This window comes from Streptomyces sp. NA04227 (assembly GCF_013364195.1).
GTDB lineage: Bacteria > Actinomycetota > Actinomycetes > Streptomycetales > Streptomycetaceae > Streptomyces.
Map to the genome: position 1 here is coordinate 1,105,001 of NZ_CP054918.1, position 55,865 is coordinate 1,160,865.

Genomic DNA, 55,865 nt, shown 5'->3' on the forward strand with positions numbered 1-55,865 from the left:
GAGAGCGGGTCAAGTTGAGCGTTTACGAGGGACGTGAGCGCGGTAGGGGCTGACGGTTGGGTCGCCGTCGATCCAGAACCGCCAGGGATGAACGCCCCCTTCACCGGCAACTCCAGTACGCGGCCCGGTCCGTACCAGGTCGGAAGGGGTGGGCGTACCGGCGAGGACGGACAGCGGGTCGCCGGGGGCGCCGCAGACGTCCGTACCGTTGAGCAGTCTGTCCACATCGAGGGCGGTCGCGAGACGGGCCGGGCCTTTGGCCAGTTCCATGTCGTTTCGGGCCGAGAGTCGACGTTTGCGCGCGGCTTCCGCGCCGAGCACGACCTCACCGGCGCGCAGCAGCACCCCGCTCGCGTGGCCCTCCGGACCGCACACCAGATTCAGGCAATGCCACATCCCGTAGGTGAAGTAGACGTACGCGTGTCCGGGCGGGCCGAACATCGATGCGTTGCGGTCGGTCCGGCCGCGGTAGGCGTGCGAGCCCGGGTCGATCTCACCGGCGTACGCCTCCACCTCGGTGAGCCGGACCTCCAGTGGACCGTCCTGCGTATGACGGACAAGAGTCCGGCCCAGGAGGTCGGGCGCGACCTCCAGTACGGGGCGGTCGAAGAAGTCTCGGCTCAGGGGCGTACGGTCAGGGGCCACAATCATGGCGCCCAAGGGTACGTCGGGCCGTTCCGGTACCGGCTGTCGGAGGCCCGGGGGAACCGCGCGGGCTCCGTGTGCGTATGGAGATATCGAGCATCCGAATCGTCACCACAGGCCGCGCCTGGGGAGGAGAAACATGGGGTTCAAGAGGCTGCTGGCGAGTCTGGGCGCCGGCGGGGCTTCGGTCGAGACCGTGCTGACCGAGGCCAATGTGGTCCCGGGTGGTGTGGTCCAGGGCGAGGTGCGCATCCAGGGTGGCTCGGTCGCCCAGGAGATCGAGGGACTGTCCGTCGGTCTCCAGGCCCGGGTCGAGGTCGAGGGCGGTGACCAGGAGGTCAAGCAGGACATCGAGTTCACGAAGGTGCGCCTCGGCGGCGCCTTCCAGCTCGCCGAGAACGCGGTGCACGCGGTGCCCTTCAGCCTGGAGATCCCGTGGGAGACCCCGGTCACCACGATCGACGGCCAGCCGCTGCGCGGCATGCACATCGGTGTCACCACCGAGCTGGAGATCGCCCGCGCCGTGGACTCCACCGACCTCGACCCGGTCAACGTGCACCCGCTGCCCGCGCAGCAGGCCATCCTTGAGGCCTTCATCCAGCTCGGCTTCCGCTTCAAGAGCGCCGACATGGAGCGCGGGCACATCCGCGGTACGCGTCAGAAGCTGCCGTTCTACCAGGAGATCGAGTTCTTCCCGCCGCAGCAGTACCGGGGTCTGAACCAGGTCGAGTTGAGCTTCGTCGCGGACCAGAACGAGATGGACGTCGTCCTGGAGATGGACAAGAAGCCGGGCCTGTTCAGCGAGGGCAGCGACACCTTCCGCTCCTTCAAGGTGTCCCTGAACGACTACCAGGCCACCGACTGGGCCGCGTACCTGAACCAGTGGCTCTCGGAGGTCGGCTCCCGCCGCAACTGGGCCTGACGGCCCGCCGGTAGACACCTCGGAGGACCCACGGCCGCGACCTGCCGTGGGTCCTCCGGCACGTCGCGGCCATTGGCCGGACAGGCCCTAAGCTCGGCGCAGCAAAGAGTGTTGCCGATCAGTGAGGTGCCGACGTGACCGAGCTCAGCAGGCCGCCCCTTCCGCACGACTTCCACCCCGAGGTCCCCTCGTTCACGGTCGTGAGCGACGACCTGAAGCCGGGTGCCACGCTCAAGGACGATCAGGTGTACGCGGCCGGGAACACCTCGCCGCACCTGCGCTGGGAGGGCTTCCCGGCCGGGACCGAGAGCTTCGCGGTGACGTGCTTCGACCCGGATGCCCCGACGGGCAGCGGCTTCTGGCACTGGACGGTCTTCGACATCCCCGCCTCCGTGACCGAGCTGCCGGTCGGCGCGGGCTCCGGTTCCTTCCCCGGTCTGCCCGAGGGCGCCGTACACGTCCGCAACGACTACGGCACCCGCGACTTCGGCGGCGCCGCCCCGCCCGCCGGTGATCCCGCGCACCGCTATGTCTTCACGGTGTACGCGGTCGACTCCCGCAAGCTCGGCCCCGACGCGGACGCCTCTCCCGCGGTGGTCGGGTTCAACCTCCGTTTCCACACGCTGGCGCGGGCACAGCTGCTCGGCGCGTACGCGGCACCCGCAGGAGGCTGAGGGTTCACCCAAGGTTTGCCCGTCCCCGGTCATGTGTGTGAGCGGGGGCGGGCAGTCTGTTTGCGCCGGGGTGACCGGAGCGCCTGGTCGTACGCCCCCGGCGCACGGATATTGCGTTGTCCATCTCGGCGTGCCCGGCCAGAGTTGACCCCAGCCCAGTCGCCGCCAAGGGGGACGGGACGGTGCACACGGGAGGTGGGCGGGATGCGTGACACGCTGGTGCTGAATGCGAGCTTCGAGCCGCTGTCGACGGTGACCCTGAACCGAGCCGTCGTTCTGGTGCTCCAGGACAAGGCCGTCGTCGAGCAGGCGCACCCCGAACTCCGTATGCGTGGCGCCGCGGTCGATCTTCCGGTGCCCCGGGTGATCCGGCTGTGCAGATACGTACGGGTGCCCTTCCGAAGACAAGCGCCGTGGTCACGGCGGGGTGTCCTGGTGCGGGACCGGAACCGGTGCGCGTACTGCGGCAGGCGGGCGACGACCGTGGACCACGTGCTGCCGCGTTCCAAGGGCGGCGGCGACACCTGGCTGAACACGGTGGCCTCCTGCGCGGAGGACAACCACCGCAAGGCGAACCGCACTCCGCAGGAGGCGGGCATGCCGCTCCTGAAGCAGCCGTTCGAGCCCACACCCGCGGACGCGATGCTGCTGACGCTGGCGCAGGACGACCTGGAGTCGCTGCCGGAGTGGCTCTCGCAGCCCGCGGCGTAGCCGTCCGCGCGCCGGTCGGCGCCGCACGTTCGGCATGAGGAAGGCGCCCGTCCCCCGGAGTTCGCAGGGGGCGGGCGCCTTTCTCGTGCCGTCAGTCGATGGTGGGCTTCTCCAGGCGCTGCGAGCCGGGTCCCGCCGGGGCCGGGACGGTGGGTGAACCGCCGCCCTGGGGGCCGAAGTTGCCGATGGCGCCGGACAGGCCCTTGAGGGCGTCGCCGATCTCGCTGGGGACGATCCAGAGCTTGTTGGCGTCGCCCTCGGCGATCTTCGGGAGCATCTGGAGGTACTGGTACGAGAGCAGCTTCTGGTCCGGGTCGCCCGCGTGGATGGACTCGAAGACGGTACGGATGGCCTGTGCCTCGCCCTCGGCGCGCAGGGCCGCGGCCTTGGCCTCGCCCTCGGCGCGCAGGATCGCCGACTGCTTCTCGCCCTCGGCGCGCAGGATCTCGGACTGCCGTACACCCTCGGCCTGGAGGATGGCCGCGCGCTTGTCACGGTCGGCGCGCATCTGCTTCTCCATCGAGTCCTGGATGGAGGTGGGCGGCTCGATCGCCTTGAGCTCGACGCGGTTGACGCGGATGCCCCACTTGCCGGTGGCCTCGTCGAGCACACCGCGCAGGGCCGCGTTGATCTCCTCGCGGGAGGTGAGCGTGCGCTCCAGGTCCATGCCGCCGATGATGTTGCGCAGCGTGGTTACGGTGAGCTGCTCGATGGCCTGGATGTAGCTGGCGACCTCGTACGTCGCGGCCCGGGCGTCGGTGACCTGGTAGTAGATGACCGTGTCGATGTTCACCACCAGGTTGTCCTGGGTGATGACCGGCTGCGGCGGGAAGGGGACGACCTGTTCGCGCAGGTCGATCCGGTTGCGGATGGAGTCGATGAACGGGACGACGATGTTGAGGCCCGCGTTGAGGGTGCGGGTGTAGCGTCCGAAGCGTTCCACGATGGCGGCGCTCGCCTGCGGGATGACCTGGATCGTCTTGATCAGGGCGATGAAGACCAGCACCACCAGAATGATCAGGACGATGATGATGGGTTCCATCGTGGTTGCCCCTACTCCTTCGTACCGAGTGTGACCGAGACTGTCCGCGGACCGGTCGTCCGCGCGGAGCCGTCCTTGGGAAGATCTTGCTGGTCGAGTGTGTCAGAGAGCAACTCGCCTTGTGCGGTGTTCCGTTCACATCCCGTCACCCGGAACACCGCGGCACCGCCCGGCTCACATGACGACGGCGGTGGCCCCCTCGATCTCCACGACGTCGACCTCCTCGCCCGCTTCGAACGTCTGGCCTGCGTCGAGGGTGCGCGCTGACCAGACCTCTCCGGCGAGCTTGATGCGTCCGCCGTGCCGGTCGACCCGTTCCAGGACGATGGCCTGTTTGCCCTTGAGGGCGTCGACACCGCTGGTGTGTTCGGGCTGACGTCTGCGGCTGCGGTTGGCCAGCGGCCGTACGACGGCGATGAGCGCCACGGAGACGATCACGAAGACCAGTACCTGGGCCACCGTGCCGCCGCCGATGCCCGCCGTGACCGCGGCGGCGACGGCGCCGACCGAGAACATGCCGAACTCCGGCATCGCGGTCATCACGAGCGGAATTCCGAGCGCTGCCGCGCCTATCAGCCACCACACCCACGCGTCTATGTCCACCCGGCCATGGTAGGACCGCAGGCCGCGCGGGGACAGGGCGCCCGGTCAACCCCCGGCCGCCCGGGGGCGGTTGATCAGCCGAGCGGGAGTCCCCTGGCGGTCCAGCGGTCGCCCGCGCGCTCGACGACGAGCGGAAGTCCGAAACACAACGACAGGTTGCGGGAGGTGAGTTCGAGTTCTAGGGGGCCGGCGGCGAGCACCTTGCCCTGACGGATCATCAGGACGTGGGTGAAGCCGGGAGCAATCTCCTCGACATGGTGGGTGACCATGACCATGGAAGGGGCCAGCGGGTCGCGGGCGAGGCGACCGAGGCGGCGTACCAGGTCCTCGCGGCCGCCGAGGTCGAGTCCGGCCGCGGGCTCGTCGAGCAGCAGGAGTTCGGGGTCGGTCATCAGGGCGCGGGCGATGAGGGTGCGCTTGCGCTCGCCCTCGGAGAGGGTGCCGAAGCGGCGGTCGAGGTACTCGCTCATGCCGAGCCGGTCGAGGAAGGCGCGGGCGCGCTCCTCGTCGACGGCCTCGTAGTTCTCGTGCCAGCCGGCGGTCATGCCGTAGGCGGCGGTGAGCACGGTCTGCAGTACGGTCTGCCGCTTGGGGAGCTTCTCGGCCAGGGCGATGCCCGCGATGCCGATCCGGGGGCGCAGTTCGAAGACGTCGACCTTGCCGAGGCGCTCGCCCAGGATGCTCACGCTGCCGCTGCTCGGGAAGAGGTAGCTGGAGGCGATGTTGAGGAGGGTGGTCTTGCCCGCGCCGTTGGGGCCGAGGATGATCCAGCGCTCGCCCTCCTTGACCGACCAGGAGACCTGGTCCACCAGAGCATGGCCCTCGCGGACCACGGAAACGTCCTCCAGCTCCAGTACATCGCTCATGAGCGCGTTGTCTCCCATTGCAGTCTCGTCTTCGCGTGCGCCTGTGTGTACGCGGTCCCCTGGGAAAACCTACGCCACTCGGCGCGGGGCGCTCCCCCCGAGGTCGGCTCGGGCGGCCGGTGCGCGGTCCTGGGCGGCCGGTCCGTGGGGAGGCATACCCGTGGCGCGGTCCCCGTAGGCTGAGGGCATGTTCTTCGAACCTCGTTCGGGCCGGCTCGCGGCCTGGGGCAACGCCCTGCTCTGTGGTGAGGTCTCTCCCGACGACGCGGTGCACGCCGTGGTCGCCGACGACGCGGTGCACCGGGTGGAGGGGTTGCCCGGTGAGAGCGGCCAGGTCGGTCTGACGCTGGCACTCGGCCGGTTGCGGCGGCTCGGGGTGCGCGGGCTGCGGATCGCGCTGCCCGCGCCGGGCCATCCGCTCGGTCTGAGCGGTCCGCCGGAGTTCAACGCGCGTGCGCTGGAGGCCGAGGAGGCCGTGGTCTGTCACGGCGCGGCCTACGGCCTGGTGCCTGACGTCTACGAGGCCGGCCCGGAGGGCGTACGTACCGAGGTGGTCTGGCACTGCCTGCCGGTACGGGAGGCGCCGCCCGCCGATGTGCCCTCGCTGGGCGAGGCCGAGCGCGAACTGGCCGAGGCGCTGCGCGAGGCGACCGCCGTCCTGTCGCGGCTGGACGTGGCGAGTTCCGGCCCGGTGGCCGAGGCCGCGCTCGACGCCTACCGGGCGCGTGCGGAGAAGGGGCGGGAGCTGCTCGCGCCCGGCTATCCGCCGCGTGCGGTACGGGTGTTGGAGCTGGCGCAGCGCATCGCCCTGCTGATCTCGATGGCCGAGGACCACGCGCCGGGCGCGGCGGTGAGCGCCTCCGCGATGGCGGCGCGCTCGGAGGCACTGCGTCCGGTGGAGCGGACGGCGCGCAGGGCGCAGGTGGCGGCGTACAACGCGTATGTGGAGGAGATGGAGCGGGGCGTGCGCTAGGCCGTGCCTCCCTGGTAGTGGGGGCGGCGAACGGCCGCAGGCCACCGGCCCGGTACGGGCGACGGTGGCGGGCTCGGGATCGGAGGCTGCGCAGGGAGCGTCCCCTCCCCCGTGACGGCGAACCGCCGAGGGTTTGCTCCCTGCGCCAACCTCTGACTCCATACTCCGCGATCCGCGCGGCGGTGTCGTTGGCGTACAGCGCACAACCGCCTTGACGCTGCGCGCACTTGGTCGCCGCGCGCCCAAGTCGCTGCGTGCCGAGGGATCTCGCGCGACTGCGCGGATCGCGCAGAACTACGCGGTCAGCCCGTCCCGTCGAGGCGCTTCTCCACCTCGCCGAGGAAGTTCTCGATCAGCGGGTCGCCGACGCGGACCGAGCCGACCTGGTGGTGCTCCTGGGGGTCGACCGTGATCTTCGACGCCTCGGCGGCCCGTGCCCGCATCGCGGTGCGCTCGGTCTCCGCCTGCTCGGTGTCACCGGATTCGAGGGCGGCGAGCGCGTCCACGCCGTGGCGCATGGCCCGGCCCCACAGTGCGGTGGCATCGAGCCAGCGCGCGGCGTCGGACAGGAAGAGCTTGTCGGGCAGGGACTCCCGCAGGGTGGCGGGCACCCTGGCGATGTCCCGGACCGCGCCGCCCCGCAGGGCACGGAGCGCGGCGGCCGGATCCTGCGCGTACTGCTTCCAGAAGGCGTCGAGTTCGGCCGTCAGGCGCGGGGACTGGGGCTGCCAGGGCTGGTCGCCGAAGGTGGGCGCGAGGTGGTTGAGGTCGACGAAACGCTCCACGGCGTCGGCCACCCCCGCGTTGCCGCCCGCCAGGTACAGGGCGGCCTGACGTCCGGAGACGGTGCGGTCGTAGGCCCGGTCGTTCCAGGAGAAGTCCGCCATGGTGAACATGGCGAGCTTGCTCGCCGATTCCTGGTTCATCGGGTTGGAGACCAGTCCGGTGATGTGCTGCGAGAGGCCGCGTTCGCGCTTGTCGTACGGGGCGAGCAGCAGCCGTCCGCGGGTCCGGTCGAAGTCGTTGACGGGGTAGTTGTCCCAGACGAAGACCTTGCGGCCGAAGAGCTCACTCGCCTTGGCCGCCTGGTCGTTGGTGATCTCGGGCGGCACCACGTCGGTGCCCGTCCACATCACCTCGACGGCGGGATCGAGCCCGGAGCGCAGGCCCGACTTGTAGTCCGTGTCGGTGAGGTCGCCGTACTCGGTCGGCACGGTCTGGAGCGGCCGCGCCCCCTCGTGGGTGGCGACGAACTCGCGCTGCACGGTGTTGAGCAGGCTCACCTGTGCGGCGGCCGCGGGGCCCCGCCCGGGAGCACCGAACTCCTTCTCGTCGGCGGCGCAGTTCCACTTGGTGTAGCTGATGTCGTCCAGCGGTACGGAGAAGGCGCGTACCCCCGCGTCGTACATCGCCTGGAGTTTGGCGACCAGTGCCGTGGTGTCGGCCGGGTCCGAGTAGCAGATGGAGGCGCCGGGCGAGAGGGCGAAGGTGAAGCGCACGTGATGGGCCCGTGCGCGGTCGACCAGGCGCGTCAACTCGGCGAGTTTCTCCGCCGGATAGGGCTCGCGCCACTTCTCGCGGTGGTACGGGTCGTCCTTGGGCGCGTAGACGTAGGTGTTGGCGCGCACATCGCCGAGGAACTCCATCTGGTCGAGGCGTTCGGCCTCGGTCCACGGCGGTCCGTAGAAGCCCTCGATGCTGCCGCGCAGCGGCATCGAAGGGTGGTCCGACACCGCGACTCCCGCCAGTCGGACGCTCTGCGCGCGCCCGGTGGAAGAGGCGGCGGCGGAGGCCGAGGCCGAAACGAAGAGCTGGCGGAGCGTCTGCACCGCGTAGAACTGCCCGGCCGCGTCGGTGCCGCCGAGCGCGACCACACCGGAGCCGCGCTCGCCCTCGCCCACCCGCAGCGCGTAGCCCTCGGCCTGCTCGGGGACCTCCGTACCGTCGAGGGCCTCGGCGATGTCGGGGCGGGTTGCCGGGCCGAGCAGGAAGGCGGGCTCACCGGCTTCGGCGGTGCGGCGTACTCGTACGTCCGAGACGCCGTGTTCGCGCAGGACCCTGACGAGCAGCTCGCGGGCGGCTTCGTCGGTGCCTTCGCCGACCACCACGTCGACGCGGTCCGGCACCGGGATGTCCGCGCCGGTGCGGACGAGGGACTGTGGCGTGGGGGACACGGTGGGGAGGGCGGATCTTCCGGGCGCCGGGGCGGCGGGGCCGTCGGCGGACGCGGGGTCCCGCCCGGGTTCCGCGCTCGCCGCGGAGGCCGTGGCGAGCGAGGCCGTGGCCGCGCAGGCGACGACGGCCGCGGTGAGTGTCTTCAGGGTCTTGAGGTTTCTCGGGGTCTTCTGGGTCCTCGGGGTCCTGGCGAGGTGGGGCAAGACGTCCTCCGAGCGGCGATCCATAGATCTGATGTCTGGGCACTGGTCTAGACGTGTGCAGCAGACTGGCCCAGGGCACGGCGGCTCGGCAAGGGGACGGCAGGGGAAACTTCTCGACAGAGGTCCGATGTGTCCGGCTCCGGTCGACCGGTCGACCGGGAAGCCGGTCAGCCGGTCAGCCGGTCAGCCGGTCAGCCGGTCAGCCGGTCAGCCGGTCACACCATGGCGTACGGCCCAGAGGGCGGCCTGGGTGCGATCCGCCAGGTCGAGCTTCATCAGGATGTTGGAGACGTGCGTCTTGACGGTCTTCTCGGACAGGACCAGGGCGCGGGCGATCTCACGGTTGGAGCGGCCGTCGGCGATCAGCGAGAGCACCTCGCGCTCGCGGTCGGTGAGGGAACCGCCCCTGCTCTGGGGGCTGTTGGCCTCTTCCTGGGAGAGCAGGGCGCCCGCCACCTCCGGCTGGAGCAGGACGTGTCCGGCGTGCACGGAGCGGATGGCGCCGGCCAGAGCCTCCGGGTCGACGTCCTTGTAGACGTATCCGGCGGCCCCGGCGCGCAGGGCGGGGACCACCGTGCGCTGCTCGGTGAAGCTGGTGACGATCAGGACGCGGGCCGGGTTGGCGAGCTCGCGCAGCCTGCGCAGGGCGGCGACGCCGTCCATGCCGGGCATCTTGACGTCCATGAGGACGACGTCGGGCCGCAGTTCCTCGGCCTGTGCCACGCCCGCCTCCCCGTCGGCGGCCTCGCCGACCACCTCGATGTCGTCCTGGATCTCCAGGAAGGTACGCAGTCCCCGGCGCACCACCTGGTGGTCGTCGACCAGGAGGACCCGGATGCCGCTACGGGCCTCGGCCCCGGCGCCGTCCGTGGCGCCCCGCTCCCCCGCGCCGGAGCGCGCGCCCGGGGCGTGCGAGTGCTCGTCCGCCCCCTTGTACTCAGCCACCGGGAACCTCCATGTCGATTGTGGTGCCCTCGCCGGGCGCCGAGTCCACCTTGAGCCTGCCGCCGACGCCGCGTGCCCGGTCCCGCATGGAGACCAGACCGAGGTGCCGCCCGGCCCGGCGGACCGCGCGGGTGTCAAAGCCCTTCCCGTCGTCCTCGACCCGCAGCAGGGCGCCGTTTCCGTGGCGGCGCAGCGTGACGGTGACCCGCTCGGCGCCGGAGTGCCGCAGGGCGTTGTGCAGTGCTTCCTGTGCCACCCGGAGCATCGCCTCCTCCTGCGCGGCGGGCAGGGCGCGTACGCCGTGGCCCGCGAAGCTCACCTCGGCGGAGTGGGCGCGGTCGAGTACCTGGACCTGGGTGCGCAGGGTCGCGACCAGGCCGTCCTCGTCCAAGGCGGCGGGGCGCAGCTCGACCACAGCGTCGCGCAGTTCGTCGGCGGCCTCGGCGGCGAGCGCGGCGACCTGCTGGAGCTCGCCCTTGGCCCGGGACGGGTCGCGGTCGACGAGGGCGGCAGCCGCCTGTGCGGTCAGGCGCAGGGAGAAGAGTTTCTGGCTCACCGCGTCGTGCAGGTCGTGGGCGAGCCGGGAGCGCTCCTCGACGATGGTCAGCTCGCGGCTGCGTTCGTAGAGGCGGGCGTTGGTGAGGGCGATGGCGGCGTGCTGGGCCAGGATCGTCAGAAGCTCCTCGTCGTCCTCGTCGAAGCCGCAGCCGCTCCCCTGCACGGGATGCTTCTTGTTCGCGAGGAAGAGGGCGCCGATGGTCTCCTCGCCGTCCTTGATCGGCAGGCCGAGGAAGTCGGACAGCTCGGGGTGGGCGTCGGGCCAGCCCTCGAAGCGGGGGTCGGTGCGCAGGTCGGCCAGCCGCTCGGGCTTGGCGTCGTGCAGCATCGCCGCGAGCACACCGTGCTGGCGCGGCAGCGGGCCGATGGCCTTCCACTGCTCGTCGCTGACGCCGTCGACCACGAACTGGGCGAAGCCCCCGTGGTCGTCGGGGACGCCCAGCGCGGCGTACTCGGCGTCGAGCAGCTCCCGGGCCGAGGCGACGATCGTCTTCAGGACGTCGCGCACGTCGAGGTGTCGGCTCATGGCGAGCAGCGCGGAACTCACCGCGTACAGGCCCGAGCGGGGGGCGTTGCTCATGGGGTCACCGTACCGGCGGGGGCTCACGGGCCGTATCGGCCCTCGGCGGGGGGCCTCTCGGCCCTGAGGCCTACGTCCAAAGGCTCGGCACGGGCCGCGCGGTGGGCGGCCCGTGCCGCTTCCTGCCACCGCCGTGAAAGCTCTCCTCGCGGGACCCGGCACCGAGCACGTTCACCCACTCCCTTTACGGCTGCCCGCCCGTTCCGCTCCCCTCTATTACGGCTCCTCCCTCCCTCCCTTTCACCTCACCTCGCTTCTCCTGCTCTTCTCCCGCGAAAAGCGCACACGGATTGAATTGCTTCAGCAACACGGTGTGAGAATCACACCGGCTTCCCGTGACGCGCGGCATAGGATCCAGGTCACATACGAAGTGACCTAGTGGGGGCGAAAGGGACCGGAAAGCGGCGGATATGCACGAGCAAATGAGATGCCTTGTACCCCTGATCCACTATCAGGGGTCGTATGTCACTCCTTTGCCACAAATTTTCCCGCCCGCTAAGAATTACCCCGTCGCTCGGCGCCGCACCTGTTTACCCGCGGCGTTAGTGCCGGAAACTCCTGTCCCCCGCCGGACCGAGAGCGACCTCCGCCGTACGAAGAGGTCACTACAGCCATGCGCAAGATCATGACGATTCCCGGTCGCGGTAAACCGCTCACCAAGGCCCACAAGTACTCCGTCGCGGGCGTCGCCACCCTCAGCGCCGCCGCCCTGGCGCTGACGCTGACTCCGGGCGACTCGGACGCCCAGACCAAGGACGTCGCCTCCGCTCCGGCCGCGTCCGTCTCCCGCGCCGCCGGTGAGGCCCAGGTCAAGGAGGTCAAGGCCGGTATCACCGACCAGGTGGCCAACGCCGAGCAGAAGGCCAAGGACGCCGCGGCCAAGCTGAAGGCCCAGCAGGCCGCCAAGGCCAAGGCCGCCGCCGCGAAGAAGAAGGCCGAGGCACAGGCCGCCGCGAAGAAGAAGGCCGAGGCCCGCGCCAAGGCCGAGCGTGCGGCCAAGGCCGCCGCCAACCGTTCCGTGGCCCGCAAGCCGGTCTACGCGAACAACCTGGACGGCTGGATCCGCGAGTCCCTCGCGATCATGAAGGAGAAGGGCATCCGGGGCTCGTACGACGGGATCCACCGCAACATCATCCGGGAGTCCGGCGGCGACCCGCGGGCCATCAACAACTGGGACATCAACGCCATCAACGGCGTCCCGTCCAAGGGCCTGCTCCAGGTGATCCCGCCGACCTTCCAGGCGTACCACGTCGAGGGCACCTCCTGGGACATCTACGACCCGGTGGCCAACATCACCGCCGCCTGCAACTACGCGGCCGACCGGTACGGCTCGATGGACAACGTCAACAGCGCGTACTGACCCGGCCCGGCGCCCCAACGCCGCGGCCCGCACGCCGAAGGGCGGCACCCCACGCAGGGGTGCCGCCCTTCGGTGTCGTACGAGATGCGGACTTGCTAGCCGCGCATGACCTCGGGCTCGTGACGGCGCAGCAGGCGCTGGACGACGACGCCGCAGATCGTGGCGATGACCAGCATGGCCACGATGTTGACCGTCCACTGTCCGGCCGTGGCCTCCCACAGCGGGTCGGTGTCGCCGGGGTTCTTCGGGTCCCACGGCGCCATGACCCGGGAGAGGTCCAGGCTGCTGCCGGACGCGGCGAGCGCCCAGCGGGCGGGCATCAGCCAGGCGACCTGCTCCAGGCCGATCTTGCCGTAGATCTGGAACAGCGCGCCGGTGAAGACGAGCTGGACGATCGCGAACATGACCAGGAGCGGCATGGTCTTCTCGGCCGTCTTCACCAGAGCGGAGATGACCAGACCGAACATCATCGAGGACAGACCGATCGCGATGATGCCGAGGCAGAGTTCCGCGGCGGGCGGCATGATCAGGCCCTCCTCGGGGAGCTCGCGCACCGAGAAGCCGATCGCGCAGATGATCACGGCCTGGAACGCGGTGATCACGCCGAGGACGAGCACCTTGGACATCAGGTACGCGGAGCGGGACAGGCCCACCGCGCGTTCCCGCTCGTAGATCACCCGTTCCTTGATCAGCTCACGGACCGAGTTGGCCGCGCCGGAGAAGCACATGCCGACGACCAGGATCATCATGATCATGCCCGCGCTGCTGTTGAACTTGTCCGGGTCACCCGGTTTCGGCGCGACCAGGCCGTAGTCCGACGGGATCACCACACTCACCCCGCCGAGGATCACCGGCAGCAGGACCATCAGCCCGATGAAGCCGCGGTCCGAGGCGATCACCGAGCAGTAGCGGCTGACCAGGGTGCCCAGCTGCGAGCCCCAACTCTGCTGCTTCTGCGTCTTGATCGCCTGCGGCTGGACGTAGGCGGACTGCTGCGGAGGCGCCGCCGCGTCGATGTCCGCCGCGTAGAGCTGGTAGTGCTGCGAACCGCGCCAGCGGCCCGACCAGTCGAAGTCGCGGTAGTTCTCGAAGGCGGAGAAGACGTCGGCCCAGGTGTCGTAGCCGAAGAAGTTGAGCGCCTCCTCCGGCGGGCCGAAGTAGGCGACCGAGCCGCCAGGCGCCATCACCAGGAGCTTGTCGCAGATGGCGAGTTCAGCGACCGAGTGGGTGACCACGAGGACGGTACGGCCGTCGTCGGCGAGGCCCCGCAGCAGCTGCATGACATCGCGGTCCATGCCCGGGTCCAGGCCCGAGGTCGGCTCGTCGAGGAAGATCAGCGAGGGCTTGGTCAGCAGCTCCAGGGCGACCGAGACACGCTTGCGCTGGCCACCGGAGAGGGAGGTGACCTTCTTCTCCTTGTGGATGTCGAGCTTGAGCTCGCGCAGCACCTCGCCGATACGGGCCTCGCGCTCGGCGGTCGCGGTGTCGCCGGGGAAGCGGAGCTTGGCCGCGTAGCGCAGCGCCTTCTGGACGGTCAGCTCCTTGTGCAGGATGTCGTCCTGCGGGACCAGACCGATGCGCTGGCGCAGCTCGGCGAACTGCTTGTAGAGGTTCCGGTTGTCGTAGAGAACCTCGCCCTGGTTGGCGGGCCGGTAGCCGGTGAGCGCCTTGAGCAGGGTCGACTTACCGGAGCCGGACGGGCCGATGACCGCGATGAGCGACTTCTCCGGGACGCCGAACGAGACGTCCTTGAGGATCTGCTTGCCGCCGTCGACGGTGACCGTCAGGTGGCGTGCCGAGAAGGAGACCTCACCGGTGTCGACGAACTCCTCGAGCCGGTCGCCCACCAGACGGAAGGTGGAGTGACCGACACCGACGATGTCGTTGGGGCCGATGTAGACGGTGCTCGACTTCGCCATCGGCTGACCGTTGACGTACGTGCCGTTGTGGGAGCCGAGGTCACGGATCTCGAAGCGGCCGTCGGGCGTCGCGGTGAACTCGGCGTGCAGACGGGAGACCTGGAGGTCGGAGACGACGAGTTCGTTCTCCAGCGCACGACCGATACGCATCTTGCGGCCGAGGGCGAGCTGGTGGAACGTCGTCGGGCTGCGGTCGCCGCCGTGCTGCGCGGGCGGCGCGCCGGACTCCTTGCGAACACCCTGCGCGGGGCCCGGGTTCTGCGGCGGGACGTGCGCCTGGGCGGCGGGCTGCTGGTGCTGCGGGTGCGCGGCCTGGGGCTGCTGCCAGCCCTGCTGCGGCTGCTGCGCCTGCTGCTGCCACGCCTGTTGGGGCGCCTGCTGCTGATGCTGGGGCGCCTGTTGCTGCGGCTGGGCCTGCTGCGCCCAGCCGCCCGCCTGCTGCTGCGCCGGCTGCGCGGCCTGCTGCTGGTAGGCCTGTTGGGGCTGGGCCGCGACGGCGCCGCCCTGCGCGGTCAGGCGCGGGCCGTCGTTCGCGTTTCCGAGGTTCACCACGGTGCCGGGACCGAGCTCCCACTGCTGGACCCGCTGGCCCTGCACGAAGGTGCCGTTGGTACTGCCGTGGTCCTCAAGGACCCAACTGCGCCCGTTGAAGCTGATCGTGGCGTGCCGCCACGAGACCCGCGCGTCGTCCAGCGCGATGTCACCCTGCGGATCACGACCGAGGGTGTATGGCCTGGACGGGTCGAGAGTCCAGGTCCTTCCGTTCAATTCCAGTACGAGTTCCGGCACTCCATGCCCCACTGATTTGTCCCCCGCGATGTCCCCAGTCCGGGGAGCCAGGGATGGCGAACATCGTGACGAACTATTTCAGGCTCCGGGCCCTGACCGAAAGCCGGGCCTTGTGAAGACTGCGCACGAGAGTGTCGCGGTTTGCCACGGGGAGGTGCGAAACCGGCTGCGTCGGTGGTAAGCGGTCACGACTGCTCACGTATGACCGCCAGTTCGGGCAATGCAGGCGAATTGACGGGTCACTACGCGGGGCAAAACGCCACCTCGCGCGCCTGGCCGGGCAGTTCGGGGCCACGAAGGGCCATGTCAATCGTGACGAGGTCGTGACGTGTACCCCTCGGTAGGCGTCCGGAGTGCGAGGTGGCCGGTGCGTGGAAGGCGGGTGCCGTGAGGGAGCGCGGGCCTCGGAGATTCCGCTCGGCGGAGATGACGCGGAGAATGTTCGGGGCCGAGCACAAGTCGACCTCCGGCCATGATCGGGTATCCCGTATTCCGGGTTTTGGCGCGGCCCGGGTCGGCGGGACACGGCATTGTCCGCTCCTCGGACCGGCACGGCATTCGCACACGCGGGCCCGATACGGTGGGGATCACCATGAGCGCTACAGAGCACATCGAGAGCAACGACGTCCCCACGCTTCTCGTCAAGATCTTCGGCAAGGACAAGCCGGGAATCACGGCGGGACTCTTCGAGACTCTCGCCGCGTATTCCGTGGACGTGGTCGACCTGGAACAGGTCGTCACACGCGGCCGGCTGGTCCTGTGCGCGCTCGTCACCGAGCCGCCCGCCGGGGCCGAGGGCGATCTGCGGGCGGCGGTGCACAGCTGGGCCGAGTCCCGCGCGGTGCAGGCCGAGATCATCTCCGGCAGCGGCGACAACCGCCCACGCGGTGTGGGCCGCTCCCACATCACCGTGCTCGGCCACCCTCTGACCGCCAAGTCCACCGCCGCCGTCACCGCCACCATCACCGAGCGCGGCGCCAACATCGACCGCATCTTCCGGCTGGCCAAGTACCCGGTCACCGCAGTCGAGTTCGACGTCTCGGGCACCGACACCGAGTCGCTGCGCACCGCGCTGGCGATCGAGGCCGCGGCCCTCGGCGTCGATGTCGCCGTGGTCTCCGCCGGACTCCAGCGCAGGGCGCAGCGGCTGGTGGTGATGGACGTCGACTCCACGCTCATCCAGGACGAGGTGATCGAGCTCTTCGCCGCGCACGCGGGCTGCGAGGAGAAGGTCGCCGAGGTGACCTCGGCGGCGATGCGCGGCGAACTCGACTTCGCGCAGTCCCTGCACGCCAGGGTCGCCCTCCTGGAAGGCCTGGACGCCTCCGTGGTGGACAAGGTGCGCAGCGAGGTGCGACTGACGCCGGGCGCGCGCACCTTGATCCGTACGCTGAAGCTGCTCGGCTACCAAGTCGGCGTGGTCTCCGGCGGGTTCACCCAGGTCACGGACGATCTGAAGGAACGTCTCGGGCTCGACTTCGCGCAGGCCAACACGCTGGAGATCGTGGACGGGAAGCTCACCGGCAAGGTCACCGGCGAGATCGTGGACCGGGCGGGCAAGGCGCGTCTGCTGCGCCGCTTCGCCGAGCAGGCGGGGGTGCCGCTCTCCCAGACCGTCGCCATCGGTGACGGCGCCAACGACCTCGACATGCTGAACGCCGCCGGACTCGGCGTCGCCTTCAACGCCAAGCCGGTGGTACGCGAGGCCGCGCACACCGCGGTCAACGTGCCCTTCCTGGACACGGTTCTCTATCTGCTCGGGATCACCCGCGAAGAGGTCGAGGCGGCGAACGCGCACGCCGACTGAGCCACGCGCCGCGGGCGCCCGGCGCCGGTCCCCGCGGTTCAGTCCTGGCCGGGTGCCCAGTAGTCGACGAGGGTGCCCACGCCCGGTTCCACGGACTTCCAGGGGCCGCCGAAGCTCAGTACCGCGTACGCCGAGGTGGGAAAGCCGCGCTCGGCCATGCGCCGCCCGGCCTGCGGGTCGAACTCGCCCGCGAGGATCTCGGCGAGGGCCTGCACGCCGGGGTTGTGGCCGACCAGGGCCAGGGTGTGCACCTCGTCGGGGCTTTCGTTGATCAGTGCGATCAGCTCGCCCGGGGAGGCCTCGTAGACGCGCTCCTCGTAGACCGTCCTGGGGCGTACGGGAAGTTCCGGGACCATCAGCTTGAGGGTCTCCCGGGTCCGGGTCGCGGTGGAGCAGAGGACCAGGTCGGGCACGAAGCCCGAGTCGGTCAGCTTCCGGCCGGTGACGGGGGCGTCCTTGCGGCCTCGCTCGGCGAGCGGGCGCTCGTGGTCGGACACGTCCGGCCAGTCGGCCTTGGCGTGCCGGACAAGAACAATCCTGCGGGGCTCTGCGGCGCTCATGTCTTCCAGCTTCGCATGAAACGCGCCACCGGGCGCAGGGAGTTGGACGGCTTCACCGGCACGTGGGCGCGGTGCGCGCAGGGGTTCACAGCCCCCTGCTGCGGACCGCCTGCTCCAGGTGACCGAAGACCTCGGTGACCCCTGAGCCGCCGCTCGCGGCATGCGCGTCGGCAGGGTTGAGCAGCAGGAGCAGCAGCGCCGCGAAGGCGATCGCGGGCAGGGCGACGGACCACCACGGAAGCTGGATCTCGATACGGTCGCCGGGCCGGTGCTGCGGTCGGGTCTGCGCGGGCATGACGCCTCCGTGGTCTACGTACGCCGTGTGCCGCGTCCTCGCGGTCACGGTGACGACGCTACGGAAGGCGGCGGACACACCCCATCCGGTGCGCCACCCACTTCTCCCTGACACCAGCCCCCTAAGGGAGGGTGGGGACAACCCCACCCTCCGAGCAGGAGTGTCGGATGCGGCCGGTCAGGGGGAGGCGAACGAGGCGATGACGCCGATGATCACGGTGATGGCGATCATCGCGCCGAAGACCATGAGGAGCTTCCGCTGGCCGTTTTGGGGGTTCGGATCGAGCGCAGGCATGAGCACAGTGTCCCATCCCCGTGGGGCGGGGGCGTAACGGGGTCAGGCCCGCGTCGCGGCCTCGTCCTCCACCGTCCGCGGCCGCCCCGCCAGGACGCCGACGACGGTCTGCGGCACCATCAGGGCGGCCATCAGCGCCAGTGGTACGGACCAGCCGCCGCTGTGCTGGTAGAGCACGCCGACGAGGATCGGCCCGGGGATGGAGAGCAGATACCCGGTGCTCTGGACGAAGCCGGACAGGCTCGCCACGGTCGCGCTGGTCCGCGAGCGCATGCCGATCATGGTGAGCGCCAGCGGGAAGGCGCAGTTGGAGATGCCGAGCAGCACGGCCCAGGCCCAGGCGCCACCGGCGGGCGCGGCCCACAGGCCCGCGTAGCCGGTCAGTCCGCACAGGCCGAGGGCGACCACGATCGGGCCCTGGTGGGGCAGCCGGCCGGCGAGCCGGGGGATGACGAAGGCCAGCGGAACGCCCATCACCATCGTCACCGCGACGAGCAGCCCGGCCATTCCCGCGGCCACCCCGGCGTCGCGGAAGATCTGCGCCATCCAGCCCATGGTCACGTAGGCGCCGGTGGCCTGGAGGCCGAAGAAGAGCGCGAGGGACCAGGCGGTGCGGCTGCGGTACATGCGCGGGCCGGGCCCGGACCGCTCGGCGGACTCGGCCGGTGCGGCGGATTCGGCCGCGGTGGCCGGTGCGGCCAAGGTCCCCGTGGGGCGGGCGGGCGAGCGCCACTTGGCGATGAGCACCAGCCACGGCACCAGCGCGAGGACGGCGAGCGCGGACCAGGCGGCCAGACCCAGGTGCCAGTCGCCGTCCAGGCCCTCGGTCAGCGGCACGGTGGTCGCGGAGGCGGAGGCGGTGCCGAGCGCGAGGGCCATCGAGTAGAGGCCGGTCATCGAGCCGACCCGGTCCGGGAACCAGTGCTTGACGATCACCGGCATCAGCACATTGGTGACGGCGATGCCCATCAGGGCGAGCGCGGTGGCGGCCAGGAAGCCGTACGTGCCGCCCGCCCAGGGACGTATCAGCAGGCCGGTGGCGATCGCGGCCATGCCGGTGCCGACCACGGCGGCCGGGCCGAACCGGCGGGCGAGGCGGGGCGCGGTGACGCCGAAGACGGCGAAGCAGAGTGAGGGCAGCGAGGTGAGCAGCCCGGCCACGCCGCCGCTCATGCCGAGGCCGTCGCGGATCTCTTCGAGGAGGGCGCCCGCGCTGGTGATGGTGGGGCGCAGGTTCACGGCGGCGAGGACGACGGCGACCGCGACGAGCCGGGGCAACCAGGTGCGCGCCGCGGAAGGACCGTTCTGCGCGGGCGCGGAGGTGTCTTCGGTGGTGACGGCTTCGGTGGTGACGGCTTCGGCCGAGGGGGCGGTGGGCCGGGCGCTGCGGGTTCCGGTCATCGTCTCTTCGTACGCCATGAGACCCATCATAGAATGATGGGATGAATCTCTGTCGACCGAGGTGGCCTGCCCGTGGCGGGACGGGCCCGTGCGACGTATGCCGTGCGGCACACTGTCCGGCAGTCCGACCGCCCGAAGGGACGCCATGCCTCTGAGTCACCCCCGCAGATCGGCGCTCGCCGACCAGGTGATCGCCGAGCTGCGCCAGCAGATCTCCTCCGGCGAGTGGCCGGTGGGCTCGCGCATCCCCACCGAGAGCGAACTGGTCGAGCAGCTCGGGGTCGCGCGCAACACCGTGCGCGAGGCCGTCCGGGCACTCGCCCACAACGGGCTGCTGTCGATCCGGCAGGGCTCGGGCACCTACGTCGTGGCGACCAGCGAGCTGGCCGGAGTGATGCACCGCCGCTTCACCAACACCGACCCACGGCACATCGCCGAGCTGCGCGCCACCCTGGAGTCGGGCGCCGCGGGACTGGCCGCCGAGCGGCGCACCGCACGCGATCTGCGCCAGATCGAGGCCCAGTTGGTACGCCGCGACGAGGCCTGGCAGGCCCGCGACCGCGAGGCCTTCGTGACCGCCGACGCCGGTTTCCACCTCGCCGTGGTGGCCGCCTCCCACAACGAGGCCCTGCTCGCGATGTACGCGGACCTCGGCGAGGTGCTGCGCTCCTGGCTGCGCGAGGACGTCGGCGAGGACCTGGCGCCGGAGAACCTGATGACGCACCAGCCCCTGGTCGACGCGATCCGCGCGGGCGACTCCGCCGCCGCGGCCGCCGAGGCGGCCCACTACCCCCTGCAGTGCCGCAGCGCGGTGGCGGCGCTCGGTCACTAGGCCCTGTCCCCCCTGCCGGCACAGCCACGGGCACACCGCTCAGCGCCGGTGGCTGACCCACACCGAGCCGATCTCCTTCCAGCACCGGCCGTCCAGCCGGACCGACTCGGCCGGACCCGCGGCGACCACTCGCGAGTCGCTGTCGACGTCCCACCAACGGGCGCACTCGATGTGCAGCCGCATCCGGTCGGTGCCCGGGTACGGGTTGTGGCAGACGGCGAAGGCCCGTGAACCCTCGGTCCGGGTACGGCACTCGGCGCCGAAGAGGTCCTGCGCGGGAGCCGGGGCGCCGTGCGTCGGGCCGGGTCCGAAGGCCGGGGGCAGGGTGAAGAGCAGCACGCTCGACGCGAGGGCGGCGGTCACGGCGTCGGCGAGCCTGCCGTGCCGCATCGGCGGGGAGCCGGACGGAAGCACAACGGAACCTCCTCGGCCGTATGCAGGCGAGCGATCGGGCTCCGCCGCGACTGCGCCACCAGGGAACACCGCTAGGGAAATCCGTGCCTCAAGGCTGCGCCCGGCGCTGCCGGGCCGCCCGCCCTGCTGACCCGATCGAGCGACGCCTCAGCGGCAGCAAGCGGGCGCGGTCCGGCCCCAACAGGCACGGTTCCGACGCGAACGGGCACGGGCCCGGCCGTACGCCCTCGCGTACGACCGGGCCCGTGCCGGTGCTGCTGTGTTGCCGTGCTGCCTGTCGGTCAGGCACCCATGATGTGCACGCCGCCGTCGACGTGGACGATCTCGCCGGTGGTCTTCGGGAAGAAGTCCGAGAGCAGGGCGACGACGCCGCGGCCCGCGGGCTCCGGGTCCTTCATGTCCCACTCCAGCGGGGAGCGGGTGTCCCAGACCGCGGCCAGCTCCGAGAAGCCGGGGATGGACTTGGCGGCCATCGAACCGAGCGGGCCCGCCGAGATCAGGTTGCAGCGGACGTTCTGCTTGCCGAGGTCACGGGCCAGGTAGCGGCTGGTCGCCTCCAGGGCGGCCTTGGCCGGGCCCATCCAGTCGTACTGCGGCCACGCGAACTGCGCGTCGAAGGTCAGACCGACCACCGAGCCGCCCTCCTGCATCAGCGGCAGGCAGGCCATGGTCAGCGACTTCAGCGAGAACGCCGAGACGTGCATGGCCGTGGAGACCGACTCGAAGGGCGTGTTGAGGAAGTTGCCGCCGAGCGCGTCCTGCGGGGCGAAGCCGATGGAGTGCACGACACCGTCGAGCCCGCCGAGCTCGTCGCGTACCACCTGCTCCAGGCTCGCCAGGTGCTCGTCGTTGGTGACGTCGAGCTCGATGACCTTGGCCGGCTTCGGGAGCTTCTTGGCGATCCGCTCGGTGAGCGTCGGCCGCGGGAAGGCGGTGAGGATGATCTCGGCGCCCTGCTCCTGAGCGACCTTGGCCGTGTGGAAGGCGATGGAGGACTCCATCAGCACACCGGTGATGAGAACGCGCTTGCCGGCGAGGATTCCGCTCATGTGCTCAGTGACCCATGCCCAATCCGCCGTCAACGGGGATGACGGCTCCAGTGATGTACGAGGCGTCCTCGGAGGCGAGGAAGCTCACCACGGCGGCGATCTCGCCGACCGAGGCGTAACGGCCGAGCGGCACCTGGGACACGATGGACTCGCGCTGCTCGTCGGTGAGCGCGGCCGTCATGTCGGTGTCCACGAAGCCGGGGGCGACGACATTGAAAGTGATGTTGCGGGAACCGAGTTCACGGGCGAGGGAGCGCGCGAAACCGACCAGACCTGCCTTGGACGCGGCGTAGTTGGCCTGTCCGGCGGAACCGAGCAGCCCCACCACCGAGGAGATCAGGACGACCCGGCCCTTCTTCGCGCGCAGCATGCCGCGGTTGGCACGCTTGACCACGCGGAAGGTGCCCGTGAGGTTGGTGTCCACGACCGAGGTGAAGTCCTCCTCGGACATCCGCATCAGCAACTGGTCCTTGGTGATACCGGCGTTGGCGACCAGCACCTCCACGGGGCCGTGTGCGGTCTCGATCTCCTTGTAGGCCTGCTCCACCTGTTCGGCGTCGGTGATGTCGCATTTGACGGCGAGGAAGCCGGACGGCGGCTCGCCGGAGCGGTACGTGATGGCGACCTTGTCACCGGCGTCCGCGAAGGCACGGGCGATGGCGAGGCCGATGCCCCGGTTTCCTCCGGTGACGAGAACCGAGCGGCTCAACGGATCACCCTTTCATTAGCGGTCTGATACCCGAAACCTATCTGTAGCACCGCCATCTGCGGCAATCGGCCATCCCACAGTGGCTGCTCGGGCTCACTGTCGGGTCCCTACAGAACCGGCGGCCGCACCAGCCGCTGAACAGCACGCGCACAGGACCTGTCGAAAGCGGTGGCCCGGGCCGCCCCGGCGCGACATGATCTGTCCGGACACCTCGCGCCCCCGCCCGCCCGGGCACCGGCCGCGGGAGACCGCCGCCCCGTCGAGTAGGAGAAACCGTGCCCCCTTCCGTGGACGAATCCTTCACGGCGCTGCCGCTCAGGGCGCTCGCCGACGCGGCGCTCGCCCGCGCACGCGCCCTGGGCGCCGAGCACGCGGACTTCCGGTTCGAGCGGGTGCGCTCGGCGAGCCTCAGACTCCGCGACGCGCGCCTGTCCGGTTCCTCCGACAGCACCGACCTCGGCTACGCGGTACGCGTGGTGCACGGCGGCAGCTGGGGCTTCGCCGCCGGGGTCGACCTGAGCATGGACGCGGCGGCGCGGGTGGCCGGACAGGCCGTGGAGATGGCGAAGTTGTCCGCCTCGGTGATCCGCGCGGCCGGTTCGAAGGAGTACGTCGAGCTGGCGCCGGAGCCGGTGCACGCCGACCGCACCTGGGTCTCCGCGTACGAGACCGATCCGTTCTCGGTGCCGGAGGAGGAGCGCACCGCGCGGCTCGCCGAGTGGAGCGCGCGGCTGCTCGCGGCGCAGGGCGTGGACCATGTCGACGCCACCCTGCGCAGCGTCCTGGAGAACAAGTTCTACGCGGACACCGCGGGCACCGTCACCACCCAGCAGCGCGTACGCCTGCACCCGGAGCTGACCGCGGTCGCGGTGGACAGCGACAGCGGCGAGTTCGAGTCGATGCGGACCCTGGCACCGCCCGCCGGGCGCGGCTGGGAGTACGCGCTCGGCACCGGCTGGGACTGGGACGGTGAACTGGCCCGGATCCCCGAGCAGTTGGCGGAGAAGCTGCGGGCGCCGAGCGTGCGGCCCGGGCGGTACGACCTGGTCGTCGACCCGTCGAACCTCTGGCTGACCATCCACGAGTCGGTCGGCCACGCCACCGAACTCGACCGCGCCCTCGGCTACGAGGCCGCCTACGCGGGTACCTCCTTCGCCACCTTCGACCAGCTCGGCACGCTCAAGTACGGCTCCGAGCTGATGAACGTCACCGGCGACCGCACCGCCGAACACGGCCTGGCCACCATCGGTTACGACGACGAGGGCGTGGCCGCCCAGTCCTGGGACCTGGTCCGCGAGGGCGTCCTGACCGGCTACCAGCTCGACCGCCGGATCGCGAAGCTGACCGGCTTCGAGCGGTCCAACGGTTGTGCCTTCGCCGACTCCCCCGCCCGCGTCCCGGTACAGCGGATGGCCAACGTCTCACTGCTGCCCGACCCGGCGGGCCTTTCCACCGAGGACCTGATCGGTTCGGTGGACAACGGCATCTACGTGGTCGGCGACCGCTCCTGGTCCATCGACATGCAGCGCTACAACTTCCAGTTCACCGGCCAGCGTTTCTACCGGATCGAGAACGGGCGGCTCGCGGGCCAGCTCCGCGATGTGGCCTACCAGGCCACCACCACCGACTTCTGGGGCTCCATGACGGCCGTCGGCGGTCCGGGGACCTACGTACTGGGCGGCACCTTCAACTGCGGCAAGGCCCAGCCCGGTCAGGGCGCGGCCGTCTCGCACGGCTGCCCCTCCGCCCTCTTCACGGGCGTCAACATCCTGAACACCGCGCAGGAGGCCGGGCGATGAGCCGATCGATCCGTACGCAGAGTCCGCACGAGACCGTCGAGCGCGCCCTCGAACTCTCCCGTACCGACGGCCTGGTGGTGATCGCCGACGAGGAGTCGAGCGCCAACCTGCGCTGGGCGGGCAACGCGCTGACGACCAACGGCGTCACCCGCGGCCGTACCCTCACCGTGATCGCGACCGTCGACGGCCAGGAGGGCACCGCCTCCGGAGTGGTCTCGCGTTCCGCCGTCACCGGGGACGAGCTGGAGTCCCTGGTCCGCGCGGCGGAGGCCGCGGCCCGGGCGGCCGGCCCGGCCGAGGACGCCCGCCCCCTGGTGACCAAGATCGCCGAGTCGACCGACTTCACCGAGCCCCCGGCCGAGACCTCCTCGGCGGTCTTCGGGGACTTCGCCCCGGCGCTCGGCGAGTCCTTCGCGCGGGCGCGCGCGGGCGGACGCGAGCTGTACGGCTTCGCCAACCACGAGGTGGTCAGCAGCTATCTGGGCACCACCTCGGGGGTCCGGCTCCGGCACGTCCAGCCGAGCGGCACCCTGGAGCTGAACGCCAAGTCGCCGGACCGCACCCGCTCGGCCTGGGCGGGCCGGGCCACCCGCGACTTCAAGGACGTCGACCCGGCGGAGCTGGACGCCGAGCTGGCCACCCGGCTGGGCTGGGCCGAACGCCGGATCGACCTCCCCGCCGGGCGCTACGAGACCCTGCTCCCGCCGAGCGCGGTGGCGGACCTGTTCATCTACCAGCTGTGGTCCTCGGCGGCCCGCGACGCCGCCGAGGGCAGGACGGTGTTCTCCCGCCCGGGCGGCGGCACCCGGACCGGCGACCGCCTCGGTGAGCTGCCGCTGACCCTGCGCAGCGACCCCTTCGAGCCCGGTCTGGAGTCGACGCCGTTCGTGCTCGCGCACTCCTCCGGCGACGACGCCTCCGTCTTCGACAACGGGCTGCCGCTCGGGCCCACCGACTGGGTGCGCGACGGCGTCCTCTCCCAGCTGATCACCACCCGGCACAGCGCCACGCTCACCGGGCTGCCGCTGGCCCCGCCGGTCGGGAACCTGATCCTGGACGGCGGCGGCGAGCGCTCCCTGGACGAGATGGTCGCCGCGACCGAGCGCGGACTGCTGCTGACCTGCCTCTGGTACATCCGCGAGGTCGACCCCGCCACCCTGCTGCTCACCGGCCTGACCAGGGACGGCGTCTATCTCGTCGAGAACGGCGAGGTCACCGGCGCGGTCAACAACTTCCGGTTCAACGAGTCCCCGGTTGACCTGCTCGGCCGGGCCACCGAGGCGGGCCGCACCGAGCACACCCTGCCCCGGGAGTGGACCGACTACTTCACCAGGGCGGCCATGGCGCCCCTGCGCGTACCGGATTTCCATATGAGCTCTGTCAGCCAGGGCGTATAACCTCGTACGCAGCCGCTCGCGGGCGGCTGCGCAGCACTTCGCAGAGCAACCTAGGAGACACGACAACGTGACGGACATCGTCGACGAGCTGAGGTGGCGCGGGCTGATCGCGCTCGCCACCGACGAGAACGCGTTGCGCAAGGCGTTCGCGGACGGCCCCGTCACGTTCTATTGCGGCTTCGACCCGACCGCGCCCAGCCTGCACCTGGGCAACCTGGTGCAGATCCTGACCATGCGCCGGATCCAGCAGGCCGGGAACCGGCCGCTGGGCCTGGTCGGCGGGGCCACCGGTCTGATCGGTGACCCCAAGCCCAGCGCGGAGCGCACGCTCAACGACCCCGAGACCGTCGCGAACTGGGTCGGACGGCTGCGCGCGCAGATCGAGCCCTTCCTCGACTTCGAGGGCCCGAACGCCGCGCTCATGGTCAACAACCTGGACTGGACCTCGGGCCTGTCGGCCATCGACTTCCTGCGCGACATGGGCAAGCACTTCCGGGTCAACAAGATGATCACCAAGGAGGCGGTCGCCCGCCGCCTCAACTCGGACGCGGGCATCAGCTACACCGAGTTCAGCTACCAGATCCTGCAGGGCATGGACTTCCTGGAGCTGCATCGGCGCTACGGCTGCACCCTGCAGACCGGCGGCAGCGACCAGTGGGGCAACCTGACCGCGGGCACCGACCTGATCCACCGGGTCGAGGGCACCTCGGTGCACGCCCTGGGCACCCCGCTGATCACCAAGGCGGACGGCACCAAGTTCGGCAAGACGGAGTCGGGCACGATCTGGCTGGACCCGGAGCTCACCACTCCGTACGCCTTCTACCAGTTCTGGCTCAACGCCGACGACCGTGACGTCCCCACCTTCCTGCGGATCTTCAGCTTCAAGTCCCACGAGGAGATCGAGGACCTAGAGCGCCAGACCCAGGAGCGCCCGCAGGCCCGTGCCGCGCAGCGGGCACTCGCCGAGGAGCTGACCACGCTGGTGCACGGCGCCGACCAGACCGCCGCGGTGATCGCCGCGTCCCGGGCTCTGTTCGGCCAGGGCGAGCTGACGGACCTGGACGAGTCCACCCTCGCCTCGGCGCTCTCCGAGCTGCCGCACATCAAGGTGGGCACGCTCGGCCCGGTGGTCGACCTGTTCGCCGAAGTCGGCCTGGTCCAGAGCAAGTCGGCGGCCCGCCGCACCGTGAAGGAGGGCGGCGCCTACGTGAACAACACCAAGATCACCGCCGAGGACGCGGTCCCCGCCACCACCGATCTCCTGCACGGCCGCTGGCTCGTCCTGCGCCGCGGCAAGAAGAACCTGGCGGCGGTGGAGGTCACGGGCGCCTGAGGGTCCGGAATCCCGGCCTCGGGATCCCGGCTTCGGGGTTGTGACCTCGGGATTGCGGCCCGGGGATTGCGACCTGGGGTTTTCGACGGACGATGACGAAGGGGCGGGGCCGCGGGTGTGTGCGCGGTCCCGCCCCTTCGTCGTACCTCTGTGAGCCGTCCGGTTCGTGTACCTCTGCGACCGTCCGGCATCGGCCATCGCGCGGTCGCTGGACCTGGATTAGGCCCGTCCTAGGCCCAATGCCGGTGACTTAAGACTAGGCCCGCTGCCGCCCGCCCCTCTTGCCCCGGCGCATGGCGCCCCAGGCCATTTCGCCCAGCCAGACCAGGGCCACGGCGCCGGCCAGCTGGAACAGGTGGCGCCACCAGTCGATTCCGTCGGTGGTGTCGACTCCGGCCGAACGGGCGACCGCGTTGCCGAGCACGGCACCGCCGATGCCCAGGATCGTGGTCAGCCACAGCGGGATCTGCTGCTTGCCGGGGATGATGATCCTCGCGATGACACCCAGTACAAAGCCCAGGACGATGGCCCAGAACCAACCCATGTTGTCGCCTCCTCGGGGCGGCGAGCTTGCGCGTGCACCGTCAGTTTCGGCCGATACTCCCGACGGCGCACGTCGGACGGCCGCCCGGGAGCCGGGTAAGAGGGGGGAGTGATCCGGCCAAGCGGCAACCCGCTCTCGTACGCACTCTGCGGGCGGCGTACCGTTGGTCTCGGTCGGGCCACCGTCGGCTCGGACCGGGGAGAGTCCGAGCGAGCGACGACAGGTGAGGCCCGCATGCGCAAGCAGAACAGCCCCCAAGTCTTCCGCATCACAGGCGCCAGGCAGGGGCTGGCGGAGGATGTCCGCGGACGGCAGCGGCGCTACGTCATCTCCATGGGGATCCGTACGCTGTCGATCATCCTCGCGGTGCCCATGTGGGATGTGCAGCGCGAGTTCGCGATCGTGTGTCTCGCGCTCGGCATCCTGCTGCCGTACGGAGCCGTGGTCATCGCCAACGCGGGCCGCGAGAACGTGCCGTCGCTACCCAACACCGCCTATGCGGCTCCGGCGCCGGCCCCGCCGAGCAGGCCCGAGCTCGTGGGCGTGATCATCCCGCCCGACGCGCCCACCACGCCTTCCACGGACGGCAGTTCCGGAACCGCGGCGTCCGGTACGAGTACCGCCGGCACCGCAAGTGAACAGAGCTGACCGGGGAGCTTTCCGCCACCTCAAGAAAAGCTCAGAACAATCGTGTTGTTCCGGTCCCGGGCGACGGGTACCCCGTGACATACTTCATGGGCGCTCCGCATCCCCCGTCGGAGCGACGGACCGACGCCGGGCAGCTCCCCCCGTGGCTGCCCGGCGTCGCCTTGTCTGCGGGAGCCCAACTCGGCGCCGCCGCAGCGTACTTGGGGTACAACACACCGCACGCCCGGAGCATTCCACCCTCGGCACTACAGTTGACGTGTGAATCTCCCGCTCCCCCATGGTTCCTCGCCCGGCAACGGACCCGAGGAGCCCGCCGTCCCGCAGTGCTCGGCCAAGGGCTGCCGGGCGGACGCCGTGTGGGTGCTCGCCTGGAACAACCCGAAGCTGCACACCCCGGACCGGCGCAAGACCTGGCTGGCGTGTGCCGAGCACCGCGAGCACCTGTCGTCGTTCCTGGGAGTACGCGGCTTCCTGAAGGAAGTCGTCCCGCTGGACGAGTGGGAGGCGTCCCACTCCTGAGGCGGAAGGGCGCACACTCCTGAGGCAGGGGGCGTCGCACTCCTGAAGTCCGAAGTCCCCGGGGTGCGGAGCGTCGGTCTCCTCAGCCGCCGATGGCGGACATGGGGCGTTCCGGCTGGAGGAAGGTCGGGTCGTCCAGGCCCGAGCCCGCCTTCTTGCCCCACATGGCCCCGCGCCAGATCTCCGCGAGGTGTGCGTCGTCCGCGTCCGCGCGCAGGGCCGCGCGCAGATCGGTCTCCTCGGTGGCGAACAGGCAGGTGCGTACCTGGCCGTCGGCGGTGAGCCGGGTGCGGTCGCAGGCGGCGCAGAACGGGCGGGTCACCGAGGCGATCACTCCGACGCGGTGCGGTCCGCCGTCCACGATCCAGCGCTCGGCGGGCGCCGAGCCGCGCTGTTCCTCGCCCTCGGGTTCCAGCCGGAACCGGGTCCGCAGCGAGGCCAGGATGTCCCCGGCGGTGATCATGCCCTCGCGGCGCCAGCCGTGCTGGGCGTCGAGGGGCATCTGCTCGATGAAGCGGAGCTCGTAGTCGTGCTCGATCGCCCAGGCCAGGAGGTCGGGTGCCTCGTCCTCGTTGAGGCCGGGCATCAGCACGCTGTTCACCTTCACCGGAGTGAGACCCGCCTCACGCGCCGCGTGCAGACCCGCGAGGACGTCGTGGTGGCGGTTACGGCGGGTGAGCGTGTGGAACACCTCGGGCCGCAGGGTGTCCAGGGAGACGTTGACGCGGTCCAGGCCCGCGGTCCGCAGCGCGGCTGCGGTGCGGCCGAGTCCGATGCCGTTGGTGGTCAGCGAGATCCTGGGCCGGGGTTCGAGGGCGGCGACCGCTTCGACGATGCCGGGCAGACCGGGCCGGAGCAGGGGCTCACCGCCGGTGAAGCGGACCTCGGTGATGCCGAGGAGGCGTACGGCGATGTCCACCAGGCGGACGATCTCGTCGTCCGTGAGCAGGTCGGGCTTGGCCAGCCACTGCAAGCCCTCTTCCGGCATGCAGTAGGTGCACCGCAGATTGCAGCGGTCGGTCAGGGAGACGCGCAGGTCGGTGGCCACCCGTCCGTAGGTGTCGGCTAGCACTACGCCCCCTTCGCGCACGCCCGTGGAGTGCCCCGGGGCCGGGAGCGTCGTCGCTCGGGCCCGAGGTGCTCGTCGTCAGAGCCGTCGTCGGATCATCGGCGGGTGCGCCGGATCGTCAGAGCTCTTCCTGAGCCTACGTGACGACACCGACAGGACCGAAGGGCCCATCTCGCCAGGCAATACGCGGGCGCCGCCGCCGGTGGTCCGGCGACGGCGCCCGCGTACGGCGTGGGTCCGGTCAGTGCGCCCCGGTCCCGGTGAGCGAACGCACCTCCAGCTCGGCGTACTTGGCGGCGTCCGGCTCCTCCTTGGACAGGATGGTGCCGAGCCAGCCGAGTACGAAGCCAACCGGGATGGAGATCAGGCCGGGGTTCTCCAGCGGGAACCAGTGGAAGTCGACGTCCGGGAACATCGAGGACTCCTTGCCGGAGACCACCGGCGAGAACAGCACCAGGCCGACCGCGGTGACCAGGCCGCCGTAGATCGACCACAGCGCGCCCTGGGTGGTGAACCGCTTCCAGAACAGGCTGTACAGGATCGTCGGCAGGTTGGCGGAGGCGGCGACCGCGAAGGCGAGGGCGACCAGACCGGCGACGTTGAGGTCGCGGGCGAGGGCGCCGAGGCCGATGGAGACGATGCCGATGAGGACGGTGGCCCAGCGGGCGGCCCGTACCTCCTCCCGATCGGTGGCCTGGCCCTTCTTGATCACATTGGCGTAGATGTCGTGCGCGAAGGACGAGGACGAGGCCAGGGTCAGGCCCGCGACGACGGCCAGGATGGTGGCGAAGGCGACCGCGGAGATCGAGGCGAGCAGGATGGCGCCCCAGGTCGAGTCCACGCCGCCGAGATGCAGGGCGAGCAGGGGGGCCGCGGTGTTGCCCGCCTTGTTCGAGGTGGTGATCTCCCCTGGGTCGATCAGGGCGGCGGCGCCGAAGCCGAGTGCGATCGTCATCAGGTAGAAGGCGCCGATGATGCCGATCGCCCAGTTCACCGACTTACGGGCGGCCTTGGCGGTGGGCACCGTGTAGAAGCGGATGAGGATGTGCGGCAGTCCCGCGGTGCCGAGGACCAGGGCGATGCCGAGCGAGATGAAGTCGAGCTTGGTCGTCGAGTCGACGCCGTACTTCAGTCCCGGTTCCAGGAAGGCCGAGCCCTTGCCGCTGTTGTCGGCCGCCGAGCCGAGCAGGTCGGAGAGGTTGAAGTCGAACTTCAGCAGCACCAGGAAGGTGATGAGGAGGGCGCCCGCGATCAGCAGCACCGCCTTGACCATCTGCACCCAGGTGGTGCCCTTCATGCCGCCGATGGTGACGTAGACGATCATCAGGACGCCGACCAGCGCGACGATGGCGATCTTGCCCGCGTCGCTGGTGATGCCGAGCAGCAGGGAGACCAGGACTCCGGCTCCGGCCATCTGCGCGAGCAGGTAGAAGATCGAGACGACGATCGTCGAGGTGCCCGCGGCGGTGCGTACGGGGCGCTGGCGCATCCGGTAGGCGAGGACGTCGCCCATCGTGTAGCGGCCGGAGTTGCGCAGCGGCTCGGCGACCAGGAGCAGGGCCACCAGCCAGGCGACCAGGAAGCCGATCGAGTAGAGGAATCCGTCGTAGCCGAAGAGGGCGATGGCCCCGGCGATGCCGAGGAAGGAGGCGGCGGACATGTAGTCGCCGGAGACCGCGAGGCCGTTCTGGAATCCGGTGAACTGCCGTCCGCCGGCGTAGAAGTCGGCCGCGTCCTTGGTCTGCCTGCCCGCCCAGACGGTGATGACCAGGGTGGCCAGGACGAAGACGGCGAACAGCGAGATGATCAGCGGCCGGTGTTCGCTGGCCTCGTTCGCGGCCAGGGTGAAGTCCGGGCTCATGCGCCGCCCTCCAAACGGGACTTGATGGCCTCCGCCTTCGGGTCGAGCTTGGCCGAGGCGTGCCGGGAGTACCACCAGGCGATCAGGAAGGTGGTCAGGAACTGGGCGAGGCCGAGGACCAGGGCGACGTTGATGTTGCCGAAGAGTTTCTCGCCCATGAAGTCGTTCGCGTAGATGGACAGCAGGACGTACGCGAGATACCAGGTGACGAAGCCGACGGTCAGGGGAAAGGCGAAGGAGCGGTGGGCGCGGCGCAGTTCACCGAATTCGGCGCTGTGCTGCACCTCGGTGTACTCCTCGGCCGAGAGCGGCGAGGGCGGTCCGCTCGGGCCGCCCTTCGACGGGGCTGTTGGTTCGGTGGCCACGATCTCTCCTCGCGGGTCGGCACGTGGACGGTGGGGCGGGGGCGACGGGGACGGCTGGGACGGCGTCCGGTCCGTGGAGGGGACCAACGGCGCGGGCGGGCAGGGCAGTTCACGGCGGCGTGAGCCAGGTCACGTGACCGTCTGGCGATGTTAGGGCCCCCGGGCGTGATCCAAAAGGGGCGTGAATCAGCTCGTTGAGCGCTCTCCACGCCGGAAGGAATTCACCGGACACCGGCCACCCGTTCGGTTTTCTTCCGGGAAAACATTGCTGGCCAGGGAGGACGGGATATAGCTTCACCCTGACCTTTCGGTCGTGTACCCGCCCGAGCACCACCTGTGTTCGGGCTGTTCCGTATCCGGATGATGTGGAGACCCCACCCCATGAGTCCTCGTTTGAGTCCTCGTTCCAGACGCGGCCTGGCACTCGCCGTGCCGCTTTCGCTGGCTCTCACCGCGGCGGTCGGCGGGGTTCTGCCCGCCACCGCGGCCGCCGAGCAGCCGGCCCGCGCGACCGCCGAGGCGGACGCGCCCGAGCTTGCCTACGTCGTCAATACCCGCCCCGGCAACGGCACTGTCGAGGCGGTCAAGAAGGCGATCGCCAAGGCGGACGGCAAGGTCGTCGTCGCGTACCCGAAGATCGGCGTCATCGTGGTGCACTCCGCGAACGCCGACTTCGCCGCGACCATACGCAAGGCGCGCGGCGTGCAGTCGGCCGGCGCCACCCGCACCACCCCGCTCAGTCAGGCCCGCACCACCGACGAGGGCGCACCGCAGTACCTCCCGGCGTCCGCCGGGACCTCGCGCGTCGCCGCCGCCGGCCAGGAGCCGCTCGAGGCGAACCAGTGGGACCTGCGCGCGATCGGCGCCGACAAGGCCGCCGAGATCAACCCGGGCAGCCGCAAGGTGACGGTCGGCGTCATCGACACCGGCGTGGACGACACGCACCCCGACCTCGCGCCCAACTTCTCGGCCTCGCAGTCCGCGAACTGCGTCGGCGGCAAGGCGGACACCACGCCCGGCGCCTGGCGCCCGTACAAGCCGGAGGAGGACTACCACGGCACGCACGTGGCCGGTGAGATCGCGGCCGCGCGCAACGGCGTCGGTGTCGCGGGTGTCGCCCCGGGCGTGAAGGTCTCCGGTATCAAGGTGAGCGACCCGGTCAACGGTCTGTTCTACCCGGAGAGCGTGGTCTGCGCCTTCGTGTTCGCGGCCGACCGCGGCATCGAGATCACCAACAACAGCTACTACGTGGACCCGTGGCTGTACAACTGCGTCGACGACCCGGACCAGAAGGCCATCGTCGACGCCGTGAACCGCGCCCAGCTCTACGCCAAGCGCAAGGGCACGCTGAACCTGGCCTCGGCCGGTAACTCCAACCACGACCTGGACGCGGACGAGATCCTCGACGACTCCAGCCCGGACGACTCCACCCCGGTGCCGCGGACGATCGACCCGCACAAGTGCTTCGACATCCCGACCCAGCTCCCGGGTGTGGTCACGGTCAGCGCGACGGGTGTGCAGAACCTCAAGTCGTACTACTCCAGCTACGGCAACGGCGTCGTCGACGTCGCCGCGCCGGGTGGCGACAAGTACCAGATTCCGGACACCCCGGAGAAGAACGGCCGGATCCTGTCCACCATGCCGAACGGCAAGTTCGGTTACCTCCAGGGCACCTCGATGGCCTCGCCGCACGCCGCCGGCGTCGCCGCGCTCCTGAAGAGCACCCACCCGGACGCCTCCCCCGCGCAGCTCCAGCGGCTGCTCAAGGCCCAGGCCGACAACCCGGGCTGCCCGACCGAGCCGTACGACCCCGACGGCAACGGCACCGTCGACTCCACCTGTGTGGGCGACGACGAGGTCAACGGCTTCTACGGCCACGGCATCGTCAACGCGCTCAAGGCGGTGAAGTGACCGCCACGGTCGCTCGCTTTGGCCGACGCGGTCGCTGATGCCGACCGCCGACTGCCGCTGAACCGGCGCACGGCGTAACACCACGCGGGTTCACCTCCGGCCGGGATCAGGGGACTTGACTCCCCCGGTCCCGGCCGGAGTCCGTACGCACCCGCCCGGCACCCGCCCGGTGGATGCGCGCACCGCGCCCGTCCTGCATAGTGCGCGCATGGATCAACACCCCTGGCTGCACGGCACCCACGACGTATGGACCACGCTCGGCGGCGACCCCTCGGCGCTTGCGCGGCTCTCGCTGGTGGCCCGTGCGGGGGCGCTACCCGCGCGGCTTCCGGTACGGGAGCTGGCCCGTGCCTGTGTGGCCACCTGCTCGCTGGCGGCCACCGAACTCGCCGCGCGCCGGTACGGCGGAGCGCCCGGCCGGGTCCGCCTGGACGACGGGTCGCTCGCGACGGCCTTCACCAGTGAGCGCCAATTGCGGATCGGCGCGGCCACTCCGGAGAACTTCGCGCCCCTGTCGCGCATCTGGCGCACCGCCGACGGCTGGCTGCGCACCCACGCCAACTACCCGCACCACAGGGCCCGTCTGCTGTCCGCGCTGGGACTGAGCGAGGCGGAGGCCACACCCGAGTTCGTGGCTCCGATGATCGCGGAGCGGTCCGGCACCGAGATCGAGGACCTGGTGTACGCGGCCGGGGGCATCGCCGTGGCCCTGCGCACCCCCGAGGAGTGGGAGCGGCACGAGCACGGCGCCGCGGTCGCCGCGCGGCCGCTCCTTGTGCGCGAGCCGCTGCCGGGCACCCGGTCACGGCCGCTGCCCGCGCACCCGGCGACCTCGCCGCTGCTTCCGGCCGCCGGGCTGCGCGTACTCGATCTGACCCGGGTCATCGCAGGTCCGGTCGCCACCCGCACCCTCGGCCTGCTCGGCGCGGACGTCCTGCGAATCGACTCGCCCCGGCTGCCCGAACTCGCGGACCAGCACGCCGACACCGGCTTCGGCAAGCGTTCCGTCCATCTGGATCTGGCCGAGGACACCGACCGCCGCACCTTCGAGGAACTGCTGTCCTCGGCGGACGTGGTGGTCACCGGTTACCGGCCCGGCAGCCTGGACCGGTTCGGCCTGTCACCGGCCGCGCTGGCCGAGCGGCGCCCCGGTCTGGTGGTCGCGCAGCTCTCGGCCTGGGGCGAGCAGGGGCCCTGGCACGAGCGGCGCGGATTCGACAGTGTGGTGCAGTTCGCCACCGGGATCGCCGCCGCCGAGTCCGTGGACGGACGCCCCGGGGTACTGCCCGCACAGGCCCTGGACCACGGCACGGGCTACCTCCTGGCCGCCGCCGTCCTGCGCGCCGTCTCGGACCAGACCGACGGGGCGGGCACCGTGAGCCTGCGCTTCGCCCTGGCGCACACGGCCCGCTGGCTCACCCACGGGCTCACCCGGCCCACCGGCACGGTCGGCCACACGGTCACCCCCGGACCCGACGGCGCGGGTCTGCCGGTACCGCACACAGACGGAGACTCCGTACCCGCGCGGCTGGGCGAGGCGTACGACTCCGCGGCGCCCGAACCCTGGCTTACCGAGACCAAGACTCCGCTGGGGCGTCTGCGGCACGCCCGTACGCCCGTCGCCTTCACGGACGGGCCGGAGGACTGGACGCGTGGCCCCGGGGTGAACGGCTCGGACGCGGCGCTGTGGGTCTGAGGTACAGGTCCGCTCGGGTCCCGGTGTGCAGCGCGCGTGCACGGCCGGCCCCGAGAGGGAACGACGGCCTCAAGTACGCGGCCGCCGGGGCCTGTTGGCGTTCAGTCCCGGGTCCGGTCAGCCGCTGCTCGCAGCACACCCGTCGTCAGGAGGTACTGGGCGGCGAGGTAGGTGAGCATGACCCACAGGTCGGGGCGGGGCGCTTGCGGCCACTCGGCGACCGAGGTGGCGATGAGGCTGTCGGACAACAGGAACAGCGCCCCGCCCGCGCCCGCGACCAGGCCGAGCCGGGTGGAGCCGAGGGCCATGGCGGTGAGCAGCAGGCTGTACCCGGCGACGGGGGCACGCATGTCCGCGGGCAGGTCGGGCCAGAGCAGGACGACCATCGCGACCAGCCCGGCCGCGTACAGGAGGCCGAGCAGCAGCCCCTTGCGGCGCGGGGTGTGGCCCTGCCCGAGCCGTCGGAAGAGCAGCAGGTAGCAGACGTGGCCGCAGGCGAAGGAGCCCATCCCGGCGAGGAACGCGAGGTCGTGGCCGAACAGAAGCAGGACGTCGCCGCCCCAGCCGAAAAGCAGCGCGGCGAGCAGGGTACGCGGGGCGCCGAGGAGCGCGGCGTGTGCCACGAGCAGCGGCATGAGCAGGGGTTTCAGCGCCGCGTGCCCGGGCCCGAGGTCCGCGAGCAGCACCACGAGGTCGCCCAGGCAGACGAGCACGAACGCCGGGAGCAGCAGCGCCCCGAACCGGTTGCCCATGGGACCGGTCGCGGCCGATGCCTCCGCGGAACTGTCCGCGGGCGTGGGGAACCCGGTCATGAGCGCATCGCCTCCGTAAGGCGGGGGGACGGTTCGTCACGCGGCTGATTCGGGGCGGCGCCGCACTGCCGCCCGGCGGGCGAGCGGCTGGCACAGGCTGCCACTTTTGTTCGTGAAAGGACAGGGGCGGGACGGCCGGTCCCGGTGTGCGGACGGGCGGTGCCGGGCGGAGGATCGGGGCAGTACCCCTCAACAGGCAAGTACGCGGCCGCTGCCGACCACTCCCCGAGGGGCCCCACCGCACCCGGGACCTACACCCCCGCCGCCCCCAGCAGCGCCCCCGCGCCGTACGTCACCGCCATGGCCAGCGCCCCGCCACCCACGTTCCGCAGGACGGCGACGCCCGGCGGGGCGCCGCCGAGGCGGGCGCCGAGGGTGCCGGTCACGGCGAGCGAGAGCAGAACGGCGGCGACGGTCACCGACAGCCGCCAGGAGGACGGCGGCAGCACGATCGCGAGCAGGGGCAGCAGCGCGCCGACGGTGAAGGCGAGGAAGCTGGCCCAGGCGGCGTGCCAGGGGTTGGTCAGCTCGTCGGGGTCGATGCCGAGTTCGACGCGGGCGTGCGCGCGCAGGGCGTCGCGTTCGGTGAGCTGTACGGCGGCCTCGCGGGCGACGTCACGGGTGAGTCCGCGCTCCTCCAGGAGCCCGGTGAGTTCCTCCAGCTCCGCCTCCGGCGCCTCGCGCAACTCCCGCTTCTCCTGGGCGATGGCGGCCTTCTCGGTGTCGCGCTGGGTGGAGACCGAGACGTACTCGCCCGCCGCCATGGACATGGAACCGGCCAGCAGACCGGCGAGTCCGGCGGTGAGCAGCGCCGCGCGCTCCTGGGTGGCACCGGCGACACCGACGACCAGGCCCGCGGTGGACACGATGCCGTCGTTGGCGCCGAGCACGGCCGCGCGCAGCCAGTTGAGCCGCCGGGACAGAGCGGTGTCGTGCGGTTCGTGGTGGGATCCGCCGGACGCGGTCGCGCTCTGCTCGCTCACGGAGGCAGGTTCTCATTCCCCGTCAGGTACGGGAGGGCGCACCGCAGGTACGGGAGGGCGCGCCGCGCGATCCCGGGTCGCCGTGGCCGTCGCGGTGGCCTGGGGGCGCGGGGTCAACCGACCGGCCGACGGCGGGGCTTGGCGAGCAGGGGCGACGGGACCGGGGCGCCGCAGCAGGTCAAGTGTGCTCCGCCCGGGGCGCTCTGAGGCCCCGCCAACCGGGTCCCGGGTAGGGGCTGTCGGTCGTGGCGCTTATCCTCGGTGACCATGCTTCAGGACAGCCGCACAGCCTCCGCCGGTCCCGCCGGTTCCTGGCCCGAGTCGTACCCCGAGGGGTACGCGGTGGTCGACGTCGAGACCACCGGTCTCGCCCGGAACGACCGGATAGTGTCCGCGGGCGTCTACCGGCTCGACGCGCGCGGCGAGGTCGAGGACCACTGGTACACGACGGTCAACCCCGAGCGTGACCCGGGGCCGGTCTGGATCCACGGCCTCACCAGCGAAGTCCTGTCCGGCGCCCCGCTGTTCGAGGAGATCGCCGACGAGTTCTCGGCCCGGCTCGCGGACCGGGTCCTGGTCGCGCACAACGCCGTCTTCGACTGGTCGATGATCGCGCGGGAGTTCGCCAGGGTGCGCCGTACGCCCCCGGTCCGCAGTCGGCTGTGCACCATCGCCCTGTCCAAGGAGCTCGGGCTGCCGCTGCCCAACCACAAACTGGAGTCGCTCGCCGCGCACTTCGGTGTCGTACAACAGCGTGCGCACCACGCCTTGGACGACGCCCGGGTCCTCGCCGAGGCCTTCCGCCCCAGCCTGCACTCGGCGGCGAGCCGGGGCGCCCGGCTGCCGCTCCTGGAATGCCGCCCGCTGACCGAGGTCCCGCAGTCCTCCGCCACCGGCCGCATCGGCCGCCAGCCCTCGTACGGGCCCGGCAGTTGGCGCCCCTCCCGCAAGCGGCCGCCGTGCCCGTACCCGAACCCGGGCAAGTACGAGCCGGGCCGCCCCCTGAAGCAGGGCATGCGGGTGGCCTTCTCCGGCGACACCTCGGTGGACCGCGAGCTCCTGGAGGACCGAGCCGTGGAGGCGGGCCTGCACGTGGCGACCAGCCTGTCCCGGCTCACCAGCCTGCTGGTCACCAACGACCCCGACTCGCGCACCTCCAAGGTGCTGCGCGCCGTGCAGTTCGGCACCCCGGTGATCGACGAGGCCGCCTTCGGCCAGCTCCTCCAGGACGTGGCACCGGCCACCTCCGGATGAGGGCACGCGGGCTCTCGGGCCCGCGCCGAGGGCGGCCCTGCCCTGGACTTCACTGAGGGCGGCCGGGGCCGGGGGCCTTCGGCGATCCGCCGTCCCCGGATAATCGACGGCCCCCGGCCGGAACCGCTTGGGCCCCCGGCCATCAGACGGGTGATTGTCGGCCCGGCCCCCGCATGCTTGCTCGCATCGCGGCGGCGGGCGTTTCAGTCTGTGGCGCATGGCACGATGTGAGGTTTGCGGAAACGACTACGGCATGTCCTTCGAGGTGCACGCGCAGGGCGCGGTGCACGTCTTCGACTGCTTCTCCTGCGCCATTCACCGCATGGCGCCCATCTGCGAGCACTGCCGGTGCCGCATCATCGGCCAGGGCGTCGAGGTGGACGGCCACTGGTACTGCGGAGCCCACTGCTCCCGCGCGGAGGGAAAGGTGGGCATCGTCGACAAGGTCTGAGCACCCCGGGCCATTGCCCGGCCCCCCTGCCCGTTCGCACCCCACGACCGAGTTGTACGGTCGTGGGGTGTACCGCTTCCTGTTGTCCCGGCAGTGGGTGCTGCTCACCCTCCTGACCCTGCTGCTCATCCCCGCGATGGTCAGGCTGGGCTTCTGGCAGCTGCACCGTCACGAACACCGTGTCGCACAGAACGAGCTGATCTCGCGGACCGTGAACGCCGCACCGGTCCCCGTCACCGAGCTCACCTCCCCCGGCCACCAGGTCCCGCGCTCCGACCTGTACCGCCAGGTCACCGCCAAGGGCACCTTCGACACCGCACACGAGGTCGTCGTACGCCGCCGCACCAACAGCGACGAGAAGGTCGGCTTCCACGTACTGACCCCGCTGGTGCTCCGCGACGGCCGGGCGCTCCTTGTGAACCGCGGCTGGATCCCCGCCAACGGCCCGCAGACCGCCTTCCCGAAGATCCCCGCCCCGGCGCGCGGCGAGGTCACGGTCACCGGGCGGCTGATGCCGGACGAGTCCACCAAGGCGAGCGGCATCAAGAACGTCAAGGGTCTGCCGGACCGGCAGGTCATGCTGATCAGCAGTCGCGCCGAGGCGAGGGCGCTGGGCCGTGAGGTGCTCGGCGGCTACGTCCAGCAGACGGCGCCCGAGCCCCGCGGCAACTCGCCCGAACTGCTGCCCGAGCCCGACCACAGCAGCATCGGCCCGCACATGGCGTACGCGATCCAGTGGTGGCTGTTCGCCTCCGCGGTGCCGGTCGGCTGGGTGATCCTGGTCCGCCGCGAACGCCGCGACCGCGCCGCCGCGGCCACCGCGGAACCCGCCGCCGAGCAGCAGCCCGCTCCGACCTGACGATCCGGGCCCTGGTCCGAGGGCCAGGCTTCGGGGGTCGGGGGCCGGGGGCCGGATGGTTCATACGGTTCGTCCGCGCCCCGCTCTGCCCGCCTCCCCCGTGGGAAGGCAGGATGGGACCCATGGATCTTGGACTGAAGGACCGTGTCTACCTCGTCACCGGCGCCACCCGCGGGCTCGGCAACGCCACCGCGCGCCAGTTGCTCGCCGACGGCGCCAAGGTCGTCATCAGCGGCCGGGACCAGGAGCGGGTGACCCGGGCGGCGGCCGAACTCGGTGACGGAGCGTTCGGTGTGCCGGCGGACAACGCGGACGCCGGGTCCGCCGAGCGGCTGATCGCCGCCGCCCGCAAGGAGTTCGGACGGCTGGACGGTGTGCTCATCAGCGTGGGCGGGCCCGCGCCCGGCTTCGTCGCCGACAACACCGACGAGCAGTGGCAGACCGCGTTCGACTCGGTCTTCCTCGGCGCGGTACGGCTCGCCCGCGCCGCAGCGCAGGAGCTCGGCGAGGGCGGGGTCATCGGTTTCGTGCTCTCCGGTTCGGTCTACGAGCCGATCCCGGGGCTGACCATCTCCAACGGACTGCGCCCCGGGCTCGCGGGCTTCGCCAAGTCGCTGTCCCAAGAGCTGGGGCCGCGCGGCATCCGCGTGGTGGGGCTGCTGCCCGCCCGTATCGACACCGACCGGGTACGCGAACTCGACTCCCTCTCCGCCGACCCGGAGGCCGCCCGCGCCGCGAACGAGGCCCAGATCCCCCTGCGCCGCTACGGGACACCCGACGAGTTCGGCCGCACCGCCGCCTTTCTCCTCTCCCCCGCGGCCTCCTATCTGACGGGCCTGATGGTGCCGGTGGACGGCGGGGCGTTGCACGCGTTCTGAGGGCGGTTCGGTCCGGCGGGGGCGAGGGCGGGCGCGCGGGCGCGGGAGGCCGTTCCGTAGTGGACGGCTGGGCACGGCTGGACACGGCTGGACACGGCTGGACACGGCTGGACACGGCTACGACTGCTACCGGCGCTCCCGCTCAGGTGACGCGTTCCGCGCGGTGGCTCACCGTGCGCAGGCGAACCTCTGCCGGGAGGTTCTTCAGGCCCGCGCTGCGCCGGGCGTTGGACAGGGCCTCGGTACTGACGCGGTGCAGAGTCTCGGCCGGTACGGCCTGTGGTTCGAGCCGGAGCCGGATCCGCGCCCGTGGCGTATCGCGGTGTCCGGTGAGGGAGACCTTCGCCCCCGCCACCGAGTCGTACTGCCCCACCTCGCCCGCGAGGGCGTCCTCCAGTGCCCGGCCGCGCAGCAGGGCACTGTCGTCGTCGCGGGTGTCGACGAGCAGGTCGGAGAGGCGGCGGGTGCGCAGGGTGGAGGCCAGCCAGCCGAGAGCGAACAGAAGCAGAAGCGCGAGGATGCCGATGACCACCCACCACCACCAGCCCTCGTCGTGCCACCGGTGCCGTTCGGCCTCGCTCAGGAGCACGTCCTTCTCGCTGCCGTGAATCCACCAGGACGGCGGATCCGCCCCCAGCCCTACGGCGAGCACACTGCCGCCGAGCGCCAGCAGGATCAGGCCCACCAAGGCGAGCAGCAGACGGTTGAGAGTGCCGGTCATCGTCGCCCGCTCCCTTTCCCCTCAGGGGTCACATCGACTCTCGCCCGCGCTCGCGCATGAGCCTTCGCATCGGCTGACGCGGCTGACGTTCCCACGGCCATGGGCCGCCTCATCCCTTTCTGCCCGGCCGCCGGACCCGCACCTTGAAGGAGGGCGGGTGCTCCAGGCCAAGTTGTCCGAGGCCCGCGGCGAGTGCGGCATCCACATCGGTGCGTACCTCGTCGAGTTCGCGGAAGTGCGACACGGCGTGCACCTGTGCCCGGCGCCGCTTCATCCGTACCCGTGCCGACTGCACTCCGGACACCTCCATCACACGGTCCCGCAGTACGAGGGCGGCCGTGTCGCGGTGCAGCCCGCCGCGTACTTCGGCGTCCGTTCGCCGCATCGGCAGCAACGACCGACGGCCGGGTGTCAGGGCGAGCAGCAAGAGCCACAGTCCGAGCGCGGCGGCGACCCCGGCCCCGCACAGCACCCAGGTGTCGTCCAGGGGGCGTTCGCCCAGTTCGTCGGCCAGGCTCTTGCGCCAGCTCATCGCCTTGTGCCCGGCCCGCACGGCCACGATGTCGTACAGGAGCAGGCCGATCCCGCCGAGGAGCACCAGCGAGACGAGCAGCGCGGGCAGTCGGCGCCTCGACCAGAACCGGTGGGCCCGGCCCTGTGCGGGCAGTGCGGAGGCGGGGGTCGACTCGTCGGCCTCCGGCTGGTCGAGGACGGGCACCCGGGTCGCGCCCTGCTCTGCTCTCCCGGCAGCGCCGGGCTCGTCTGAGCCGGAGGCGGCAGCGGGGTCGGAGGGCTCGGGGGGTTCAGTGGTCACTGTGCCCTCCGTCCCGCGTCGGCGAGTTGGGCCGGGTGCAGCCGCTCCACCTGTACGGCGACCTCGGGCACGGTCAGACCGGCCAGCGCCGTCACCCGCCGGGTGACCTGCTGCCGCACCGCAGCGCACTGGCCGCCGATGTCCGAGGGGTAGCCGAGTTCCACACTCACCCGCACCCGTGCGACGTCCCGGCGGACGGAGACGGTCGCATGCGGCGGCGAACCACCGGAGGGCACCGTCACCAGGGCCTCCCGCGCGGCCTGCGAGGCGATCTTCGCGACCACGCGGTCGGCGATCCGGGTCGCCCCACGCTCGGCCGGAGCGACGGTCTCACCGGTCATCTGCGTCCCCGCCGGTCGTCACGGCCGCGGAAGAAGTCCCCCGGGTCCAGATCACCGTCCAGGAACTTGCCCACCACAAAGCCCACCGCGCCCAGGGCCGCCACCAGCAGGAAAGCGCCGAAGCCGCCGAAGTACCCGGCGAAGGCCAGCGCCATCCCGGCGATCATGCCGATCAGGGCATTGCTCATTGTCTGCTCCTAGCAGGTTCCGGCCGGGGTGCCCCCGGTTCCGACTGCCCGGATCATCTCGGACCTCCGGGCTCTACCGCGGGCTACTGCACCCGGGACTCCGACTCCTCGTCGTCCTCCTCATCGGGCAGCTTGACGTCGGTCACCGCGATGTTGACCTCGACGACCTCCAGCCCCGTCATGCGCTCGACGGCGGCGACGACGTTCTCCCGAACGCCACGGGCGACCTCTCTGATCGAGATGCCGTAGACGACGACGATCTCCAGGTCGAGTGCCGCCTGCGTCTCACCGACCTCCGCCTTCACGCCCTGCGCGACGGAGCGGGAGCCACCCGGCACCCGGTCGCGCATCGCGCCCAGCGCCCGGGACATACCGCCGCCCATCGCGTGGACGCCCGCCACGTCACGGGCCGCGAGTCCGGCGATCTTCTCGACCACACCGTCCGCGATGGTGGTCCGGCCCCGCTCACCGGGCGCGCCGCCGCCCCGCTTGGCCTGTCCCGTCCGTTCTCCGGCGGACCCGGTAGCGGAACCCTGTCCCGAGGTCTCGGGCTTCTTCCAGTCCGTGGTGTCGGCCATCGGTTCGTTCACCTTCCACACAGTCGTAGCGGAATGCGGTTCTTGGATCAGATTAGGAGCGTTTCGTTCGTTTCGCGCCAGGGATGGGGCAGTCTGGGGCAATGACGGTGGAGCAGTGGACGCGAGCGGTACGGAGCCAGCTCTCCCTCGGCAGGCTGCTGCCGCTCGGCGACCCTCGCAGCGGCGCCTGGATCGCCGAATCCGCAGCGGGTACCGCGCTGCGGCGCTCGGTCGACGACACCCCCGGCGTACGCGTCACCGCCCTGCGTATCGGGCCCGCACCGGGTGCCCGTACGCAAGAGGCCGCCGTACCGCCCCCACCGAGTGCCCTGTCACCCGGCGCACTGCTCGTCACCGCGGAACTCGAGGCAGCGCCCGCCCAGCCGCTGCCCACAAGTACCGCCCGCCTGCGCACCGCCCTCAGCACGGCGGCACTTGAGCGACTCGGCCTCGACCTGGCCGGCGTCGATCTCAGAGTGACAGGACTGATGGAGGAGGGAACAGAGACCCGGCGATCCCCGGACGGCCGGTCCAGGGATCGGCGATCCCAGGACTCACCAACCCAGGACTCACCAACCCAGGACTCACCAACCCAAGACTCATCAACCCAAGACTCATCAACCCAGGACACTCAATCCGGGGATTCCCAATCCCAGGATCCGCAAGACGACGAGTCCCGCATCAAGCGCGCGGCCACCGAAGTCCCCGGTGTGTCACGGCTCATCGGCACCCTCGGCGGACTGGGCCGCGCCGTACACATCCGGGAGACCCCGGAGGCGCGGACATCGAGCACCGCCCCGGCGCTGCCCCGGCGCCACGTACAGGTGGAACTCGCCGTGTCGCGGGACCACCGGGTGCTGGACGTGACCACCGCGGTCCGTCGAGCGGTCGCGGCCGCGCTCGCGGACGAGCCGTCGGTCGCCGTCGTCGTGACGGCCATCGACAGTTGACACACCCGCACCCGACGACCGGCCCAACTGGCCGTCGGGACAACGCAAACGGCCCGTCGGCGCACGCATGCGCCGACGGACCGTTCTCGTTCGCCCGGCCGAGCGTCGAACTCCGACCGGAAAATCAGGCACCCGACCCTGAGGGTCGGATGGGGCTCTGCGGCCCTACTCGCCCAGGCCGATCAGGTCCCGCAGACGGCGGCCCTGGGCGGCGCGCTCGGTGGCACGCTGCTCGTCCAGACTGCCGGGCACGGCCGCCTTCTGGAGCAGCGCTTTGGTCTCGATGACCGCGTTGCGCGGGGCCTGGACAAGAGCGGCGGCGAGGTCCTTGGCGGCGCCGTCCAGTTCGTCACGGGGCACGGCGAGGTTCGCCAGGCCGGTGCGCTCCGCCTCCTCGGCGTGGACGAAGCGTCCGGTGGCGCAGATCTCCAGGGCGCGGGCGTAGCCGACGAGGGCGACCAGCGGCTGGGTGCCGGTGAGGTCGGGGACCAGGCCGAGGCTGGTCTCCTTCATGGCGAACTGCACGTCGTCGGCGACCACCCGCAGGTCGCAGGAGAGGGCGAGCTGGAAACCGGCACCGATCGCGTGCCCCTGTACGGCGGCGATGGTGACCAGGTCGGTACGCCGCCACCAGGTGAAGGCCTCCTGGTACTCGGCGATCGTCGCGTCGAGGTCCGCCTCGGAGCCGCGTGCGAGATCGATGAAGGAGGGCTCGCCCTCGAAGCCTTCGGGGGTGAAGGCCTGCCGGTCGAGGCCGGCGGAGAAGGACTTGCCCTCGGCACGCAGCACCACCACCCGGACATTGCCCGGCAGCAGACGCCCCGCCTCGGCGAGCGCGCGCCACAGAGCGGGGCTCTGCGCGTTGCGCTTGTCGGGGTTGGTGAGGGTCACCGTCGCGATGTCCGCGTCGACGGTGAGCCGCACGCCGTCCTTGTCGAGTTCCGGTGCGTGCGAAGCCATGGGGCGCCTCCGATGGGTGCAGTCACTACGGGTCCGTCAGCCGATACCCGAAAAGTTACTGCACAGTAACCACCCAGTCGACCCCGCGGCCGACCGGGTGGCCACCATCACAAAGCCTGGTGAGCCGCCCGAAGTCAGCCGGCAGAGGCCTTCTTGCCCCGCGTCGCGCCGCCACGGCCACGCAGAACCACGCCGGATTCACTCAGCATCCGGTGCACGAAGCCATACGAGCGGCCGGTCTCCTCGGCCAGCGCTCGGATGCTCGCACCGGAGTCGTACTTCTTCTTCAGGTCTGCCGCGAGCTTGTCGCGCGCGGCGCCGGTTACCCGGCTGCCCTTCTTCAGAGTCTCGGCCACCCGGTCCTCCTCATGGGAAGTGCGCTCTGGGCTTCTCATGATCACCCCTCCCGCCCTTCCTGGCCACCCATTCGACAAGGTCTCTCGACAAACCTTGCACGCCCGGGAAACGGGGAGTACCGCCGGAAATTCGTCCACGGTGACGTTCCGAGGAAATTCGCGCCGCCGATTCCTGTACGAATAAGCAGGTCAGCGGGGTCGATCCGGAAACCCGACCGACCAGGAACGGTTCTCCCGCAATCCGGCGTGCGACACACCGAGAGCATGAGTGACACTCACGCAGATGAGGGATCAAGAGTCGGCCGAATGATCCATATGCGGTGATCAGTCATTCGATCAAGGCATACGGACCGCCGTCGGCCGCCTGCCGTGCGCACATCGGCAGGCGGCGGAACGCAGGGAGGTCAGGCGAGGGCGACCAGGTCCGCGTAGTCGGCGCCCCACAGGTCCTCGACGCCGTCCGGCAGCAGAATGATGCGCTCGGGCTGCAGGGCCGAGACGGCCCCCTCGTCGTGGGTGACCAGGACGACCGCGCCCTTGTAGGTGCGCAGAGCGCCGAGGATCTCCTCCCGGCTGGCCGGGTCGAGGTTGTTGGTGGGCTCGTCCAGGAGGAGGACGTTGGCCGCGGAGACGACCAGGGTGGCGAGCGCGAGCCGGGTCTTCTCGCCACCGGACAGCACACCGGCGGGCTTGTCCACGTCGTCGCCGGAGAACAGGAACGAGCCGAGCACCTTGCGGACCTCGACCAGGTCCATGTCGGGGGCGGCCGAGCGCATGTTCTCCAGGACGGTGCGGTCGGCGTCCAGCGTCTCGTGTTCCTGGGCGTAGTAGCCGAGCTTGAGGCCGTGGCCTTCGACGACCTTGCCGGTGTCGGGGGTCTCGACGCCGCCGAGCAGTCTGAGCAGCGTGGTCTTGCCCGCACCGTTGAGGCCGAGGATGACCACCCGGGAGCCCTTGTCGATGGCCAGGCCGACGTCGGTGAAGATCTCCAGCGAGCCGTAGGACTTCGACAGGCCCTCGGCGGTGAGCGGGGTTTTGCCGCAGGGCGCGGGCTCGGGGAAGCGGAGCTTGGCCACCTTGTCGCTGCGCCGCTCGTCCTCCAGGCCGGAGAGCAGCTTCTCGGCGCGGCGGGCCATGTTCTGCGCGGCGACGGTCTTGGTCGCCTTGGCGCGCATCTTGTCCGCCTGGGCGTTGAGGGCCGCAGCCTTCTTCTCGGCGTTCTGGCGTTCGCGCCTGCGCCGCTTCTCGTCGGCCTCGCGCTGCTGCTGGTACAGCTTCCAGCCCATGTTGTAGACGTCGATCGCGGAACGGTTGGCGTCCAGGTAGAAGACCTTGTTGACGACCGTCTCCACCAGGTCCACGTCGTGCGAGATCACGATGAAGCCGCCGCGATACGTCTTCAGATAGTCGCGCAGCCAGACGATCGAGTCGGCGTCGAGGTGGTTGGTCGGCTCGTCGAGCAGCAGGGTGTCGGCGTCGGAGAAGAGGATCCTGGCGAGTTCGACACGGCGGCGCTGACCACCGGAGAGGGTGTGCAGCGGCTGGCCGAGGACGCGGTCGGGCAGGTTCAGGGCGGCGGCGATGGTGGCCGCCTCCGCCTCCGCCGCGTACCCGCCCTTGGTGAGGAACTCGGTCTCCTGGCGCTCGTACTGCTTCATCGCCTTGTCGCGGGTGCCGCCCTTGCCGGTGGCGATGCGCTGCTCGTTCTCGCGCATCTTGCGCAGCAGGGTGTCCAGGCCCCGTGCGGAGAGGATGCGGTCCCGGGCGAAGACGTCGAGGTCGCCGGTGCGCGGGTCCTGCGGCAGGTAGCCGACCTCGCCGGAGCGGGTGACGGTGCCCGCGGCGGGGATGCCGTCGCCCGCGAGGACCTTGGTGAGGGTGGTCTTGCCCGCGCCGTTGCGGCCGACGAGGCCGATGCGGTCGCCCTTGGCGACGCGGAAGGTGGCGGACTCGATGAGGATACGGGCGCCGGCTCGCAGCTCGACGCCTTGGGCGGTGATCACGGTCAGACTCCGGGGCAGGTTCGTGGGACGGCGGGCGGACTGGGGCGTCGGGCGCCGTCTAATGCACGAGGAGAATGGCCATGGGCCAATCCTAACGGCGGCGGCAAGCGCTTTTTGCCCCCGGATCGCGCCCGGCGCCCGGGCGTTGGGCCGCCTCGGAGCCGGTCGCCCGCGGTGGGGTCGACGGGCGACGCCGGGCCGTTGTCAGTGCCCGGTGCCAGACTGTGCGGCGGATCACACAACTCACGCGGGACGCGGGCGCCACAGGGCGTTCGGCCCGCCGCACGGACGAGGAGGAGCGCCATGGCCGGGACCGGCGAACGACGGGCCAGCATCTATCCGACGCTGCTGTACGCGGACGCTCGGGCGGTGATCACCCAGCTCACGGAGGCCTTCGGCTTCACCGAACTGGCGCGGTACGACAGCGAGGACGGCACCGTGATGCACGCGGAGCTGGCCCAGGGCAACGGAGCCGTGATGCTGGGCTCCAAGGGACGCGGCGGCGCCTTCGACGCCGCGATGAAGAACGCGGGCACCACGGGGGTCTACGTGGTGGTGGACGACGTCGACGCCCACCACGCGCACGCCGTGGCCAAGGGCGCCGAGATCCTGTTGCCGCCCACCGACCAGGACTACGGCGGCCGGGACTACATGGCCCTGGACCTGGAGGGCAACATCTGGAGCTTCGGTACGTACGCGCCGGAGGTGCCCGCGTAGGGCGGGCGGCCCGGGCCCGGGTCGACGTCGGAGCCGGGCCGGGTCCGGGCGGCAGGACGGCGGAAGGTCGGAGCGGTGCGAGCCGCCCCGGCGGCGCGGGCGGCCCCGCCGTCCTCAGGATCCGCCGCCGCCGGTGTGGACCTGGAACGCCGCCCGGCGTACCGCCTTGGCCAGCGCGGGGTCGGGGTGTGCGGCGGCCAGTGCCACGAGCACCTGGACCGTGCGGGGGTGGCCGACGGCCTGAACCGCCTTCAGGAGTGCGGGGACCGAGGCTTCGGGGGCCGAGTCGAGGTGGCGTACGAGGAGCGGGGCCTCGCCGTGGTCGGCGACCGCGGCGGCGGTGTCGACCCACAGCCAGGTGGCCTCCTCGCGGCTGAGCTTCAGGTGCGCGTCCTCGGGGTCGATGCCGTCGAGCTCCGCGAGCAGCAGGACCGCGTACGGGCGCAGTGAGGTCTCGCCGAGCACGGCGCGCACCTCGGCCTCGGCCGGGGCGCCGACGACGCGGAGCGCCTCGAAGGCGAGCCCGCGCAGCAGGGCGTCCTCGCCCCGGGCGGCGGCGAGGAGGTCCCCTACGGCGCTGCCCACGGGGCGTGCGGCGAGCCAGGCCCGGTACTCGGCACGGGCGGCGTTCGGGCGCAGCGAGGCGCAGCCGCGGAGCATGTCCTCGGCGGACTGCTCGATGTTTCCGGCCGGGCTCTGCGCGGCCACGCAGATCTGCTCCAGCTTGACCCACACCGCCCAACTGCCCAGCGGGGTGAGCGCCGCCTGGCTGTCGGAGCAGGTGAGGGCGCCGACGGCGGTCAGGGCGTCGAGGGCCCAGTCGAGCAGCGGCGGGAGCTGTTCGGCGGCCGCGCCCTCCGTGCGGGGCTCGGGCTGCGGTCCGAAGGGAATCTCGCAACGCTCGCTGCGCAGCTCACGGACGCGCTGTTCGAGCAGGTCGAAGAGCTGCTCGACGGGTACGGGCCCGGCGGAGAGCTGGAGCAGCGACAGGACCTGGGGCATCGCCTCGACGACCTCGCCGACGGCCGCGCTGCTGCTGTCCGAGGGCCCCTGTCGTACCAGCGACCAGGCGTCGAAGAACGCGACCCACCCGCGCAGTACCGCGCTGTCGTCCCGGTCCCAGGCGCGCAGTCGCCAGCCGGGGCGGGCGGCGCCGCCCATCGCCTCGACCAGACCGGCGAGGCGGGCGGCGTCCCAGTCGCCCCGGACCTGAGCGGGGGTCAAACCCAGTGCCTCCGCGGCGAGTTCCACCGCGGGGTCGGTCAGCGCACCACCCGGGTCGACGGGGGTCGCGTCCCCCGAGCGCAGCCTGGTCCCCGCCCAGCGCGCGAGACGCGCGGCACCGGAGAGCGAGCGGCGCGCCATCCCGGCGAGCTCCGCACGTCCCGGAGTGCCCTCGGGTGGTCGCGGTGCGGGCCTGTTCGAGGGCCGCTGCCCCGCTGGGCGCGTGGCCGCGGCGAGGGGGCGGGAGCGGACGAGTCGGAGCCTGGAGTCGCGCGGGGTACGGGACGTCACGGGTGCAGTCTTCCGGTTGACGGTCCGAAAACCCAAACGGAATGGCTGGCAGGGCACCCCGGGCCACCGCCTGAGCGGGTACCGGCCGAACCGGACGCGGAGAAAACGGAAGTCTCCGGGGCCGACGGGGCCGGGCGAACGGGGGTCCGGAGTCGGGCGGCGGCATGGACAAATACCCAGACAAGGAGAGAAAAGCGAAACCGGGTACCGGCCTGACGGAGAACCCGCGAGAACCGTAGAGAACCGGCCAACCCGCGAACCGGCACGGCGGGCTCCGCCCGACGAACCGGACAGCGAACCAAGCCAACCAAGCGAATCAAGCGAATCAAGCGACCGATCCAAACGATCGCGCCACCAACCGAACCAGCCGACCGACCGGGACGACCAATCCAGCCGACCGATCCAGCCGACCGAATCGGACGACGGGACGACCGAACGGAACGACCGAGCTAAACGATCGACGTGAGGAAGCGCCGCAAGTGCTCTTCGTACTCGGTGGGCGCGGCATTCCACAGGGCCCCGTGCGAGGCGTGCGGAACGGTGTGCAGCGAGACGAGGTCGGGGCGGCGTTCGGCGAGGGCGAGGGACAGCGCGTACGGGGCGAGTTCGTCCTCGGGGCTGTGCAGCAGGACGGTGGGCGCCCGCAGGGCGGAGGCGGCGGTGATGGCGAGGGCGTCGCCGCGCAGTCCGGTGCGGCCCTGGGCGGCGCGGACCGCCAGCGGCAGTACCGGCGCGGGCGTGTGGCGGGCGGCGGCGAGGCCGCGCAGCACCGCCTGCCAGCTCAGCACCGGGGAGTCGAGGACGAGTCCGCTCACCAGGTCGCCCAGTGGCGAGTTCAGCGCGGCGTGCAGGGCCATCGAGGCACCGGTCGACCAGCCGACGAGAACGAGCCGGTCGGCGCCGAGCCGTACCGCGTGCCGCATGGCCGCGTCCACGTCGCGCCACTCCCGCTCGCCCAGCCTGCTCACGCCGTCGGGCCTGCGCGGGGCCCCGGCGTCGCCGCGATAGGCGAGGTCGAGCACCGGCATCCGGAAGCGGCGGAACAGGTCGAAGAGCACCATCGGGTGTTCCCGGGTGGTGCCGAGGCCGTGCACGGCGATCACCCAGGTCGTACGGGAGTCCGGCACCAGCCAGGCGGGCAGGTTGCCGAGTTCACCAGGGACCTCGATGTCCTCGTAGTCGATCCCGAGGGCGCTGCGCGGATCGCCGATGTGGACCTGCGGCGTGAAGTGCACGCGGGTGCCCCGCTCGACGGTGCCTCGGGTGACGGCGTCCAGCCGCCGAACGACCGTGTCGGCGGGTGCTCCGGGGTCCGCCTCCAGGACGGGACCCACGATCGCGTGGCAGTCCTCGCCGGTGAGCCCGAAGACTCCGGCGCGCAGCGAGGCCAGGGAACGGGTGAGCACGATCCGGCCTGCATCGAGGTCGGCCTCGTGCACGGTCAGCCGGGGTTCGGTGGGCAGCGGCCTGCCCGGTTCGGCCCGCAGCGCGGGCTCGCTGGCGAACCGGCCGGCCGCGAGCGCGGCCGCGCCCGCACCCAGCACCGCGGAGACGGTCGCCGTCGTCGCTGTCACAGTGCGCACCGCTCCAGTGTGCGTTCGGTACCGGGGTTCGGCCAGCCGGGAGCGGCGGGGCGCACGACCGCCCGTACGCGCCGAGCGCCTGTACGCGCCGACCGCCCATATGCGCCGCGCTCAGCGCTCGCCGACCGCCCCAGGGCCCTCCGGGCTCCCCCTCCACGCCCTCGGGCCGCGACGCGGCGGATCAGCCACGGCAGCGGCGTCCCGGCGCCCAACCGGTACCGGCAGCGGGCCGACGCCCGCACCCGAAGCGGGACCAGCGCTACGGCGGCAGCGGCGGAGGGAAAGAATCGGGGGTGCGGGCGTGGGCGTGCGCCTCCCGCGTCAACCGCCCCGCGCCGTCACCTCCGCGCCGCCCCGCCCCGCCCCCTCCGCGCCGGTCGCCTCCGCTCCCCCTCCCGCCCCTCCCTTCACCTCACCCCGACACCCCCTGCCCGTACCCCTGCAGCCGCCGCCCCGCCTCCGCCACCTGTTCCGCGCTGAGGAGTGTGGGCGTGCGGCCGGGGACCGAGCTCGCGGTGAGCCAGACGCGGCACATCCATTCCAGCTGGGCGGTGCGGTCGTAGGCCCGGGCGAGGGTGTCGGCGTAGGTGAGGGTGCCGTGGTTGCGCAGGAGGCAGGCGGTGCGGTCGCGCAGGGCGTGCCGTACGTGGGCCGCCAGTTCCTCGCTGCCGTAGAGGGCGTAGTCGGCGACGCGGACCGGGCCGCCGAGGTCGCCCGCCATGTAGTGGACGAGCGGGAGTTCGGGCACCAGCGTGGAGACGGCGGTCGCGTGTACGGCGTGGGTGTGGACCACGGCCGCCGCGTCGGTGGCCCGGTAGACGGACAGGTGCATGGGCAGTTCGCTGGTCGGCTTCAGCGCGCCGAACAGGCGGTGCCCGTCCAGGTCCACCCCGAGGGCGTCGGCCGGGGTCAGCCTGTCGTACGGAACGCCGCTCGGGGTGACGAGCACGGTGCCGCCGATGCGCACCGACACATTGCCGGAGGTGCCGACCACCAGGCCGTCCGCCACCGAGCGCCGGGCCGTGGCGACCAGCTCGTCCCAGGCCTGTTCCCGCGTCTCCCTGTCCAGGGGGGTGCTCTCCATGACGGCGATCCTGCCAGCGGTCCGAGCCGACGCCGCACGTGCCGCCCGCGGACGTGCGACACGCCCGCCGCGCCGGCCTCACCCCCGGGCTCCCCCACCCCGCCATGTCCGCTATGCACCTATTCACCCGATTGGTGAATATTCGTCAGATAGGCATGTTAATACGCAAAATCAGCACATTCCGGAGCTAGCCTCACGGTGTTTTGTCCTGCACATCGCGACCCGGGGGCAACATGGCTCACGCTCCGCAACTCAACCGCCGCCGCGCCCGCCTCATTTCGGTGGCCGTGGCTTCCCTCGCCCTCACGGGCACGACTCTCGCCACGAGCTCGGAGGCCGTGGCAGTGGCGAAACCACGGGGCCACGACGTGTCCTCGCACCAGGGGAAAATCAACTGGTCGCAGGCGAAGAAGAACGGCGCCCGGTTCGTCTACATCAAGGCCACCGAGGCCACGAACTACCGCAACCCGTACTTCGCAAGCCAGTACAACGGCTCGTACCGCGCGGGCATCATCCGGGGCGCGTACCACTTCGCGCTCCCGAACAAGTCGTCCGGCAAGACCCAGGCGCAGTACTTCCTCAAGCACGGCGGGAAGTGGAGCCCGGACGGCAAGACCCTGCCGCCCGCGCTCGACATCGAGCACAACCCCTACGGGGCCAACTGCTACGGCATGAGCCCCCGCTCGATGGTCAACTGGATCCAGTCCTTCAGTGACGAGGTGAAGCGGGTCACCAAGCGCCGCCCGGTGATCTACACCAGCACGAAGTGGTGGAACGCCTGCACGGGCAAGAGCCGCGCGTTCGCCAAGTCGCACCCGCTGTGGCTGGCGAACTGGTCCTCGTCCCCCGGCCCGATGCCCGCGGGCTGGTCGTTCCAGACCTTCTGGCAGCACTCCACCAAGGGCAAACTGCCCGGCGACCAGAACGTCTTCAACGGAGCCATGTCCCAGCTGAACAGGTTCGCGTCCCGATAGCGGCCGCGACCGCCGCCCCGCCGCCCGCACCCCCGCGGGCGGCGGGGCGGAGCCATCGGTTCCGCCCCGCGGCCGCGGATACGGACGGGGACAACGGTGCCGGTGGGCGGCGGGTTGTACGCGGACACGCCGGACGTGCGACAGTGACACTTCGAAGCCCTGGTTAGTTCATGTTCCGTTCACCCAGGTTGCTTACGTTCATCGCGCCAATGTCGCCGAACCGAAGTCTGGGTTAATGGAAAACTTCACCCTTCTGCTCGGGGTAGTGATCGTCACCGCCCTCGCGTTCGACTTCACCAACGGATTCCACGACACAGCCAACGCGATGGCGACGACCATCTCGACCGGCGCACTGAAGCCCAAGACCGCGGTGGCGATGTCCGCCGTACTGAATCTCGTGGGCGCCTTCCTCTCCGTGGAGGTCGCCAAGACGATTTCCGGCGGGATGATCGACGAGAGCGGCATCCAGACCGAGGTGATCTTCGCCGCACTGGTCGGCGCCATCCTCTGGAATCTCGTGACCTGGCTACTGGGACTGCCGTCGAGTTCCTCGCACGCCCTGTTCGGTGGCCTCATCGGCGCCGCCGTGATGTCCGCCGGCTGGTCCTCCGTCAACGGCTCGACGGTGGTCACCAAGGTGCTGCTGCCCGCCGTGGCCGCCCCGCTGGTCGCCGGAATCGCCGCGGCGCTCGCGACCCGGCTCACCTACCGGCTCGGCTCCAGGACCGACGAGAAGGCGACCGCGAAGGGCTACCGCGCCGGGCAGATCGCCTCGGCCGGACTCGTCTCGCTCGCCCACGGCACCAACGACGCGCAGAAGACGATGGGCATCATCACGCTCGCGCTCGTCACCGGCGGCGTGCTGTCCCCCGGCTCCAACCCGCCGGTCTGGGTGATCACCTCCGCGGGTATCGCCATCGCGCTCGGCACCTACCTCGGCGGCTGGCGCATCATCCGCACCATGGGCAAGGGCCTGACCGACCTCGCTCCGCCGCAGGGCTTCGCCGCCCAGACCAGCGCCGCGACGGTCATCCTCGCCTCCTCGCACCTGGGCTTCTCGCTGTCCACCACGCAGTCCTGCTCCGGCGCCGTGATGGGCGCGGGCCTGGGCCGCAAGGGCGGCGTGGTCCGCTGGTCGACCGCGACCCGGATGTTCATCGCCTGGGGTCTGACCCTCCCGGCCGCAGGTCTCGTCGCCGCCGGTGCACAGCTGCTGACCGAGCAGGGCGACTGGGGCACCGTGCTGACCGGCGTCCTCCTGGTCGCGGGCTCCGCCGCCATCTGGCTGCTGTCCCGCCGCCGCCCGGTCGACCACCACAACGTCAACGACGTCGACGGCGCCGAGGAGCCCGCCGGAGTCGTGACCACCGCGGTCGCCGCCGTCGCGCCGCCGCCCACCGGTACCGCCGGTACCGCCAACTCCACGAGCCCGGCGCAGGCCGAGCCCGCCCGCGCCTGAGGAGCCCCGTATGGACATCGACTGGGCCGCTCTCGGTTCCGTCTTCGGAGTCAGCCTGGTGGTGACCGTCGCCCTGGTCGGCGTGTTCACCCTCGGCATCGTCTCGCTGGCCCGGCGCGAAGCCGCCGTGGCGCAGAGCGAGTCCGCCGCGCTCGCCACCACCGGAGCCTGTGTCTGCTTCGCGCTCTGCGTGGGGGCCGTCGGCTACGGAATCCAGCTCATCGTCGCCTGACCCGCCCGCCGGTACGCCCGCGTGGGCGGACCGTCGAACGACCGGTACGCCGGTGCGCCGCGGAACCTCGAACGGGTCCCGCGGCGCACCGGCGTATCCGTGTGCAATGCCCCCACTTCAACGCGCCCCGCAGGGCGACGCGCACGCCCCTCGGCACGGCGCGCGGAGGCGGACTGTGGGGATCGGCACACTCTCCCCGCCCAGGTCAGCGGCCAGTTGACGGGTGTGGCGGCGCGTGGTGGACTGCCGGAGCCGAAATGTACGGCGGAAGAGAGGAAGCCGGTGCGAATCCGGCGCGGTCCCGCCACTGTCACCGGGGAGCGGTCCCCACACCGGAAGTCACGCCCCCCCGCAGGGGGTTGGAAGGCCGGGGACACCGCGGATCCGGGAGCCAGGAGACTCTCCCCGTCGTCCCGTCGAACCAGGGCGCGGACCCTGAGTGAGGACATGTGACGATGCCGGGCTGCCCGCCTGTCGAACCCTGCCATGCCGAGGACCGAGCGCCCGCGCACACGCGCCGCTCGGTGCCCCGCGCTCCCGGCAGCACCCCCACGCACCGTTCCGCGGGCGGATCGGCGGTCTGAACTCATGGGTGCCGAGCGAGACTTCGCTTGCGGCGCCGCCGCCGGACTCCTCGGCGACCTGATGTTCGGCGATCCTCGCCGAGGCCATCCGGTCGCCGTGT

The 55,865-nt window shown here is 71.2% G+C and carries 56 protein-coding genes and 1 riboswitch (1 of these 57 cut by a window edge); of the genes, 24 read left to right on the forward strand and 32 right to left on the reverse strand.

What is annotated here, in order from left to right; all coding sequences use genetic code 11:
* Positions 1-9 precede the first annotated feature (9 nt).
* Positions 10-651 (reverse strand): DNA-3-methyladenine glycosylase, encoded by a 642-nt coding sequence (locus HUT18_RS04480; RefSeq protein WP_176097991.1) that lies wholly within the window; start codon positions 649-651, stop codon positions 10-12.
* 133 nt (positions 652-784) lie between these two features.
* On the opposite strand from HUT18_RS04480, the gene HUT18_RS04485 reads away from it, so the two are divergent.
* The 3 genes from HUT18_RS04485 to HUT18_RS04495 all read left to right on the forward strand — a co-directional run bounded on the left by HUT18_RS04485 (position 785) and on the right by HUT18_RS04495 (position 2,952).
* Entirely contained in the window at positions 785-1,567 is a 783-nt protein-coding gene (locus HUT18_RS04485) for a sporulation protein (RefSeq protein WP_176097993.1), read from the forward strand.
* A 134-nt stretch (positions 1,568-1,701) separates the two neighbouring features.
* Positions 1,702-2,241, forward strand: a complete 540-nt coding sequence (locus HUT18_RS04490; RefSeq protein ID WP_176097995.1) for a YbhB/YbcL family Raf kinase inhibitor-like protein — start codon at positions 1,702-1,704, stop codon at positions 2,239-2,241.
* Positions 2,242-2,445: 204 nt separating this feature from the next.
* Positions 2,446-2,952 carry an HNH endonuclease gene (locus tag HUT18_RS04495; RefSeq protein WP_176097997.1) on the forward strand — a complete coding sequence of 169 codons (507 nt, stop codon included), beginning with the start codon at positions 2,446-2,448 and terminating at the stop codon, positions 2,950-2,952.
* Positions 2,953-3,043: 91 nt separating this feature from the next.
* Here HUT18_RS04495 and HUT18_RS04500 read toward each other — a convergent pair whose 3' ends face one another.
* The 3 genes from HUT18_RS04500 to HUT18_RS04510 form a co-directional block, all read right to left on the reverse strand.
* A complete protein-coding gene (locus HUT18_RS04500) occupies positions 3,044-3,994 on the reverse strand; it encodes an SPFH domain-containing protein (protein WP_176097999.1) in 951 nt (316 codons plus the stop codon).
* Between the two features lie 174 nt (positions 3,995-4,168).
* On the reverse strand, positions 4,169-4,597 hold the full coding sequence (locus tag HUT18_RS04505; RefSeq protein ID WP_254878418.1) for an NfeD family protein: 429 nt from the start codon (positions 4,595-4,597) through the stop codon (positions 4,169-4,171).
* A gap of 74 nt (positions 4,598-4,671) precedes the next feature.
* A complete protein-coding gene (locus HUT18_RS04510) occupies positions 4,672-5,463 on the reverse strand; it encodes an ABC transporter ATP-binding protein (protein WP_176098001.1) in 792 nt (263 codons plus the stop codon).
* 187 nt (positions 5,464-5,650) lie between these two features.
* Between HUT18_RS04510 and HUT18_RS04515 the strand changes: the two genes are divergently transcribed.
* The gene (locus HUT18_RS04515) at positions 5,651-6,436 is read left to right on the forward strand and encodes a hypothetical protein (protein ID WP_176098003.1); all 786 of its coding nucleotides are present in this window, start codon (positions 5,651-5,653) and stop codon (positions 6,434-6,436) included.
* 302 nt (positions 6,437-6,738) lie between these two features.
* Here HUT18_RS04515 and HUT18_RS04520 read toward each other — a convergent pair whose 3' ends face one another.
* From HUT18_RS04520 to HUT18_RS04530, 3 genes are all read right to left on the reverse strand, one after another.
* Complete coding sequence (locus HUT18_RS04520) at positions 6,739-8,838, reverse strand: beta-N-acetylglucosaminidase domain-containing protein (RefSeq protein ID WP_176098005.1); 2,100 nt, start codon at positions 8,836-8,838, stop codon at positions 6,739-6,741.
* 183 nt (positions 8,839-9,021) lie between these two features.
* The gene (locus HUT18_RS04525) at positions 9,022-9,651 is read right to left on the reverse strand and encodes a response regulator transcription factor (RefSeq protein WP_176104290.1); all 630 of its coding nucleotides are present in this window, start codon (positions 9,649-9,651) and stop codon (positions 9,022-9,024) included.
* A gap of 100 nt (positions 9,652-9,751) precedes the next feature.
* Positions 9,752-10,897, reverse strand: coding sequence for a GAF domain-containing sensor histidine kinase (locus HUT18_RS04530; RefSeq protein ID WP_176098007.1), 1,146 nt, complete (start codon positions 10,895-10,897; stop codon positions 9,752-9,754).
* A 613-nt stretch (positions 10,898-11,510) separates the two neighbouring features.
* On the opposite strand from HUT18_RS04530, the gene HUT18_RS04535 reads away from it, so the two are divergent.
* Complete coding sequence (locus tag HUT18_RS04535) at positions 11,511-12,257, forward strand: transglycosylase SLT domain-containing protein (protein ID WP_176098008.1); 747 nt, start codon at positions 11,511-11,513, stop codon at positions 12,255-12,257.
* A 95-nt stretch (positions 12,258-12,352) separates the two neighbouring features.
* Here the strand turns inward: HUT18_RS04535 and HUT18_RS04540 are convergent, their stop codons facing one another.
* Positions 12,353-14,944: an FHA domain-containing protein gene (locus HUT18_RS04540; RefSeq protein ID WP_254878419.1), complete on the reverse strand. Its 2,592-nt coding sequence runs from the start codon at positions 14,942-14,944 to the stop codon at positions 12,353-12,355.
* A 613-nt stretch (positions 14,945-15,557) separates the two neighbouring features.
* Here HUT18_RS04540 and serB point away from each other — a divergent pair.
* The gene (serB, locus tag HUT18_RS04545) at positions 15,558-16,772 is read left to right on the forward strand and encodes a phosphoserine phosphatase SerB (RefSeq protein ID WP_176098010.1); all 1,215 of its coding nucleotides are present in this window, start codon (positions 15,558-15,560) and stop codon (positions 16,770-16,772) included.
* 38 nt (positions 16,773-16,810) lie between these two features.
* Here the strand turns inward: serB and HUT18_RS04550 are convergent, their stop codons facing one another.
* The 4 genes from HUT18_RS04550 to HUT18_RS04560 all read right to left on the reverse strand — a co-directional run bounded on the left by HUT18_RS04550 (position 16,811) and on the right by HUT18_RS04560 (position 19,352).
* Positions 16,811-17,332 (reverse strand): histidine phosphatase family protein, encoded by a 522-nt coding sequence (locus HUT18_RS04550; RefSeq protein ID WP_176098012.1) that lies wholly within the window; start codon positions 17,330-17,332, stop codon positions 16,811-16,813.
* An 85-nt stretch (positions 17,333-17,417) separates the two neighbouring features.
* Complete coding sequence (locus HUT18_RS04555) at positions 17,418-17,627, reverse strand: hypothetical protein (protein WP_176098014.1); 210 nt, start codon at positions 17,625-17,627, stop codon at positions 17,418-17,420.
* Between the two features lie 177 nt (positions 17,628-17,804).
* On the reverse strand, positions 17,805-17,921 hold the full coding sequence (locus HUT18_RS33495; RefSeq protein ID WP_254878420.1) for an SGM_5486 family transporter-associated protein: 117 nt from the start codon (positions 17,919-17,921) through the stop codon (positions 17,805-17,807).
* Between the two features lie 42 nt (positions 17,922-17,963).
* A complete protein-coding gene (locus HUT18_RS04560) occupies positions 17,964-19,352 on the reverse strand; it encodes an MFS transporter (RefSeq protein ID WP_176098016.1) in 1,389 nt (462 codons plus the stop codon).
* Positions 19,353-19,467: 115 nt separating this feature from the next.
* Here HUT18_RS04560 and HUT18_RS04565 point away from each other — a divergent pair, with 115 nt between their 5' ends.
* A complete protein-coding gene (locus HUT18_RS04565; protein WP_176098018.1) occupies positions 19,468-20,154 on the forward strand; it encodes a FadR/GntR family transcriptional regulator in 687 nt (228 codons plus the stop codon).
* A 39-nt stretch (positions 20,155-20,193) separates the two neighbouring features.
* On the opposite strand, the gene HUT18_RS04570 is transcribed toward HUT18_RS04565, so the two are convergent.
* The 3 genes from HUT18_RS04570 to fabG all read right to left on the reverse strand — a co-directional run bounded on the left by HUT18_RS04570 (position 20,194) and on the right by fabG (position 22,326).
* A complete protein-coding gene (locus HUT18_RS04570; protein WP_254878421.1) occupies positions 20,194-20,568 on the reverse strand; it encodes a hypothetical protein in 375 nt (124 codons plus the stop codon).
* 281 nt (positions 20,569-20,849) lie between these two features.
* Positions 20,850-21,617, reverse strand: coding sequence for an enoyl-ACP reductase FabI (gene fabI / locus HUT18_RS04575; RefSeq protein WP_176098020.1), 768 nt, complete (start codon positions 21,615-21,617; stop codon positions 20,850-20,852).
* A gap of 4 nt (positions 21,618-21,621) precedes the next feature.
* Entirely contained in the window at positions 21,622-22,326 is a 705-nt protein-coding gene (gene fabG, locus HUT18_RS04580; protein WP_176098022.1) for a 3-oxoacyl-[acyl-carrier-protein] reductase, read from the reverse strand.
* Positions 22,327-22,601: 275 nt separating this feature from the next.
* Here fabG and HUT18_RS04585 point away from each other — a divergent pair, with 275 nt between their 5' ends.
* From HUT18_RS04585 to tyrS, 3 genes are all read left to right on the forward strand, one after another.
* Positions 22,602-24,125, forward strand: a complete 1,524-nt coding sequence (locus HUT18_RS04585; RefSeq protein WP_176098024.1) for a TldD/PmbA family protein — start codon at positions 22,602-22,604, stop codon at positions 24,123-24,125.
* Complete coding sequence (locus HUT18_RS04590) at positions 24,122-25,522, forward strand: metallopeptidase TldD-related protein (RefSeq protein ID WP_176098026.1); 1,401 nt, start codon at positions 24,122-24,124, stop codon at positions 25,520-25,522. The genes HUT18_RS04585 and HUT18_RS04590 overlap by 4 nt, the downstream gene beginning before the upstream one ends.
* Before the next feature lie 67 nt (positions 25,523-25,589).
* Positions 25,590-26,855, forward strand: a complete 1,266-nt coding sequence (tyrS, locus tag HUT18_RS04595; protein ID WP_176098028.1) for a tyrosine--tRNA ligase — start codon at positions 25,590-25,592, stop codon at positions 26,853-26,855.
* A gap of 256 nt (positions 26,856-27,111) precedes the next feature.
* Here tyrS and HUT18_RS04600 read toward each other — a convergent pair whose 3' ends face one another.
* Positions 27,112-27,399, reverse strand: a complete 288-nt coding sequence (locus tag HUT18_RS04600) for a GlsB/YeaQ/YmgE family stress response membrane protein (RefSeq protein ID WP_176098030.1) — start codon at positions 27,397-27,399, stop codon at positions 27,112-27,114.
* 234 nt (positions 27,400-27,633) lie between these two features.
* On the opposite strand from HUT18_RS04600, the gene HUT18_RS04605 reads away from it, so the two are divergent.
* Both HUT18_RS04605 and HUT18_RS04610 read left to right on the forward strand, forming a co-directional pair.
* Positions 27,634-28,047, forward strand: coding sequence for a DUF3099 domain-containing protein (locus HUT18_RS04605; protein ID WP_176098031.1), 414 nt, complete (start codon positions 27,634-27,636; stop codon positions 28,045-28,047).
* 258 nt (positions 28,048-28,305) lie between these two features.
* A complete protein-coding gene (locus HUT18_RS04610) occupies positions 28,306-28,566 on the forward strand; it encodes a hypothetical protein (RefSeq protein ID WP_176098033.1) in 261 nt (86 codons plus the stop codon).
* An 82-nt stretch (positions 28,567-28,648) separates the two neighbouring features.
* Here HUT18_RS04610 and moaA read toward each other — a convergent pair whose 3' ends face one another.
* The 3 genes from moaA to HUT18_RS04625 form a co-directional block, all read right to left on the reverse strand.
* Positions 28,649-29,638: a GTP 3',8-cyclase MoaA gene (gene moaA / locus HUT18_RS04615; protein ID WP_176098035.1), complete on the reverse strand. Its 990-nt coding sequence runs from the start codon at positions 29,636-29,638 to the stop codon at positions 28,649-28,651.
* 238 nt (positions 29,639-29,876) lie between these two features.
* Positions 29,877-31,496: a cation acetate symporter gene (locus tag HUT18_RS04620; protein ID WP_176098037.1), complete on the reverse strand. Its 1,620-nt coding sequence runs from the start codon at positions 31,494-31,496 to the stop codon at positions 29,877-29,879.
* Complete coding sequence (locus tag HUT18_RS04625; RefSeq protein ID WP_176098039.1) at positions 31,493-31,861, reverse strand: DUF485 domain-containing protein; 369 nt, start codon at positions 31,859-31,861, stop codon at positions 31,493-31,495. The genes HUT18_RS04620 and HUT18_RS04625 overlap by 4 nt, the downstream gene beginning before the upstream one ends.
* Before the next feature lie 393 nt (positions 31,862-32,254).
* On the opposite strand from HUT18_RS04625, the gene HUT18_RS04630 reads away from it, so the two are divergent.
* Together HUT18_RS04630 and HUT18_RS04635 are read left to right on the forward strand one after the other, a co-directional pair.
* Complete coding sequence (locus tag HUT18_RS04630; RefSeq protein WP_254878422.1) at positions 32,255-33,772, forward strand: S8 family serine peptidase; 1,518 nt, start codon at positions 32,255-32,257, stop codon at positions 33,770-33,772.
* Between the two features lie 208 nt (positions 33,773-33,980).
* A complete protein-coding gene (locus HUT18_RS04635; protein WP_176098043.1) occupies positions 33,981-35,468 on the forward strand; it encodes a CoA transferase in 1,488 nt (495 codons plus the stop codon).
* Between the two features lie 101 nt (positions 35,469-35,569).
* Here the strand turns inward: HUT18_RS04635 and HUT18_RS04640 are convergent, their stop codons facing one another.
* Entirely contained in the window at positions 35,570-36,280 is a 711-nt protein-coding gene (locus HUT18_RS04640) for a lysoplasmalogenase (protein ID WP_254878423.1), read from the reverse strand.
* A gap of 251 nt (positions 36,281-36,531) precedes the next feature.
* Positions 36,532-37,203, reverse strand: coding sequence for a VIT family protein (locus HUT18_RS04645; protein WP_176104294.1), 672 nt, complete (start codon positions 37,201-37,203; stop codon positions 36,532-36,534).
* A 327-nt stretch (positions 37,204-37,530) separates the two neighbouring features.
* On the opposite strand from HUT18_RS04645, the gene HUT18_RS04650 reads away from it, so the two are divergent.
* The 4 genes from HUT18_RS04650 to HUT18_RS04665 all read left to right on the forward strand — a co-directional run bounded on the left by HUT18_RS04650 (position 37,531) and on the right by HUT18_RS04665 (position 40,705).
* Positions 37,531-38,517: a DEDDh family exonuclease gene (locus tag HUT18_RS04650; protein WP_176098045.1), complete on the forward strand. Its 987-nt coding sequence runs from the start codon at positions 37,531-37,533 to the stop codon at positions 38,515-38,517.
* Positions 38,518-38,734: 217 nt separating this feature from the next.
* Positions 38,735-38,968 (forward strand): hypothetical protein, encoded by a 234-nt coding sequence (locus HUT18_RS04655; RefSeq protein ID WP_176098046.1) that lies wholly within the window; start codon positions 38,735-38,737, stop codon positions 38,966-38,968.
* Between the two features lie 67 nt (positions 38,969-39,035).
* Entirely contained in the window at positions 39,036-39,827 is a 792-nt protein-coding gene (locus HUT18_RS04660) for an SURF1 family protein (RefSeq protein WP_176098048.1), read from the forward strand.
* Positions 39,828-39,949: 122 nt separating this feature from the next.
* The gene (locus HUT18_RS04665) at positions 39,950-40,705 is read left to right on the forward strand and encodes an SDR family oxidoreductase (RefSeq protein WP_176098050.1); all 756 of its coding nucleotides are present in this window, start codon (positions 39,950-39,952) and stop codon (positions 40,703-40,705) included.
* A gap of 142 nt (positions 40,706-40,847) precedes the next feature.
* Here the strand turns inward: HUT18_RS04665 and amaP are convergent, their stop codons facing one another.
* From amaP to HUT18_RS04690, 5 genes are all read right to left on the reverse strand, one after another.
* Positions 40,848-41,426 (reverse strand): alkaline shock response membrane anchor protein AmaP, encoded by a 579-nt coding sequence (amaP, locus tag HUT18_RS04670; protein ID WP_176098052.1) that lies wholly within the window; start codon positions 41,424-41,426, stop codon positions 40,848-40,850.
* Positions 41,427-41,535: 109 nt separating this feature from the next.
* On the reverse strand, positions 41,536-42,240 hold the full coding sequence (locus HUT18_RS04675; RefSeq protein ID WP_176098054.1) for a DUF6286 domain-containing protein: 705 nt from the start codon (positions 42,238-42,240) through the stop codon (positions 41,536-41,538).
* A complete protein-coding gene (locus HUT18_RS04680; RefSeq protein WP_176098055.1) occupies positions 42,237-42,581 on the reverse strand; it encodes a hypothetical protein in 345 nt (114 codons plus the stop codon). Before HUT18_RS04680 ends, HUT18_RS04675 begins: the two co-directional genes overlap by 4 nt.
* The gene (locus tag HUT18_RS04685; RefSeq protein WP_176098056.1) at positions 42,578-42,769 is read right to left on the reverse strand and encodes a hypothetical protein; all 192 of its coding nucleotides are present in this window, start codon (positions 42,767-42,769) and stop codon (positions 42,578-42,580) included. Before HUT18_RS04685 ends, HUT18_RS04680 begins: the two co-directional genes overlap by 4 nt.
* 83 nt (positions 42,770-42,852) lie before the next feature.
* Positions 42,853-43,347, reverse strand: coding sequence for an Asp23/Gls24 family envelope stress response protein (locus HUT18_RS04690; RefSeq protein ID WP_176098057.1), 495 nt, complete (start codon positions 43,345-43,347; stop codon positions 42,853-42,855).
* Positions 43,348-43,448: 101 nt separating this feature from the next.
* Between HUT18_RS04690 and HUT18_RS33500 the strand changes: the two genes are divergently transcribed.
* Positions 43,449-44,297 carry a nucleopolyhedrovirus P10 family protein gene (locus tag HUT18_RS33500; protein WP_254878424.1) on the forward strand — a complete coding sequence of 283 codons (849 nt, stop codon included), beginning with the start codon at positions 43,449-43,451 and terminating at the stop codon, positions 44,295-44,297.
* A gap of 165 nt (positions 44,298-44,462) precedes the next feature.
* On the opposite strand, the gene HUT18_RS04705 is transcribed toward HUT18_RS33500, so the two are convergent.
* From HUT18_RS04705 to HUT18_RS04715, 3 genes are all read right to left on the reverse strand, one after another.
* Complete coding sequence (locus HUT18_RS04705; RefSeq protein WP_176098060.1) at positions 44,463-45,257, reverse strand: enoyl-CoA hydratase/isomerase family protein; 795 nt, start codon at positions 45,255-45,257, stop codon at positions 44,463-44,465.
* 134 nt (positions 45,258-45,391) lie between these two features.
* Positions 45,392-45,613, reverse strand: a complete 222-nt coding sequence (locus HUT18_RS04710; RefSeq protein WP_040254708.1) for a helix-turn-helix domain-containing protein — start codon at positions 45,611-45,613, stop codon at positions 45,392-45,394.
* A gap of 404 nt (positions 45,614-46,017) precedes the next feature.
* Positions 46,018-47,616, reverse strand: coding sequence for an ABC-F family ATP-binding cassette domain-containing protein (locus HUT18_RS04715; protein WP_176098063.1), 1,599 nt, complete (start codon positions 47,614-47,616; stop codon positions 46,018-46,020).
* A gap of 303 nt (positions 47,617-47,919) precedes the next feature.
* Between HUT18_RS04715 and HUT18_RS04720 the strand changes: the two genes are divergently transcribed.
* Positions 47,920-48,333 (forward strand): VOC family protein, encoded by a 414-nt coding sequence (locus tag HUT18_RS04720; protein ID WP_176098065.1) that lies wholly within the window; start codon positions 47,920-47,922, stop codon positions 48,331-48,333.
* A gap of 114 nt (positions 48,334-48,447) precedes the next feature.
* Here HUT18_RS04720 and HUT18_RS04725 read toward each other — a convergent pair whose 3' ends face one another.
* The 3 genes from HUT18_RS04725 to HUT18_RS04735 all read right to left on the reverse strand — a co-directional run bounded on the left by HUT18_RS04725 (position 48,448) and on the right by HUT18_RS04735 (position 52,515).
* Entirely contained in the window at positions 48,448-49,848 is a 1,401-nt protein-coding gene (locus HUT18_RS04725) for a hypothetical protein (RefSeq protein ID WP_176098067.1), read from the reverse strand.
* Between the two features lie 449 nt (positions 49,849-50,297).
* The gene (locus HUT18_RS04730; RefSeq protein WP_176098068.1) at positions 50,298-51,431 is read right to left on the reverse strand and encodes a S9 family peptidase; all 1,134 of its coding nucleotides are present in this window, start codon (positions 51,429-51,431) and stop codon (positions 50,298-50,300) included.
* 412 nt (positions 51,432-51,843) lie between these two features.
* The gene (locus HUT18_RS04735) at positions 51,844-52,515 is read right to left on the reverse strand and encodes a class II aldolase/adducin family protein (protein ID WP_176098070.1); all 672 of its coding nucleotides are present in this window, start codon (positions 52,513-52,515) and stop codon (positions 51,844-51,846) included.
* A gap of 368 nt (positions 52,516-52,883) precedes the next feature.
* On the opposite strand from HUT18_RS04735, the gene HUT18_RS04740 reads away from it, so the two are divergent.
* From HUT18_RS04740 to HUT18_RS04755, 4 genes are all read left to right on the forward strand, one after another.
* Entirely contained in the window at positions 52,884-53,489 is a 606-nt protein-coding gene (locus HUT18_RS04740) for a lysozyme (protein WP_368661503.1), read from the forward strand.
* 235 nt (positions 53,490-53,724) lie between these two features.
* Complete coding sequence (locus HUT18_RS04745) at positions 53,725-54,948, forward strand: inorganic phosphate transporter (protein ID WP_176098074.1); 1,224 nt, start codon at positions 53,725-53,727, stop codon at positions 54,946-54,948.
* Between the two features lie 10 nt (positions 54,949-54,958).
* A complete protein-coding gene (locus tag HUT18_RS04750) occupies positions 54,959-55,180 on the forward strand; it encodes a hypothetical protein (protein ID WP_176098075.1) in 222 nt (73 codons plus the stop codon).
* Between the two features lie 248 nt (positions 55,181-55,428).
* Positions 55,429-55,585, forward strand: a riboswitch (cobalamin riboswitch).
* Between the two features lie 183 nt (positions 55,586-55,768).
* A protein-coding gene (locus tag HUT18_RS04755) for a cobalamin biosynthesis protein (RefSeq protein WP_176098077.1) crosses the window boundary here: on the forward strand, positions 55,769-55,865 show its 5' end (the start). The gene runs 848 nt beyond the window's last position; the window shows 97 of its 945 coding nt (coding positions 1-97); it begins with the start codon at positions 55,769-55,771; its stop codon lies beyond the right edge, outside the window.

Bases quoted from the DNA above. Each gene is read 5' to 3' on its own strand.
- HUT18_RS04480 (WP_176097991.1), bottom strand. From the start codon at position 651: ATGATTGTGGCCCCTGACCGTACGCCCCTGAGCCGAGACTTCTTCGAC.
- HUT18_RS04485 (WP_176097993.1), top strand. From the start codon at position 785: ATGGGGTTCAAGAGGCTGCTGGCGAGTCTGGGCGCCGGCGGGGCTTCG.
- HUT18_RS04495 (WP_176097997.1), top strand. From the start codon at position 2,446: ATGCGTGACACGCTGGTGCTGAATGCGAGCTTCGAGCCGCTGTCGACG.
- HUT18_RS04500 (WP_176097999.1), bottom strand. From the start codon at position 3,994: ATGGAACCCATCATCATCGTCCTGATCATTCTGGTGGTGCTGGTCTTC.
- HUT18_RS04510 (WP_176098001.1), bottom strand. From the start codon at position 5,463: ATGAGCGATGTACTGGAGCTGGAGGACGTTTCCGTGGTCCGCGAGGGC.
- HUT18_RS04515 (WP_176098003.1), top strand. From the start codon at position 5,651: ATGTTCTTCGAACCTCGTTCGGGCCGGCTCGCGGCCTGGGGCAACGCC.
- HUT18_RS04520 (WP_176098005.1), bottom strand. From the start codon at position 8,838: ATGGATCGCCGCTCGGAGGACGTCTTGCCCCACCTCGCCAGGACCCCG.
- HUT18_RS04530 (WP_176098007.1), bottom strand. From the start codon at position 10,897: ATGAGCAACGCCCCCCGCTCGGGCCTGTACGCGGTGAGTTCCGCGCTG.
- HUT18_RS04535 (WP_176098008.1), top strand. From the start codon at position 11,511: ATGCGCAAGATCATGACGATTCCCGGTCGCGGTAAACCGCTCACCAAG.
- serB (WP_176098010.1), top strand. From the start codon at position 15,558: ATGAGCGCTACAGAGCACATCGAGAGCAACGACGTCCCCACGCTTCTC.
- HUT18_RS04550 (WP_176098012.1), bottom strand. From the start codon at position 17,332: ATGAGCGCCGCAGAGCCCCGCAGGATTGTTCTTGTCCGGCACGCCAAG.
- HUT18_RS04555 (WP_176098014.1), bottom strand. From the start codon at position 17,627: ATGCCCGCGCAGACCCGACCGCAGCACCGGCCCGGCGACCGTATCGAG.
- HUT18_RS33495 (WP_254878420.1), bottom strand. From the start codon at position 17,921: ATGCCTGCGCTCGATCCGAACCCCCAAAACGGCCAGCGGAAGCTCCTC.
- HUT18_RS04560 (WP_176098016.1), bottom strand. From the start codon at position 19,352: ATGATGGGTCTCATGGCGTACGAAGAGACGATGACCGGAACCCGCAGC.
- HUT18_RS04565 (WP_176098018.1), top strand. From the start codon at position 19,468: ATGCCTCTGAGTCACCCCCGCAGATCGGCGCTCGCCGACCAGGTGATC.
- fabI (WP_176098020.1), bottom strand. From the start codon at position 21,617: ATGAGCGGAATCCTCGCCGGCAAGCGCGTTCTCATCACCGGTGTGCTG.
- HUT18_RS04590 (WP_176098026.1), top strand. From the start codon at position 24,122: ATGAGCCGATCGATCCGTACGCAGAGTCCGCACGAGACCGTCGAGCGC.
- HUT18_RS04600 (WP_176098030.1), bottom strand. From the start codon at position 27,399: ATGGGTTGGTTCTGGGCCATCGTCCTGGGCTTTGTACTGGGTGTCATC.
- HUT18_RS04605 (WP_176098031.1), top strand. From the start codon at position 27,634: ATGCGCAAGCAGAACAGCCCCCAAGTCTTCCGCATCACAGGCGCCAGG.
- HUT18_RS04620 (WP_176098037.1), bottom strand. From the start codon at position 31,496: ATGAGCCCGGACTTCACCCTGGCCGCGAACGAGGCCAGCGAACACCGG.
- HUT18_RS04635 (WP_176098043.1), top strand. From the start codon at position 33,981: ATGGATCAACACCCCTGGCTGCACGGCACCCACGACGTATGGACCACG.
- HUT18_RS04640 (WP_254878423.1), bottom strand. From the start codon at position 36,280: ATGACCGGGTTCCCCACGCCCGCGGACAGTTCCGCGGAGGCATCGGCC.
- HUT18_RS04650 (WP_176098045.1), top strand. From the start codon at position 37,531: ATGCTTCAGGACAGCCGCACAGCCTCCGCCGGTCCCGCCGGTTCCTGG.
- HUT18_RS04655 (WP_176098046.1), top strand. From the start codon at position 38,735: ATGGCACGATGTGAGGTTTGCGGAAACGACTACGGCATGTCCTTCGAG.
- HUT18_RS04665 (WP_176098050.1), top strand. From the start codon at position 39,950: ATGGATCTTGGACTGAAGGACCGTGTCTACCTCGTCACCGGCGCCACC.
- amaP (WP_176098052.1), bottom strand. From the start codon at position 41,426: ATGACCGGCACTCTCAACCGTCTGCTGCTCGCCTTGGTGGGCCTGATC.
- HUT18_RS04680 (WP_176098055.1), bottom strand. From the start codon at position 42,581: ATGACCGGTGAGACCGTCGCTCCGGCCGAGCGTGGGGCGACCCGGATC.
- HUT18_RS04685 (WP_176098056.1), bottom strand. From the start codon at position 42,769: ATGAGCAATGCCCTGATCGGCATGATCGCCGGGATGGCGCTGGCCTTC.
- HUT18_RS04690 (WP_176098057.1), bottom strand. From the start codon at position 43,347: ATGGCCGACACCACGGACTGGAAGAAGCCCGAGACCTCGGGACAGGGT.
- HUT18_RS33500 (WP_254878424.1), top strand. From the start codon at position 43,449: ATGACGGTGGAGCAGTGGACGCGAGCGGTACGGAGCCAGCTCTCCCTC.
- HUT18_RS04705 (WP_176098060.1), bottom strand. From the start codon at position 45,257: ATGGCTTCGCACGCACCGGAACTCGACAAGGACGGCGTGCGGCTCACC.
- HUT18_RS04720 (WP_176098065.1), top strand. From the start codon at position 47,920: ATGGCCGGGACCGGCGAACGACGGGCCAGCATCTATCCGACGCTGCTG.
- HUT18_RS04735 (WP_176098070.1), bottom strand. From the start codon at position 52,515: ATGGAGAGCACCCCCCTGGACAGGGAGACGCGGGAACAGGCCTGGGAC.
- HUT18_RS04745 (WP_176098074.1), top strand. From the start codon at position 53,725: ATGGAAAACTTCACCCTTCTGCTCGGGGTAGTGATCGTCACCGCCCTC.
- HUT18_RS04750 (WP_176098075.1), top strand. From the start codon at position 54,959: ATGGACATCGACTGGGCCGCTCTCGGTTCCGTCTTCGGAGTCAGCCTG.